The organism is Streptomyces millisiae, assembly GCF_031845425.1.
GTDB classification, from domain to species: Bacteria; Actinomycetota; Actinomycetes; order Streptomycetales; family Streptomycetaceae; genus Streptomyces; species Streptomyces millisiae.
This window is the reverse complement of sequence record NZ_JAVREM010000058.1, coordinates 1-41,364: the sequence shown is the minus strand read 5'-3', so window position 1 is coordinate 41,364 and position 41,364 is coordinate 1. Positions and strand designations below refer to the sequence as shown.

The following is a 41,364-nucleotide window of genomic DNA, read 5'->3' as shown; positions in this document are numbered from 1 at the left end:
CGGCCAACGGCCAGCTCAGCCCAGCCGAGTACGAACACCGTCACACCACGAAGGCACCACATAGCGTGCTCCACGCAGCCGCATAGAACGCAAGCCCATCGGTGTCTGTCAGACCGGGGCAACTCCACATAGCCCGGCGCCAGGCTTCCCGCGCCGAGCGCCACCGCGACCACGCCGGCCCCGATACCGACCACCCAGCGCTCGCTGTAGCGATCGAGCAGCTCGCCCGCCACCAACAACCCGACCAGCGGCACGAACTGGGCCGCCGAGACCAGCAGCCCCAGCTGTGCCGTGCTCAGGTCCAGCGCACGCTGAAGGTGGACGCCAAGCGCGCCGATGCCGCCCACGAAGAAGCCCGCGGCGGCCTGGGTGAAGGTGGCGACGTCCAGCACGATCCAGCGATAGCGTCACGGGTCGCGGGCCTGAGATCGGGCGCGCTCGGCGGTGCGTTGTGTCATGCCGACCACGCTGCTGTAATGACCTTGTGATGCTCAACCCTTACGGCGAGGACGCGGTGAACCTGGCCGCGGACCTGGCCAACCGCCGACCCGAGAGCGCGACCGAGCTGGCGGACCGCTGCCGCGCCGCGGGGCTCGTGCTGGAACGCCGGGTGACACCGGAGGACCTCGGGCGCGCCCGGGCCGCCCTGGACGCGTGGGAGGGGATCGTCGACGCCCATGGGGAGCAGGAGCGTGCCGATCTGTTGAACCGGATGCTGGCCGAGGCCGCCGCCTACCCGCGGCTGACCTCCCACCTCGGTACCGGCTGGCACCTGCACTATCGGGACGCGGAACAGCCGCTCGGCTCCGTGCTGTTCACGCTGTTCGCGGTCGGCACCGCGCTACATCTGACCGGCCGTGGCATGCACCGGCTGCGGCGCTGCGAGGTGACCGAGTGCCACACGGCCTTCGCCGACACCTCGCGCACCGGACGACAGCGGTACTGCTCGCACCGGTGCGCCAACCGCGACGCCGTCCGCAGACACCGGGCCCGAGCGGCACGGATCTGACCCGTTGAGCCACCCCCGGCAGTTCGGTGACGCGCGACGCTAGTCGCAGGCGCCGCACCAGTAGAAGCCGTTGCCTTCCGCCAACCCGAGGTAGTCGTCTCCCCGCGTCTGGTCGAAGAAGGTGCCCGCGTATGCCAGATCCGGGGGAACGTACACCTCGCGCTGTTCGTCCCTGCTCGGTTCCTCACTCATCGCCACTACCTCCCATCGGAACGACATGTCCGTCTGCGCATGCCTACCCGTCGCACATGACGAGAACGCGATCGATCACCCGGGACGGTGACGCGCTTTCCCCTAAACCCACAGTATTCGGCGCACTGTCGAAACCCGTCCTCGCACACGGAAGGGCGTGCGCCTGTCGGTTGCGCCGCCCGCCTGCATGAACTCCGTTTATGCGCCGGTCCCTCAGGAAAACCACTCACCTGCATCGACCAGTTGACCAGAATGCCGAAAAAGACGTTTCACAAACGCGGTTGAGCGAGCGTCGAACCGGGCGACGTGCGTTCACCGTCAGGCTTCGGGGGATTTCCAGCGGGAGGGGACGACGACATGCCGCGGGTGCTCCCTTGACGGGGGTCGAGCCGGTTGACGACTGCTGGTTCGTGGTGTTGCCGGACCGTGAGCCCGCCTCGTTCGTCATGAGACGCCTGGCACGCTATGCCTGTCGCGTACTGCCGCACGCCTCGGGCCGGCCGTGGCTGGTGGGCTGCTGGGAACCGGGTCGGATGACCACCGCCGCCACGGGCGGAGCGCGGCTCGCGGTGGCCGGGGCCTGCTCCCTCTCGCCCGCCCAACTACGGGCGCGGGCCAAGAAGGTCCGGACCGTCCGGGACGCGCCCGCGGTCGCCGAGGGGGCGCGCGGCAGTTTCCACCTGCTGGCCTCCGTGGACGGCGAGGTCTACGGGCGGGGCACGGCCGCCGGCGACCGACGGCTGTACCGGGGCGACGTCGCGGGAGTGGCCGTGGCGGCCGACCGCGCCCGCACCCTCGCGTGGCTGACCGGCAGGCGGCCGGATCCCGCCCGACTGGCCGCCCGGCTCGTGCCGCGGCTGCCCTATCCGCTGGAGCACGCGGCGATGTGGCCGGGCGTCGCCACGGTCACGCCGGGCCACGGGCTGCGGCTCGGACGCGACGGATCCTGGTCGACCACGCCGTGGTGGCACTCACCGCCGTCGGAACTGCCGCTGGCCGAGGCCGCACCACTGGTGCGGGAGGCGCTGCGGGAAGCCGTCGCACTGCGGATCACGCCCGGTCAGACATGGGGTGCCGACCTTTCGGGCGGGATGGATTCCACCTCCCTGTGCTTCCTGGCCGCCGAGGCCGGCGCCAGGCTCGTGGCCGTCACCCTGCACTGGTCGGCGGCCACCAATCAGGACGCCTCCTACGCCGACCACGCCGCCCGTGCCCTGCCGGGCCTCACCCACCTGGTCTTCCCGTCCGCCGAACTCCCCGGCCACTTTGCCGGTATGACCGAGCGGGCGGAGCCGGGCGACGCACCCACCGTGCTGCTCCGCGACCTGGCGCAGCAGGCCGAGTTGGCGCGCGTGCTGCGGGAACACGGCGCCCGGCGGAGGCTGTCGGGGCATGGCGGCGACCACGTGGTGACCGCGCCCCCCGCCTACCTGCACCGCCTCGTACGCCGCCACCCGGCCTCGGGCCTGCGGCACCTGGCCGCGCACCGGGCGCGAGCGCGGTGGCCACTCGCCGCGACCCTGCGGGAGCTGGCCGGCCACCGTCCGCTGGGGCGCTGGCTGACCGACCAGGCGGACACCCTCGCCACCGCCGACCGCCCCGGCCCGCGCCGCTGCGACTGGAGCGCACCGCTCGCACCACCCCCGTGGGCCACTGGCCACGCCGTCGGCCTGCTGGCAGGTCTGCTGCGCGACGCCGCCGTCAGCGACGGCGTGCCGGTGGCGCCGCTGGCGAAGGACCGCGGCGCGCACGCCTGGGCCCACAGCGCCAGGATCGCCGCCACGGGCGCGGGGCAGATCGCCCGCGCGGCCGCGCGGGCCGGGCTGCCGAACGACGCGCCGTTCTGCGATGACGCGGTCATCGACGCCTGCCTCCGGGCGAGACCCGAGCAGACCGGGCACCCCGCCCGCTACAAGCCGCTGTTGGCCGCCGCCATGCGCGGAATCGTTCCGGAGGCGATCCGGACCCGGACCACCAAGGACCACGCCGGCGAGGAGTGGCAGGCGGGCCTGGTCGCGCGGCGCCGGGACCTCGCCGCCTGGGCGGACGACTCCCGGCTGGTCGAGGCGGGCCTGGCCGACCCCGACCCGTTGCGCCGCGCCTTCCTGTCGCCGGGCTTGCTCGGCACGGGAGCCGCCGTGCTGGAGTCCACCATCGGCGCCGAGGCGTGGCTGCGCGACCTGGAGGCCCACCCCCACCCCGCCTACCTCAAGGAGCACGCCGATGAAGGTGCCCCCACCCCGCCCGCGACTGCGCCCTGACATCACCGCGTGCGACGCCGCGGACGGCATGGTGCTCCTCGACGAACGCACCGGCCGCTACTGGCAGCTGAACGCCACCGCGGCCCAGGTGCTGCGCGCCCTGCTGGACGGCAGGGCGCCCGAAGAGATCGCCTCCGGCCTGGCGGCCACGCACGAGGTACGGCCGGAGCGGGCAGCCGCCGACATCGCAGCGCTCATCGATCACCTGGCGACCGCGCGCCTGACCGACGGCCTGCCCCCGACATGAGTCAGGTGCTGAACACCCCGGGCGAGCGGCCCGGGCCGCTGAGCCGGGCCGCCATCCACACCGTCGTGCTCACCGCGCGGCTCGTGGCCAGGCTCCCGCCGCGCCGGATCCGCGCCTTCCTGAACGCCGCCCGCCGCGGCGCCCGGGCCGCCACCCACGACGAGGCGCTTGTCGCGCGGCGCGACGTCACCGCCACCAGCACCATGTGCGCGGGGCGGTACTGCCTGCAACGCTCCCTGGCCTCGGCGTTGTTGTGCCGCCTGCGGGGGACCTGGCCGACGTGGTGCAGCGGCGTGCGCACCCCGCCGTTCGCCGCCCACGCCTGGATCGAGGCCGAGGGCTCCCCCGTCGGCGAACCCCGGGACACCGTCCGGTACACCCCGGTGATCCGCGTTCCGCCCCGGGAGCGGTCGCGGCCATGAGGGCCCCCGGCCGCGGGTGTCGGCCGTTGGCGACCCGGTGCGGGCATCTCCCTTGCGCTGTCGGGCCCGCGGGCAGGCAGTGGGCGATATCCTCTTCACCAGGACGGAGCGCCAACTCTTTCGGCACGGACCCGGACGTGGTGCGGCGGGCGTGAACCGTCCGCTGACGCGGGGACCTTGAGGACCCGCTGCACGACCAGCCCGAACTGGAGGCCGGCTTGCGAACGCTCGTGAACACGATCCCACGGCAGCTTCCCACTGGCGACGGGCGTTGAGCCCCGCCCAGCAGCAGACCGTTCATGCGGTCAACGGCTTCGCCTACGGCTGTATCGGCGCGGACATCCACGTCTTCGGTGACGGCGCGCCGCTGTACGTCCTTCAGCGATGGCGACCCGAAGCCCGGCCGAGCCCGTCCTGGCTACTGGACCTGCCCAGCCGCATGCTCAACGCGCGGTTCGCGGTCGTCGACTTCAGCGGGCGCGAGAACGAACTCGCCGACCTGCGCCGCTGGCGCGATCACGGTCCACGGTTGGCGGTCCAGTGGCTACATGCCCCGGGCGGCCAGGGCAAGAGCCGACTGGCCGCGCGGTTCGCGAAGGAGTCGGAGGCCGCCGGTTGGACCGTGGCAACGGCCGCGCGTGGCCTCGGCGTCACCCACCCGCCACCCGGAAGCCAGGACCTGCGCACCGACACCCGCGCCGGCGTACTCCTGATCGTCGACTATGCCGACCGGTGGCCGGTTGCCCAGCTGACCTGGCTGCTCAGCAACACGATCCTGCATCGGGCCCCCGACCAGGCACGAGTGCTGCTGCTGGCCCGCAGCCGAGACCCCTGGCCAGCCGTACGCGCCTCGCTCGCAGACCTCCAGGCCGACGCCTCGACACGCGCCTTACCGCCCCTGGCCGACACCGGCCGCCGGATCGGCGACAGCGAGCGCCACGACATGTTCCGTGCCGCGCGCGACGCCTTCGCCGCCCTCTACGGGGTACCCGCGGACGCGATCGAGCCGCCCGCCGAACTGAGCGGGCCGGACTTCGGGTTGACGCTCGCGGTCCACATGGCCGCCCTGGTGGCCGTGGACCGCCACAGCCATGCCGGCACCGCGGCCACGGGGCCGGACATGACCGGCCTGACCGCCTACCTGCTGGACCGGGAACGCCGCCACTGGCACACGCTGCACGAGACCGGGGCGCTCGGCACCACCACGGCGGAGCTCTCCCGAGCCGCCTTCGTCGCGGCGCTCACCGGACCGCTCCCTTACCCGGAAGCGAAGCGGGCGCTCAGGACGGCAGGACTCGGTGCCGACGCGGACCGCCTGCTCACCGACCACGCGTACTGCTACCCGCCCGGCGCCTCCAGCACTGTCCTGGAACCCCTGTACCCCGACCGCCTCGCCGAGGACTTCCTGGCACTCTCCCTGCCGGGCCACCACCTCGCCGACCACGCCTCCGATCCCTGGGCCGCCGGCGTCCCCGAACTCCTGCTGCCCGCGGCCGAGTCCGTCCACTCGGAGCACGGCGGCCTGCCGCCCTATGCCCCCCGGGCCCTCACCTTCCTCACCGCCGCCAGCCACCGCTGGCCCCATGTGCTCGCCACGTTGGAGAGCCTCGACGCGCGCCTGCCGGCGGACCTCGGCGCGAGTGACGAACTCGCCGCGGCCGCCGCCGACCTCGCCGAGCGCCTCGCCCCGCACCGCCTGTCGGCAGCGGTCGACACCGCCGAACGCGCCCGGATCCACCGCGAGTTGGGGCAGCGACTCGACCAGGCGAGGCGGGCCGGGAAGGCCGCCCCGGCGTTGGCGGAGGCCGTGCGGCTCTATCGTGAACTCGCCGCCGCGACCCCACGGAACTTCGAAGCCCGCTTCGCCGAGTCGTCGTTCGAACTGGCCCAGGCGCTGGTCTTCGCGGACCTGGAACCCTGGACGCGGAAACCCCTCGAAAACCTCGCGGCCGACGCCGCACGACTCGAACAGGCGGCCGCGGCGATCCGGGACGCCATCGAGACCTTCCGCCGGCTGGCGGCGGAGAACCCCGCCGAGTACCAGCACGTCCTGGCCGCGACGCTCACCGCGGCCGCCTTCCTCGTGCCACGGCTGGGACCGTCCGACCTGGCGGTGGCCGCGGCGCGGGAGGCGGTCGACATGGTTCGCCGCCTGGCGGACGAGGCCCCCGACGACTGGGCCCACCAGCTGCCCTATGTGCTGGCGGCCTCCGCCGTGGCCTTCACCGGAGCGGACTCCGAGCAGGCAAGGGCGCTGGCCGACGAGGCGGTCGGCAGCGCTCGCCGGATGGTCCGCGAGGACCCGGAGACGCACCTGGAACACCTGGTCTTCATACTGTCCATCCAGGGGTCGGTGCTGCTGAGGCTGGAGCGGGCCGAGGAAGCCGTCGACGCGCTCAGCGAGGCCGCGGAGCTCAGCGGCCGACGACCACGAGCGGACCAGGGCAGGGACCCCTGGTACGAGATCATGGCCCACGCGCTCGGCTTCGTGTGGCTGCAGGAGCGGGCCACCGGGGCGACGACCGGGCGGAGCATGGCCGTACAGGTGCTGAGCCGCCTGGCCCACGGCGACACCGCCGGTCGCGGGCCCGGGCTGCTGCGAGCCCTGGTGGGCCTCGAGGGCATGCTCGATCCGACCGCGCACCCCGAGGACGCGCTCGCCGTGCACCGCGCGGTCATCCACCTCCTCAGAACGTCGGACGAGATCTCGTACGCGGGGGACGACTTCCTGGGACGGTCCGACATCCACGGCGTGCTGGTCACGGCGAGCGTCCTCCTGGCGAGGAACGGACGGTGGGAGGAGGCCCTGGCCCACCTGGACGAAGCGGCCGGGGAACTACGGGCCGAGGGAACGAGACCCCTCGACTCGGCCCTGGGCGGCGTGCTCACCACCATGACCGCCGACCTCGCCGACCTCGGTCCCGACGAGGACGACGATCCCTACCACCGCATGGCCCGGCCCCGGGCCGTGCGCGTGCTGGGGCGGATCGCCGAGACCTATCGCCGCCTCGCGCGGGACGATCCCGCCGCGCACGAACTCGGCCTCTCCGTCACGACGAAGATCCTGTCCGAGGCGCTGTGGCTGCTGGGACGGCGGCAGGAAGCCGTGGATCTCGGCCGGGAATCGGTCCGAACCCGGCGGCACTGCGCCGCCAGGGACGGCGCCGCCGAACACCGCGACCAACTCGCCCTCGCCCTGCGCCGCCTCGCGGAGAAACTGACGGACACCGGCCACGCCGAGGAGGCGGCCACCGCGGCGCGAGAGGCCGCAACCCTCTGGCGTGCCCTGTCCCACGAGTCCCCCGCCTACTCCTTCCGGAGCCGGGAGGTCGGCACGGCCCTCCACCTCGTCGCCCTGAATCTGCGTCGGCTCCGCCCGGCCGAGGCCCTGTCCGCCGCGGAGGAATCCGCGACGATCCTCCGGCGCTTCCCGGCCGACGACCCCGCAGAGCACGCTTCCAGCCTCGCCACGGTCAACGGCCTCGTCACCGAAATCCGCCAGGAACTCCACGGGTAGTCGGGGACCGGCCGGCTGGTCGAGCGTGCTCCGCCGCCTTGGAGCGAGGTGGGTGGCGATCGCGGAGGCGCTGGGCGTCTCCCAACAGGCAGTGCACAAGAGACCAGCCGCTGGGTGAACTGCTCGGCGCGGCGGTGCCGGAGCGGGCCGGCCGCCCCCTCGAACTGCGGCACCTCGCCTGCCCGGGCTGCCGAGGCTGCCCAGGGCATGTTGCCGCGGGCCCTCTTGCCCGCAGCCAACCCGTACGCCGGCTGCCCGGCCCGGATCCCTGTCCGGTTTGAGGCGCTTCCACTACTCCCATCTCGGTGCCGGGCTACTCGGCCTGGGCCTGTCGCGGCACACCGGAACGGACTACGAGACGGTGATCCGCACGCAGATCACCGAACCGCTGGGCCTGACCGACACCCGGGTCACCCTCGACGCGGCCCGGCAGGTGGCACCCGGCCACTCCCGCACCGGACCTGGTCGGCACGGGCGGGCTGTACTCGACCGTTCCCGACCTGTCGCGGTCCCCGGCCGCACAGCCGGGATCCGGCTGCGCGACGCACGGTAGCGAACCGCCTGGCACGCGGATGTTTCCCGCCGATGACCTGCGTGTCAGAATTTCCCGCCATAACTACCGCGTATAACCCTGTGCGACTCTTCGTATAGGTCGCTACCTATACTCCGCCACGCCGCTGCTGATAGAAATCCTGGCTAGGAAAAGCACATGGCGGAGGAGTGAACGGATGGAATACACCCCCTGGTCGCTGTTGAGCGATGCGGGACTCGTCGCGGCGCTGCTCGTCGTCGGCGCCCTGCTCCGCGCCCGACTGGTGATCATCCAGCGCCTGATGCTGCCGTCGAGCGTGCTGGCCGGCGGCCTGGGGCTGCTGTTCGGCCCCGAAGTGCTCGACGTCCTGCCGTTCTCCGACCAACTCGGCACCTACGCCTCGGTGTTGATCGTCGTCGTGTTCGCGTGCCTCGCGCTGTCGAACGATTCCGGATTCGGCACCTTCGGGAAATCGACCGGCAAATTCTCGCTCTACTCGATCGGCAGTTATGCGGTCCAGGTCGGGCTCGGCGTGATATTCGCGCTGATATTTCTCGGGCCGGTGTGGGGCACTCCGGAGGCGTTCGGGACGCTGTTGTTCGCCGGCTGGGCCGGTGGCTTCGGCACCGCCGCCGCGCTCGGCTCGGCCTTCGAGGAGGACGGCTGGCAGCAGGCCAGCTCCCTCGGATTCACCTCGGCCACCGTCGGCATGCTGGTCGGGATCGTCGGCGGCATCGTGATCACCAACTGGGGGGCCCGCCGCGGCCACGCCAAGGGCGTGGGCACCTTCGACAGCCTCCCGGAGGAACTGCGCTCCGGGCTCGTCAGGGAACCCGCCGACCGCGCCTCGACCGGCACCGCCACCACCTCCGCCGTCTCCATCGAGCCGCTGGCCCTGCAACTGTCGCTGGTGGCCGCCGTGTCCGCGGCCGCCTACGGGCTGGCCGAGTGGGCCGGCGACCTCTACCCCGACTTCGCGGTCCCGGTGTTCGCGTTGGCCTTCGTCGTCGGCCTGCTGCTCCGACTGGCCGGCAGCCGCACCCCGGCCTGGCACTACGTCGACCCACGGACGATCAGGAGCGTCTCCGGCACCGCGACCGACGTGCTGATCGTCTGCGGCATCGCGTCCATCGTGCCCAGCTTCGTCGCCGACTACGTCACGCCGCTCATCCTGCTCTTCGTCCTCGGTCTCGCCATCTGCCTGGTCCTCTTCCTGGTCGTCGCGCCCCGCGTGTTCGAGCGCGACTGGTTCGAGCGGGCGCTGTTCACCTGGGGCTGGGCCACCGGGTCCGTCTCCACCGGCATCGCCCTGCTGCGGATGAGCGACCCGAAGCTGGAGTCCGGCACCCTCGACGAGTTCGGCCTCGCCTACCTGCCGCTCGCCCCCATCGAGACCCTGACCGTCACGCTCACCCCCACCATCGTCGCCGCCGGCGCCGCGTGGGCCCTGGCCGGTGGCTGGACGGCGCTCGGGCTGCTCGCCACCGGGGCCGCGCTGCTCCTCGCCCGCGACACCTGGCGGCGGTCGACCGGCGCCACGGAGCCCGGGACCGTGCGCCAACCCACCTCCTGACCCCCGGCCCGTCCGCTCACCCCCCCGTGAACACCTCGAACTGGAAGGAAACTGCCATGGACGCCGACGTAGCGGTCATCGGCCTGGGAGCCATGGGATCCATGACGGCCTGGCGACTCGCCCGCGCGGGGGCCTCGGTCCTCGGCTTCGAGCGGTACGGACTGGCCCACGACAGGGGTGCCTCGGCCGGCGAGTCCCGGCTCTTCCGCATGGCCTACCACGAGGGCGCCGGCTACGTGCCGATGCTCAGGAGCGCTAGGGCGCTGTGGACGGAGCTGGCGGCGGAGAGCGGCCTGCCGCTGTTCCACGCCACCGGCTGCCTCTCCATCGGCCTGCCCGAACTGCCGCCCATGCGCAACGTCCGGCAGTCGGTCGACGAGCACGGCCTCGACCACGAGATCCTCGACCACGACCAGCTCGCCACCCGCTACCCGCAACACCTGCCCCGCGCGGGGGAGATCGGCGTCCTGGACACGATGGGCGGGGTGCTGCGCCCCGAACTCGCCGTGCTGGCCGCCTGCGGCCAGGCACGCCGGCACGGCGCCCGGCTGCTCGACCACACCCCGGTCGAGAGCGTGCGCCCCGAGGACGACCGGGTCCTGATCACCGCGGGCGGCACGGAGTACACCGTCGGCCGGGTCGTCCTCACCGCAGGACCCTGGACCGAGCGGCTCGTCCCCGCCCTGGCCGGGCACCTCACCGTCAAGCCCATCGTCCTCACCTGGTTCGCCCCCACGGACCCGGCGCCCTACGCCCCCGAGCGGTTCCCCGCCTTCATCCGGGACACCGACGGCACCCACCTGTTCGGCGTGCCGATGCTCGACGGCATGTCGGTCAAGACCGGCTTCGCCGACGCCTGGGGCGAACTGCCGGGACCCGAGGCGTTCACCCGGGACTTCGACGAGGCCAGGCTGCGCCCGGTGAGCGAGGCGGTGCGCCGGCTGCTGCCGGGGCTGCACCCCGACCCGGTCAGGTACGCCGTCTACCTGGACGCTTACACCCGGGACCGCACCGCCGTGGTGGACCGACTCCCCGGCACGGACCGGGCCGTGGTGCTGGCCGGCTTCTCGGGACACGGCTTCAAGCTGGCCCCGGCGTTCGGCCAGATCGCCGCCGAGCTCACCCTGGAGCGCGGCACCGGCTTCGACGTCGCCAACATGACGGCGTCCCGGCTCCTCACCCCGCCGGCGGGAACGCCCGGCTGAGCGCGGCGCGCAGCAGCAGCGCCGCCTCCGGCGGGCCCGCGGCGCCGACCACGACCGACAGGGGGGTCACGGCGTACTCCTCGACGAGCCGCAGGTAGACCACGCCCGGCATCGTCATCCGGGTCGTCAGCTCGGGCACCAGGGCGAGCCCGAGGCCGCACGCGACCAGGCCGAGGATGGCCTGGTCGTTGTGCACCTCGTGGCCGAACCGCGGCGAGAACCCGGCCCGCATGCACACCGCGACGATCGTGTCGTAGGCCACCGGAGCCAACGAGCGCGGGAAGCCGACCAGGTCACGCCCGGCCAACTCGCCCAACGACAGCGGTTTGTTGGTGGTGAGTGGGTGGTTTGTGGGTGCGGCGCAGTGGAGTGGTTCGTTGGTCAGTGGTAGGACCTCGGCGTCGGTGCCGGGTTCGGCGCTGGCGAGGCGGCAGACGCCGAGGTCGATGTCGCCGGCCCGTAGGGCTGCGAGCTGTGCTCGTTGCCCTAGTTCGGAGACCCGCGGCACCACCCAGGGGTGCGCGGCCAGGAACGCGGGCAGCACCCGGGGCAGCAGCCCGGAGATGGCGGAGGTGATGGCGCCGATGCGCAGCACTGTCGGTTCGGGCCCTTGGGCGCGGGGCACGAGTTCGGTCACTTCCCGGGCGCGGTTGACCAGGGCTGTGGCTTCGGGAACCAGCAGCCGGCCGGCGGCGGTGAGACGCAGGCGGCCACCCGCTCGGTCGAAGAGGACCGCACCGAGTTGGCGTTCCAGTTTGGTGACGGCCTGGCTGAGTGCGGGCTGCGCCATGTGGAAGCGCCGGGCCGCTGCTGTCACGCTGAGTTCCTCCGCTACCGCGAGGAAGTACCGCAGTTGTCTGAGTTCCACCATGTCGGCCATGCGGTACACCCTCTCAGAGGTCGTTTTCTCCTTTCATGCCCTGTTATCTTCCGGTTTTCGGGGTGTCGGGGTGGTGAGCCTGTTGGGAGCGGTGGTGAGGGTTGGCTTGCGCCTGTCTCATCCCGAGACGTCCGGAGTGGAGGCGTGATTCCGCCTGTGTGTCCGCGCGCCTGGGTGCACTCGCTGGAATGTCGGGAGAAAACCACCTCTTGTTGGGTTGGTTTGGTCGTTTGCTGGGGGCTGGGGTGTGGTGTTAGTTGGTGGTGGGGGTTGTGGTGTATTCCTCGTGGGTGACGGGGGTGAGCCAGTGGACGAGGGCGTGGTCGTCGTCGCCTTCGTTGATGGCTAGGTGGGTCATCAGCCGGTTCGGGGTGGCGCCGTGCCAGTGTTCTTCGTCGGCTTCGAATAGGACGCGGTCGCCGGGTCGGATGATTTCGATGGGTCCGCCGCGGCGTTGGCACAGGCCGATGCCTTCGGTGACGTAGATGGTCTGGCCTAGTGGGTGGCGGTGCCAGTGGGTGCGTGCGCCGGGCATGAAGTGGACGAGGGAGGCGGTGACTCGGGAGGGGGCCGGGGCGGCGGCGACGGTGTCGATGTAGACGTCGCCGGTGAACCAGTCGGTGGGTCCCTTGACGGTGTTGAGCGAGTTGCGGGTGATCTGCACGAGGTGTGTGCTCCCTTGCGCGGGCGGGCGGGTGGGTTAGGGCTTGAGGAGGGTTTTGATGGCGCGGCGTTCGTCCATGGCCTGGTAGCCCTCGGCGACCTGTTCCAGCGGCAGGGTGAGGTCGAAGACTTTGCCGGGGTTGATGGCGCCGGTTAGGACGCGGTTGATGAGGTCGGGCAGGTAGCGGCGTACGGGGGCGGGGCCGCCGCGTAGGCCGACGTGGGAGAAGAACAGTTCTTGGCCGTCGATGGCGACCTCGTGTGGGACGCCGACGAAGCCGATGGTGCCGCCGGGCCGGGCGGAGTGTAGGGCTTGCCGCATCGCTTCGGGGGTGCCGACGCATTCCAGGACACTGTCGGCGCCGATCCCGCCGGTCAGCTCCTTGATCTGGGCTACGCCTTCCTCACCGCGGGTGGTGACGATGTCGGTGGCGCCGAACTCGACGGCGAGTTTCTGGCGGGGCTCGTGGCGGGACATGGCGATGATCCGTTCCGCGCCCATCTCCTTGGCGGCGATCACGGCGCACAGGCCGACCGCGCCGTCGCCGACGACCACGGCGGTGGAGCCGGGCTTCACCTCGGCGGCGTCGGCGGCCCACCAGCCGGTGCCCATGACGTCGGAGACGGCCAGCAGTCCGGGCCACGACTCCTCGCCCGGCACTCCGTCGGTGGCGACCAGGGTTCCCTGGGCGTTGGGGATGCGCACGTACTCGGCCTGGCAGGTGGACATGAACTCACGGTTGAGGCAGTTCGACTGGAAGCCGTTCCTGCAGTTCGGACAGGTGTTGTCCGAGGTGGCGAAGGAGCCGACGACGAACTGGCCCGGCCGGACCGAGGTCACCTCAGATCCGACCTCTTCCACGAAGCCGACGTACTCGTGGCCCATCGGGTGCGGGTCGCCGATCGGCTCCGCGCCGCGGTAGGGCCACAGGTCGGAGCCACACACGCAGGTCACGGCCGTGCGGATGATCGCGTCGGTCGGGTGGAGGAGCTCGGGGGCGTCCAGGGTCTCGAAGCGGATGTCGCCGGGGGCGTGGATCACTGCGCCGCGCATGAGATGGGGTTCCTTTGCGTGCCGAGGCGGATGGTTTCGGATGTCCGGGGGCGGTTGCCGGGTGTGGGGGGCTGGTGCGCGCCCGTCGCACCGTGGCGGGCGGAAAGCACCACGTCACCTAGGTAACCCGCTGTCGGCGCGGGTAGCGAGACACCATGAAGGGGTGTACTGCCAGTACATCCCTATGGCCGTGGGTGGGACGTACCGTCGAAGACGTGGACAACCAGGCAGAGGTCCGCGAGTTCCTCACCTCGCGGCGTGCGAAGATCACCCCCGAGCGGGCCGGACTGCCTGCCGGCAGCCGCCGACGCGTTCCCGGCCTGCGCCGCAGTGAGGTCGCCGCGCTGGCCGATGTGAGCGTGGAGTACTACGCCAAGCTGGAGCGCGGTCATCTCGCCGGCGTCTCCCCAGCTGTCCTCGAAGCCGTTGCCCGCGCCCTCCAGCTCGATGACGCCGAACGTGCTCACCTGCTGAACCTGGCCCACGCCGCCGACGGTTTCGACGCCCTGGCCCGGCCCCGCCGCCGCACTACCCGGGCCTGGACCCCGCACCGGAGCCTGCAGTGGGTGCTGGACGCCGTCACCGCCGGACCGGCGTTCGTGCGCAACGGCCGCATGGACCTCCTGGCCACCAACCACCTCGCCCGCGCCTTCTACGCCGACGTCTACGCCGCGGCCGGCAACCAGGCGAACCTGGCCCGGTTCAACTTCCTCGACCCCGCCTCGCGCCGCTTCTACCCCGACTGGGACGAGGCCGCGGACATCGCCGTCGCTATCCTGCGTACCGAGGCCGGCCGCAATCCGCACGACAAGGACCTGCACGACCTCGTCGGCGAGCTGTCCACCCGCAGCGACGCCTTCCGCACCCGCTGGGGCGCCCACAACGTCCGCCACCACGGCACCGGCACCAAACACTTCCACCACCCGGCCGTCGGTGACCTCACCCTCGCCTACGAGGGCCTGGAGATGACGGCCGAACCCGGTCTCACCCTCACCATCTACACCGCGGAACCCGGCTCCGCCTCCGAGGAAGGGCTGCGTCTGCTCGCCTCCTGGGCCGCCACTCGAGACGCCGGGCACCCTGCGGAGCGGGGAGCCGACTGACCCTCGCCGAACCGGCCGCACCGGGGGCTGGCCAGCTTTTCCGGGTACTGGACCGCCTGGTCTCCACGCTCGTGAAGAGAACACGGAAACCATGGGGTCACGGGCGCCTCACCTCCCGATTTCGGGAATCGTAAAAACGGCAGTCCCTTTCGCCCCTGCACGGATGACGTGTACGGCGAGGCCGAACTGTCTGGATTTCGTCAACTTCAAGAAAAGACGCCAAGGCGCCGCGGCAGCGCCATCGCGCCGCGGGGCGCTTCGTCGTCGCGGCGTTCGCCGGCTGCAGGCCAGCTCGACGTCGGAGCGGTGCGGGGAGGCGGCCTGGCCGTCGCGACAGGTCCGCGCCAGCCGGAAGTATGGCGCGACGTTGTCCCTGAGGTCCCGCCCCTCGGGTAGGGGGACCTCAACGGCCCCTTCCGGCTACTGCTGAAAAAGGGGGGCCGCTCGCCCCTCGGCGCTGGCTGGATCATGCCGCCGCTGCCGTGGCATGACGAGCGTGATCAGGTCCCGTGGCGCTGGACATCGGCGCGACTTCGACCCGCGAAGACGGTGTCGGGCCCGCTGGGCCCCGCTGGGCCGACTGGCCTTGGGGCCGAGCACCGGGCGTGCGAGGCGTCCGGGCGGGGCGCAGCGCGGGGGTGCGCGTCGTGGCGGCTGGCAACCAGACGAGACTCGGCTTGCCGGTGGACCGGTCACCGTGTCGGTGACCGGGGCGCGGCCACGCCAGACGCGAGACCGTGTACGTCGGCGACCACCCGGCGGCCTGCGGTGGACGAGCCGGCTGCGCGCGCGGCGGCGGCCCGACGTGTAGGGCGCGCGGCAGCCGGGACGGGTAAGGGCCACCCCTATCCGGTTCGCCCTTCGGTGGCACGGGTACTCGGCACGCTCCGCTGCCGGCCCCGCCGATGCGTGCGCCGGTCTCCGGATACGAAGGAGGAGATCCCCCGTGGCCACAGAACTGACGCTGTTCGACAGCGGCGACCTGACGGGAGACGCCCAGCAGGTGCCGGTCGGCCCAGGCGAGTCCACGAACGTCCAGACGCCGTTCACCACGTGGGCGGCCACCAACGATTCGCCGTACACCGCACAGCTGTACACCAGTCCCGACTGCTCGGGTGATCCGGCGGCGCGTATCGGCGCGGGGAACACCGAAACCTTCTCGCAGGGCATGAACGTGCAGTCGGTCGCGTTCACCTCATGAGCCGAGCGTGGATGGCCGGGCCGCCCGGCAGGTGGCCCGGTGCGGTTCCCGGGCCGCTGCGCGGGCCCCCGCGACGAATGCCGCGCAGGGCGCCGGGAAGTCGTCGTGCGGCACGGTAATGCCTGTGTTGATGTGGGCGCCGTCGCCGATCACCGTGACGCCTTCGCAGTGCCCAAACAGCCCCAAGGCTCGCCGCGCTCGGGTGCCGGCGGCGCTGCCCGACCGGGCGGGCCGCGGCCACCACCGGGCACGGGCCGGTATCGACGATGCCCCGCACGTTCGTCGAGAACCTGCCGTGGGCCTGGGCCTGGGCCTGGGCCTGGGCGTGAGCCGTGGCGTGGCCGGGGCCCGGGGGGCGGTCGTCACCGTGGGGGATCAGGCGGGAGGGAGGCCGGTGAGGGTGGGGTGTCCGGTGAGGGCGGGGGGTGTCCTGCCGGGATCCGCCCCCCGGGAATCCGGCGGCGGCTCCCGGGCGCCTGTCGCCCCAGAGGCCGCCGCGTTGAGACCGGCGGTCGTGGTCCTCGGGACTTCCCCCATGCTCTCGGCGGCGGCGGAAGGAGTCGTGGTGAGCGCCGCTCGGTGACGACGTCTCCAGGAAGAGTGGGGGAGGGGGGCTGTCGTGGCGTTCACGGTGCGGCCGGGAGGGTGGGCGGGTGTGTGCGGTGGAGGATCAGCATCGCCGCGGCGGCCGAGAGGAGCGCGGCCGCAGGGAAGCTGATCCACAGCCACGGTGTCCCCAGCAGGCTGAGGGCGAGCAGGAGCGGGACGTGGACGGCGAGGATCGATCCGACGGAGATCACGAACGAGGGGCGGGCCTGTCCGCGTGCCTGGAAGTAGGTGGCGAGTAGGGCCGTCACGCCGGCGAAGGGGTAGCCGAGCGCGATGAGGCGCAGTACCTCGGCGGTCGTCTTCGCCGTGTTCGGGTCGTCGGTGAAGGCGGCGGCGAGCGGGTCGGCCGTGGCGAGTAGGCCGAGGCAGGCGGCCGTCCCGTAGAGGGTGGTCGCGCGCAGCGCGAGGACCCGGGTGCGTTCGGCGCGCGTGGTCAGGCCGCGGCCGGTGTTGTAGCCGATGAGGGGTTGCATGCCCTGGGCGATGCCGGTCTGGGGCATGAGGACGAAGGTGGTGACGCGGACGGAGGTGGCGTACGCGGTGAGGGCCGCCGGGTCGCCGAGGGCCGCCAGGCGGTTGTTGGCGAGGAACATGATGAGGGTGTTGCCGAGGCCGGCGAGGAAGGACGGGGCCCCCACGGCGACCAGTTCGCGCAGGGTGGGGCCGTGTGGCCGCAGGTCGGCGAGGGTGACGCGGTAGGGGCGGTCGCGCTGGAGGAAGAAGAACCACAGGCTCATCGCCATGGAGACGGCCTGGCCGCCGACCGTCCCCACGGCGGCGCCGCGTACGCCCCAGCCGAGGCCGAAGATCAGCAGCGGGTCGAGCACGATCTGGCACAGGACCGGGAGCATCCACAGCAGGGTGGAGAAGCGTAGGCGCCCCTCGGCCCGCACCAGGCTGGAGAAGCCGGTGGCGGTGATCGCGCCGGCCAGCATGATCAGCGCGTAGTCGTGGGCGTGGCCGCGGGCCTCGCCCCTGGCCCCCAGCAGGGCGAGGAGCGGGTCGAGCAGGAGCAGACCGAGGAGGGTGATGGCGATCGCCGTCGTCCAGTAGACGAGAAAGGTGTTGCCGGCGGCCCGCGCGGCCTGGCCCGGGTTCCCGGCGCCGAGGCTGCGCGAGACCATGGACGCGCCTCCGACGCCGACCGTGGTGGAGACCGCGCCGAGGATCAGCAGCACGGGCGCCACGACGTTCACGGCCACCAGCGCGTCGGGGCCGACCCCTCGGGAGACGAACCAGGCGTTGGTCAGGGCGTAGACGCCGTAGGTGGCGACCGACATGGTGGTGTGGGCGCTGGTGCTCCACAGCAGCCGTCCGATCGGTTGGGTGCCGAGCGTTGTCGTGTGGTCGTGCGGCCTGGCGGGTTGGGTGGGGGGTGTTGTGGTGGTTTCTTCGCGCATGCCCATCAGCGGGTGACGCGGCCGTGGCCGAACTGGGGCATCAGTAGGTCGAGTTGTGCGCGGCCGAAGTCGTAGGTCGCCGTGTCCTGGTGGCCGCGGTAGGTGGTCTCGATGATCATGATGACGGCGAGGTGGAGGGAGTACAGCCGCCGGCGGACGCGCTGGGAGGGGGACAGTTCGCCGATCCCGTATCCCCGCATGAAGTCGGTGGGGTCCCCGAACGCCGGCAGGTCGATGCCCGTGAAACCGGCCTCCATCAGCGGATCTCCGTACAGGGCCCGTTCGTGGTCGAGGATGGCGACGATCCGGCCGTCCCTGATCATCGAGTTCTTGGTCCACAGATCGAGCTCGACGAACCGCGGCTTGGTCACCTCGTCGAGTACGTGCGCGTTCTCGGCGAGCACGGCGCGGATCTCGTCGTAGCTCCAGCCGATGTCGACGTTGGCCCGCGCACCGTCCCGGAGGGTGTCCTCGATCAGCTGGCTGAACGCCGCCCGCCAGGTCGCCGGGCCCGGCCCGGTCAGCGGTCCGAAGTGCGGCCCGACGATCGAGTTCAGCTCCCGGTTGAGCGCGCCCAGCTGCCGTCCGGCGGCGGCGACGACCTCGTCCGGCAGACGCCCCTGCGAGGTGGTGATACCGAAGTTGTCCGCGTCGACGTACTCCATGAAGAAGTAGTCCGCGTCGACCAGTTCCCTGGAGATGTCGGCGTAGTCGACTCGGGGTATCGGCACCTTGGTGTGCGTGCGGACCAGCGACATCGCGGCAAGCTCGTTGCGCATCATGTCGTGCTCGCGGGTCAGTACGGCGACGTCGGCGGGCGGCGCGATCTTCAGCACCGTCTGCTGTCCGTCGCGAAGCCGGATCCGGTAGGCCACGTTGAACCAGCCGTGCGTGATCTCCTCGGCGAAGCCCTCGCGCTCGGGTACCTGGGCGATCCCGTAGGCTCGCTCGATCATCGCCCGCAGCGTCTGGGGCGACTGCCGGTTCTTGGTGATGCTCTCGGTCACGGCTTCCACAGACGTTCCTTCGGCCGGCGGGGCTCCACGGATCAGCCCGGCCACCACCATGGCGTCCCTCCCCACGGGCGGCCGGACGCGTCACACCGTAGCGCGGGACGGCTCTCCACGGCGCTGGCGATGTGAGCGTGGTGGGCTGGTAACGGCGGCGGTGGCTTGCCGGGCGCGTTGACCCGCTGCTCCAGCGATAGTTGGGTGAACCCGGGAGCCGGATGGTGGAGCCCGTCGGGGTCCTTCACTCAGAGCCACGCCGGTCCGGGCCCCGGCTGTGGAGGTGGCGCTTCCGTTGCATCCTTGTCCTGCGGCCTGCTGCCTGCTGTCCGGATCGCTGACCTCGGCGATCCCCGTCGGCGTTCGTGCCGGCTTGCGTTCGTCCTGGCTTGCGTTCGTCTTGGCCTGCGTTCGTCTCGGCCTGCGTTCGTCTGGGGCGGGCGGTCAGTCGCCGTGGTGTCGGTGGCCATCATCTCCACCGGCCTCCCGGTGGCCGAGCACGGCTCGGTGGCTTCTTCGGTCGGGCGTTGCCACCGCTTGAACGCCGTCTCTGGCAGTAGCCGTTCGGCAGGCGGCTTGAGGGCCGGGCTATCGGGCGGGTCGTCGCCTCGCGCGCGCGTCGACTGGCCGAGGGAGCCTGGTGTTCCATCGCCAGGGCTGGCGCACCCCACGCGGTGGTCACGCCCTGAGGAGGTCCGGCGGCTGCCCCTTCCTGTCCGGCGTGTCGCCGACGGCCCACTTGAGTGTCCTGGGCGGCACTGGCCTGATCGCCTCTGTGGCGCTGACCCGGATCGCCCGGTTCCAGACCGGAGCGAGGACCTGTTCGTGTCCGCCGCCGTGGGCGGTGTCACCGCGGCGACCGGGCGGTTCGCGAGGCTGCTCGGCGCCCGTCGGCTGGTGGGCAGTACGGGCTGGTCGGCCGAGGCGGACCATCTCGTGCGGGAGGTGGGCTACGACGCGGTGTTCGACTGCCACCGGGGGCCTGCCGCCGACCTGCTGGCCTTGGTCGCGCCGGAGGGCGTCGACGTGGTCGTCGACAACGTCGGCGGCGAGCAACTGGCGGCGGCGGGACCACAGGTGAGTCCGCGACGCTGACCTGACGTCCGACGTCACAGCCACGTCGTCGCCAGCCAGCCGGTCGCCACCGCGGCGAGCAGCAGCGTGACGTTGAGGGCGAGCCGGCGGTCGCCCAGCCGCAGGTGGACCGGGATCGCGCCGAGTTGGAGGACCACGAACCCGAGCGCGGCGGCGAGGGCCAGCCGGGGCGCGATGCCGGTGAGCGGCGGCAGGACCAGCCCGATCGCGCCCAGCACCTCGACCAGCCCGATGGCCCGGACGGCGGGCATCGGCGTGCTGTCCACCCAGGCCATCATCGGCCGGAGCCCGTCCCGGGAGCGGACCGCTTTCAGCGCACCCCCGTAGAGGTAGAAGGCGGCGAGCAGGCTGGCGATGATCCAGTACGCGACGTTCACGCGTCCTCCTGCCGCGGTCCGGCGCCGTCGACGGCGACATCGGTGGCGGGTTCGGTGGCGGGTTCGGTGGCGGGTTCGGTGGCGGGTTCGGTGGCGTAAGGCCTCATCGCCCGGACGTTCGCCTCCGGGGTCAGCTTCCGGCCGCCGGCCATCAGGGCCTGGAGGTCGCGGAAGTACCGCACGTACCGGGCCGGCGTGAACGTGCTGAGCATGACGGCCGGTTGGTCGGTCATGTTGGCGAACGTGTGTGGGGCCCCGGGCGGGACCATCACGAGCGTGCCGGGCGTCGCGTCGTACTCGTCCTTCCCGACGGTGAACCGCACGGTGCCGGAGACGACGTAGAAGCCCTCGTCGTGCTGGGCGTGCCGATGCTGCGGCGGTCCCGGCGTGTGCGGCGCCAGGAGCGACTCGGCGATCCCGAGTCGGTGCCCGGTGGTGCCGCCGTCCTCCAGGACGCGCATGCGCGTGGCGCCCAGCAGGATCGTCTCGCCGTCGTTCGGGCCGACCACCGACACGGGCGCATCGGCGTTCGGCGCGGTGGCCTCGGGTATGCGGGTCATGCCCCGATTTCACGTCCGCGGCACCAGGACTGTCCAAGACCCGTTCCACGCGAGCGATACCTTCCGGGTATCGTCGCAGCATGGAGCTCCGCACGCTGCGCTACTTCGTGGCGGTCGCCGAGGAGCTCCACTTCGGCCGGGCGGCCGTCCGACTGCACATGAGCCAGCCGCCGTTGAGCCGGGCGATCCGGCGTCTTGAGGCCGAGATCGGCGCCTCGCTCTTCGACCGGTCGTCCGCCGGTGTGGCCCTTACCCCGGCCGGGGCGGTGCTGCTCGACGAGGCGCGCGCCCTGCTCGACCACGCCGACCGCGCGCGGGTGCGCGTCGCTGTGGCGGCCGGCGCCGCGACCCTCACCGTCGGCCTCCTCGGCGACAGCACCGACCCCGGCGTGACACGGCTGGCGGGCGCCTACCGCGGGCGGCACCCGCACGTCGAGATCCGGGTGCGCGAGACCGACCTGACCGATCCCACCTGCGGGCTCTCCGCCGGAGGGGTCGATGTCGCCCTGACCCGGGGGCCGTTCGACAAGACCGGCCTGACCGTGCGCGAGCTGCGGGCCGACCCGGTGGGGGCGCTGCTGCGCGCCGATGATCCGCTGGCCGGCCGTGACTCCCTCACACTGGCGGACCTGGCCGACCGCCGCTGGTTCCGGTTCCCGGCGGGCACCGACCCCGGCTGGCAGGCGTACTGGAACGGCGGGCGCCTCCGCGAGGGCCCGGTGGTGCGTGCCGTCCAGGAGTGCCGGCAGGCGGTGTTGTGGAACGGCACGGTCGGCGTGACGCTGCTCGACCACGAACCGGGCGAGGGGCTCACGGTGGTGCCGCTCGTCGACATGGAGCCGAGCCGCGTGGTGCTGGCCTGGCCCGAGGCCGGGGCGAACCCGCTGGTCCGCACGTTCGTCGCCGCCGCGATCGCCGCCTACCGCGACTGAGCGCGCCGTGCCGCGCCCAGGGTCGGGGCACCCGGGGCGAACGCTGCCCGGACAGCGGCGGCAGGTCGGTGCGCATCCGTGCCAGGGCGCCGCGCATCTCCGCGTCCCGCATGCCGTCGCCCAGCTCGGTGTGGGTGACGCCGGGCTCCACGGTGTGCGCCCGCACGCCGCGCGGCCTGAGTTCGACCCGCAGGTTGCGGGGCCTTGGTGGCGCAGTAGACGGACCAGGCGGGGTCCAGGGCGTGCCCGGCGATGGAGCCGATGTGCACGAGGCCGGCCGGGCCGCCCGCCGCCGGACGCGGCGCACGGTAGGGGCATGACTTCTTCCCTTGCCCACACCGCCCCTTCGAACTCCGCCAGGTCCGCCGCCGGCGGCCCGCTCGCCGGCCGGGTGGCCGTCTGGACCGGTGCTACCAGCGGCATCGGGGCCGCCACCGCCCGCCGCCTCTCCCTCGCCGTGCTCGGCCGCCAAGCTGTCCGGGCGAACTGCGCCCGACGGCCGCCGGCGAGGTGCTGCCGCTGGCCGCCGACCTCGCGGACCCAGACGCCCTGGCCGAGGCCGCAAGCCACCGTACGGTCCGCACACGGCCGGGTCGACCTCGTGGTGGCCAACGCCGCCGCCATGCTCGGCGCGCCGTTCGAGACCACCGACGCCGCCGAGTGGGACCGCATGATCGACGTCAACCTGCGCGCGCTGCTGCTCACCGGCCGGGCCTTCGTCGACGCCCTGCTCACCGCCGTGCCGCTTTCTCGGGGGTGAGGTCGCGCAGGGCGCGGGCGACCAGGGCGGGGAAGTCGGCGTCGAAGTCCGCCGGCTCGGGGGTGCGGCCGGCGCGGCGGATGGCCAGCACGCGCATCACCGCCAGGTCCGGGTACAGCGGCAGGCCGTGCGAGCGGTCGGCGATCACCCCCGCACCTCGGGGCCGGCGAGCGGTGACTCACCGGCGGCGAGGCGGCGGGCGAGGTAGTCCTCACAATCCTCGGAGGAGAAGTCGCCGACCAGGACCTGCCGGCTACCCGCGGCCGCGACCGAGCCGCTGGCGCCGGTGCGCTCGGCGAGCCCGGCTGGCCGTGGAGCGCCTCCTCGGCCCACTACAGGCGGCTGCGGCCGGGTGATGACGAAGAAGCTGCTGGGCATCAACCACACCAGCCGCTGCACCAGGCGCTCGAAGTCGCGGTTGCGTCCGGTCGCCGACGTCCTCGAAGGCGTCCAGCAACACCACGGCCCCACCCACTTGTCGGTCGACAACAGGGCCAGCTCCCACGCCAGCAGGTGCGGATAGAACGACAGCGCCTCCACATCGGGCTCGGCTTCCAGCAGGTCCGCCAACCGCGCGCAGCCGGCCAGCGCCCGCGCCGACTGCCGCCGCTTTCCGCAACGCCCCGATCAGGGAGCCAGTGACCTGCCCGAGGACCGACCCGACCATGCCGTCGGCGAGCGCCGACCGCAACCTGCTGCGGCATCGCCCGACCGGCACGCGCCAGCCCGTCCCGGCACAGGTACTCCTCCAGCGGCTGCCCGGGATGGTTGTGCTCCCAGTAGCGGCGCAGCGCCAGATCAAACACCGGCAACGGCCGCCCCAGCCCGGCGAACGCGGCCCGCACAGTGAGCACCAGGCGCTCGACATCGGTACCCGCCGACCGGGCCAGATCGACCCGCACCGGCACCAGCCGCGGCTGCTCGCCGGTCCAGGCCGGCGCCGCCCACCCGCTTGGGCGCTGCTCGCCCTCGGACAGCGCGGCCTCGAGCTCTCGACCGCGTCGTCGTCCCGATCCCGCCGACGCCGTAGCACACCGGCACGTTGTTCCCGGGCGCCTCCACGTCCTGTACGTCGAAGCCCGCAGTGCCGATGTGCCGCGGCTGCTCCGATAGGGCCGCGGTGACCGTCGCCCACCGCGTCTGTCGGCTGGCCCCCCCCGCCGGCCCCGTCGTTGGCGCCGAACAACGCCCGCAGACCCCGTGCCCCGCCACGACGCCCCCTGCCAGAAGATGCTGATCAGGACCTCAACCGACGCCGCGAAGCGCGGTGTCACCCACTACCTTCGCGCCAGCCTGAGCCCCTTCACCCCGGCCCCCCGGGCCGTAGCCGGGCCCCGCCATCAGCGCCCCGAGGGTGCGTCAAGAGGCCGCGGCGAGGACCTGCCCAGCCCAACGGGAGAATGAGCGCCTGCCGTCCCCTGACACCATGGCGGATCCCCGTGCACGACCCAGCAGACCCGTCCGAACCGCTTCCTGACGGCGTCGGCGACGACTTCGAGGACGCGGGGGGCGGCGGTCGTACAGGCGATCGCCTGGTACGCCCAGGAGATCCTTGCCGAGCGTCGCCGACCCGCCCCGGACGAAGCCCGGATCGAGCGCTGATGGCACAGCGGCAGGCGTGTGTGGCCGACCGCGATGCGCTTGAGGACGCCGACGACCAGGAGCTGGCCCGGATCGCCGCTGTCTACGCCGCCCGGTTCAAGGAGCTCACCGAGTAGGAGCCCGCCCTGGCCACCGGGAGCGGCAGGAAGGTAGGCGCGGCCGGCCGCATCTCGAACGGCAGCAGCGGCGTCGCGAGACGGGTGATGCCCAGCAGCTCGTCGCGGGACTGCGGCAGCTCCCGTCGCAGCCACCGCCGTAGAGCGAGAAACGCCGCCGCCTCCTGGGCCGTGTAGGGACGGTTCCTGTTCGGCCACGACCATGCCCGCGCTGACCTGCCGTTGGCGTCAACGCCCGCTCGGTAGACGCTCGTTGCGGTAGACGGCAGCGCCATCGCGCTGCATCACGGGCATGGAGTCCACCACCGCGCCGTCCGCGGCGGCCCGCACGGCCTCGATCACGGCGGCGAACACCGGTCGTGGTCGGCCCAGGTGGTGAACCGCGCCGGCAGCCCTTTCCGGCTTCGCCGGGGCGAAGCGCGCGACAGCGCCCTGGCGACTGTCGGCCGCCCGCGCCCCGATCACCACCACCTGACCCCGGCTCCCCGCCTCGTGGAACGCCGCCGCGCTCTCCAAGTCCCGCACCCGCGCCTCGAACTGGCGATGCCAGACCTTGTAGTCGGCGCGGATCCGCGCCCCGGCCGTCCGAGGGTCCTCCCGCAGAAGCCGCAGGTAGTCGGGGTGAGCGGCCTTGAAGTCGTCGCCGATGATCCACGTCCCCCCCGCGACCTCGCAGTGACCGCCGCACCAACCGCCCCGCCGGGGTCTTGCCCGCGCCCGGCTGCGTCACCAGGTAGACCACGACCTGCCGCTCATGAGGAGTGATTCGGGCCGCGCTCGGGGACGATCAGCTCGTCGAAGACCCACTGGTGCTCCTCGGCGGTCAGCCGGTGGTACGCGACGCCCGGCGCCTCGGGGATCGGCCGGGCGACGCGTCGAACCGGCTCGCGCACGCGGCGGCCCGCGCCAGCGCAGCCTCCACCAGATCGGCGACTTCCGTCTTACCGGCACCGGGTGGGCCGGAGACGAACACAACGACCGGCCGCTGCTGAGGAACGGCAGGATCCGCCGGTCCAGTACCTGACGGATCGTCTCCTCCAGCGGCACGACCGGAACGACATTGCGCTCGCTCGCCGGCTCTTCATCCAAGGGCGTGGCAGTGGCTCTCGACTCGCGTACCACCTTCAACATTACCTTAAAAGTGATCTTCAATGTTAGTTTGAGAGTGTGTTCTACGGTTCGCTTCATGTAGACTCGTGGGAGAGGAGGTCACGGATGCCCACAGAGGACGAGCTCTTCGCGGCCGTCGACGAAGTCTTGGCACGAGGCCCGATTCTGCCGCCGCCCGCCGAACGAACCCGCCTGCGAGAGGCCGCCGGACTGACCCAGGAGGAAGTCGCTCAGGTGCTACAAGCGCGACGGGAGACGGTGATCGCCTGGGAGTCCGGCCGCAAGACACCCCGCCCCCCACGCCTCCAGGCCTACAAACGACTCCTGGACGGATGGGCCGCGAAATACCCCACCTCGGATCCGACACCAACCGAGTAGAGGACCTGGCATGGATGACCTGTTCGGCGCGGTCGACGCGCTCCTCGAGGAGGCCCGTCCGCTCCCGGAACCGGCGACGCGGTTGCGGCTGCGGGAGGCCGCCGGCCTGTCGCGCGCTCGGGTGGCCGGCGCGCTCGGGGTGAGCACCTCGACCGTGGCCGGGTGGGAGACCGGGCGGTCCGAGCCGCGCGGCGAGCACCGCGCCGCCTACGCCCGCCTGCTGGACGGCCTCGCGCAGCGCTACCCCGCCCCACCGCCCGAGGCGCCATCAGAACACCCTGAAGTGCCCACACAGCCGTCCGAACCGGCCCCGACCCCGCGAAACGGCCCAGAAAGCCCGGAACGGCCGGTGGCGCGAGTGACGGACCGGGACCGGTCCGGACGGCCGGTCACCGGCCCCGCCGCGCCGTGTGTGCTGTGTGGCCAGCCCACCCCGTACCGGGCGGCCGGCATGCCGCAGCACTGGGACGGCGTGTGCACCCCCGGCGCCACCCTCACCGCAGCGACGCCCAACTCGCCGATCCCGGCCACCACGCTGGCCTCGTGCTCGGCGACGTCGGTCGGGAACGACGACCAGGAGCCGGCCGCCGCGGTCGCCGGCGGGCAGCACGCCGCGGACCAGGGGCGGCCGGTGAAGGAACGGCAGGACACCTCCGGCCTCATCGCCCGCAACGTCGCGCAGGCGCTGGAGGACAACGGCGGCGACCTGGACGCCGCCCTCGCCGCACTCATCAAGCGGGCCATCCCGGACGGAATGGCGCTGCTGAACTCCACCCGCGTCGGATCCACGTACGACTTCACGAACTACGTCGACACCGACGCCATCCCCATCCTGAAGAAGCCCTCCCGTGACGGCGCCGACCTGATCTGGGAGGGCCGCCCGAAGTGGCGCAACCGCACCGTGGAAACCGGCCCCGCCCGCACCGTGACCGCGCTGGACGTGAACGGCGCCTACCTCTCCGCCTTGAAGACGCACCTGCCGATCGGCGCGCCGCGGCACTCCACCGACGGCACCTACGACCGCAAGCGCTCCGGGCTCTACCTCATCGACCCGCCCGCCTGGGCCCACGACGACCTACCGGGCCCCCTCGGCAACAGGGAGGAACCCGGGCCGCTGTGGGTCACCGACCCCACCCTGCGCCTGCTGATCCGCCTCGCCGGCCCGAAGTACGGCCTGTGCTCCCCGCCGGTGATCCACGAGTCCTGGACCTCCGGGAGTTCCGAGGCGCTGCTGGAACGGTTCCGGAGGGAGATGGCCGCGGCCCGCGACACCGCCATCGAGGAAGGCGACCGCGTCACCCTCGAATACGTCAAGGCCATGTACGCCAAGTTCGTCTCCACCATCGGCGAATCCTCCGCCAACCGGGAGATGCGCCGTCCGGACTGGATGCACATCATCCGCTCCCAGGCGTTCGCGAACCTCTGGCTGAAGGCATGGAAGGCCCACCAGGCCGGCCTGACGATCGTGCGGATGCTCGGCACCGACGAACTCCACGTCATCGGCGACTGGCGCGCCGTGTTCACCGAGGGCCGCAAGCTCACCGACATGAAGCTCAAAACCGAGTACACCATCGGGACCGGGGGCGATAGCTGATGGCCGGCCGCTGGGCCAACTTCGGCTTCTACGGCGCCCAAGGCGTCCCCGGCTGGGTCGCCCTCGGCCGCGAGATGGACCGCAACGTCACCGGCATCAAATCCCCCGTCGAATCGACACGAGGCCTTGCCGCCCGCCTGCGCTACCTCACCCGCTCACCAGCCGGCCTCGAGGCGATGCGCCGCGCCGGCATCACCGCCCCGCAGCGCAGGATCGACGCCTGGGTCGCACGCACGGTGCGCCCCAACAAGGCAAACCTGCAGCGGATCGACTCCGCCTATTGGGACCTGCGCCGCCGCAACCTCGGCGTCGAATGGCAACGGCGCCTGGCCGACCGGGGTACCCGCATCGAGATCCACCCGGTCGACCAACGCGACGTCACACCCGGCCGCGAGCGGAACATCCCCGTGCGGCGGATAACGGTGCGCGGGCACCGGATCTGGGACGACATCATCCAGGCCTGGATCGACGAGGACGGCCAGATGCTCGACATCGTCTGGGACGAGATCATCACCGACATCGGCTCCGACTACGACTCCTACTCCTACGTCTCCAGCGTCGGCTTCGGCATCTGACTCTCGCTGTAGGTTCTCTGCTTCTGTGTCATTTTCTCCGTTGTCGTGTCATGACGATGGCACTTCTGACACCTACTGGAGAAGCACAGTTCAGGGGCGTCACCAGATCGTGGTGGGCTGCCGAAGCCGCACTCGGCGGCATGGCCCCGACAGCCCCGGCAAGATGGCCGGGGCCGCCACCGCCCCGGACTTCCTTCAGGAGAAGGCCCCCGCGGCGCATCTGGCCCGGCACCATGGCCTGGTGACCACGTGGGTGCGCTGCCACTGGGACGAGGAAGACATCTGGTTCTACTTCGAGGTCGACGCCGAAGGCTGGGTCACCCGGCAGGTCGAACTCCAGGGGCCAGAACTGACACCGATCGCGGCCGCCTCCCTCGACGAATGGCGGCAGGCCCACGACGCCGGCCGCCTCGATGAGTACGACAGCAGGTTCGGGATCACCGCCGAACTGCCCGTCTCGGAATGGGCAGACCACGACCCCGAACAACTCACCTTCGAGGCGTTCGAGGAAGTCTGGGGGTCTGCCCGTGGCCAGATTGCATCCCGGCCCGGCTGACCGCTCGGCCGTGTGGAGACTTGTTGGCATCATCGCGGCATGACCCCGACCCTTCCCCGCACCGTCCGAGCCGTCGACACCGCTCAGCTCCTGGACCTGGCCCAAGAGGCCGCCATACATGGCTTCAGTCAGCGGCTCCCGGTCGACTGGCTCCGAGAGCACCTTGCCGTGGAGGCGACGCACTACCTGTTCCCGACGCTCGTGCAGCGGCTCGCGCACCGCCCCGAGATGCCGCTGCAGTGGAGGTGCCAGCAACTGCTGACCGTCAGCACCGGCGAACAGATCTGGGGTCTGCTCGACGTCCTTCCTGACACCTTCGACAAGATCCCGGAGACCCTGGACACGGCCTCCAAAAAGGTCATCGTCAGCCGCATCGAGCGAGCAGTCACCGTGCGCGAGTGGATGGAACGGATGGGCGCCGAAGCAGGTTCGTGACGCCCCTGGGCAGCGGTGCAGCCTGCTGGACAGTCTGAGGAAATGACATCGATCTGAGACAGCCGCCGGCCGACATGCTATGAGACTGGGCGACGAACATCCAGGTCACAGCGTCGGCGCATGACAGCGAAAGCGAGAACCTGCACTCGCGCCTTCACCTCGCCGGCCGGCCCCGACCCCGGGCCGGCCGGCGACGTCTCCAGGGTCTGTGCTGCCCCTGTGCTCGGGTCTGTGCCGCCCCTGTGTGGCTTGTAGTCGCACCTCCAACTCGAGACCGGGCACCGGCTGGTGCCGAGCGATCGCGCCGTCGGCCCGCCAGGCGATCTCGTACGGCGTCTGCCAGCGACCCGAGCCGCGCGAGGTGATCGCGAAACCCGCGCCCCAGTGGTGATCGGGGCCGTGCCAGGGCGACGTGGCCTCGTCGAGCAGGTACAGCCGGTCAGGATCCGACGCGTGCTCGAACGCCACCGGCGCGGCGTCCCGGCCGAGGACCACCTGGCCGCCGCCGAATGCGAAACGTGCTGTCACGAGAGCTCCTTGTCTCTGGGGGAGCCGGGAAGGGAGAGGGAAATCGGACGGCCCGAATCGAGGTAGCGGGCGTCGTCACACGGCATCCGCGCACCATCGGCGACGCGTGCGACAGGCGGACGACGCCCCGCGCCGGACGGCGTCAACCCGGACATCGCCGACGGCGAGACCGGCGCCACCGTCGGCTCCTCCGGCTGCGGCGAGCCCAGCCTGCCGAAGATTGTCGCCTGGCCCGAACAACCCGACCGAGGCAGCGTCCGCTTCGACGACACCGACATCACGGCCGAACGCCCCGGGCGCGCGGCGCCCCCCCCTCCTCGGCGACGCACCGGGCCTCGATATCGTGCTGGCCAGCCGGGAGACCGCGCCGCTCGGCCGCGCGGCGGAAGCGTTCGCGGACTGCCGCCGGAGCGGCCCCGGCGCGCCAGCGTCTCCCCACGGACGCCCACGCGAAGGGACAAACCTCCAATGCGAGGGACCACGCGGCACGACCGCCTGCCGAACGCCGCCATGGTCGAGGCCGCACGAGCCGGTGACGAACGGGCGCTCGAGGAGTTGGCGCACGCCTACCTGCCGTTGGTCTACAACGTCGTGGGCCGGGCACTCAACGGGCACCCGGACGTGGACGACCTCGTGCAGGAGACCATGCTGCGCGTGACCCGCGGGATGGCCGGCCTCAAGGAGCCGGAGCGCTTCCGGAGTTGGCTGGTGGCCATCGCCATGCACCAGATACGCGACTGGTGGCGTGGCTCGCGCTCCTCCTCGGTCACGGTCGCGCTTCCGGAGGCCGCAGACGTGGAGGACCCGCACGGCGACTTCGTGGACCTGACCATCCTGCGTCTGCGCCTGACCGGCCAACGGAGGGAGACGGCCGAGGCGACGCGGTGGCTCGACCGAGAGGAGCGGATGCTCCTCACCCTGTGGTGGCAGGAGGTGGCGGGCCAGCTCACCCGAGCCGAACTGGCCGAGGCGACCGGGGTCTCCGTCGCGCACGCGGGCGTGCGGGTACAACGGTTGCGGGACCGCCTTGACGTGGCCCGGCGAGTGGTTCGCGCGCTCGCCGGCCGGCCGCGCTGCTCCGGCCTGACCGTGGCCGTCGAGGGTTGGGACGGCCGGCCAACGGCGCTCTGGCGCAAGCGCCTGGCCCGGCACGTTCGCGACTGCGAGCTGTGCGCCGGGCGCTCCGCCGACCTCGCGCCGGTCGAGGGGCTGCTCACCGGGCTCGGCCTTGTTCCCCTGCCCGCCGGCTTCCTGTTTTCGAGCGAGCTGCTGGCAGGCGCCGGCACCTCGGCCACCGGTGGCGTCGCCGCGAAGGGCGGCGGCGTCGCCAAGCTCGTCGGCCCCCTCACGGCCAAACCGGCCGCGCTCGCGACGCTCGGTGTCGCCGGGCTCGCCGTGGGCGTCGCGCTCTACGCCGTGGTCCTGCCGCCCGCGAACGACGGGTCGGAAGAGCCGGTGACGAACGGCCCGACGGCGACCGTGACCGCGGCGGGCTCGCCGACTCCCGACCCCGCTGACCCGTCCGACTCCGACGCCCCGCCGGACGCGCCCCCGCCGGAATCCGCCTCCCAGGACGCCGTGTACGGGCAGACCGTGGACGCCGCGGAACCGGCCCCCGACCCGGGAACGCCGCCGGCCCGGCTGCCGGCGCGCCCCGAAGGCAGGCCCGTGGCGGCCGAGGACGGCCGGTACCGGGACGCGTCGGGCGGCGGCTACCTGATGGTCTACCGCGACCAGTACGTCGTCCTCTCCGGACAGGGATACGTCCGCGTCAGCTACGAACTCGGGAGCGACGGCCGCCGGGGAGACATGGTCATGCCCACCTGGACCGGGTTGACCGGCCGGATCTTCCATGTGGCGTCCGGCGGCGGCCACCGCATGGACGACGCCGTTCCGGGCGCGCCCTCGGACACCACCTGGATGGGCGCCCCCGACACGGGCTACACGCGGCTGCCGGACGGCGCCCAACAGATGTGGCAGCACGAGTACTTCTACCTCGACGGCAGTGTCGTGCTGACCCAGCACGAGCGGGGCTCCGACTACAACCTGCTGATCCAGCCGGTCTCCCACCCGGATATCGAGGCCGATGTGAACACCGCGCCGGGAACGGCCGAGGGCGTGGTCCGTTACGGCGTGGTACGGGACACCGGCGGCGATGACGCCCCGGTGCCCCAGTACCTCACGCGCGAGCGTCCGGCTGACCCCGTCGCCGAGGTCCCCCAACGATCCGAGGTGGGGCCCGAGTAGGCGGCGGATCAGTGCTCGCCTGAGCCCTGCCGGCGTCGGCGCAACAGCAGACCGCCCGCGACCAGGGCGAGCAGGCCGGAAGCGCCAGCCCAGGGCATCAGGGCGTCGGAACCCGTCGCGGCCAGGCCACCCGAGGCGCCCTGCGGCCGCGGGCCCCCCGCGGTTGAGTCGGCAGCGTCGGCCGTTTCGCCACCGCCACCGGCACCGGACGGTCGGCTGGTGGAGGAGGTCGAAGGACCGCCCGGTTCCGCGTCGCCCGGCTCGCGGGTGTAGGCGAGCGTGCCGAAGCCGAGCTGGTCGTAGCCGCCGCTGTCGGGGCCGTAGTCGCCACCGCCGCCCTCAGCGCGCCACTTCTCCGCCGCGGCCTGGACAGAGGGCGCGGACAGTCCCCGGCGGGTGACGTAGTGGTGGTAGATCATTTCCCAGACGGGGCGCTCATGCCCCCGTCCCCGCGGCGAGACGACGGCCTGCTCGCGTTGGACACAGGTGGTGTGGTGCCCCCACCGGTAGGTGGTGAACGGCACGTCCTCGCCGAGGTTGTACCTCGCGACGTACTCGGCGCCCTTGAGGAACCACTCCGACCGATTTCATGGCTTGGGTACAACAAGCCCCCGGCACACCCGCGTCCGCCGCCCGCATCGGAGAACTCGCCGCAACCGCGGTGCGTCCGCGGCCTGATCGTGCAGTGGCCCAGCCTCCAGATCTCGCCCCGCCTCCTGATGATCTGGGACGAGGTTCTCGGCGAGTCCCTCACGAACCGTGTCGATCCCCTCTCCCTGCGACCCGACGGCGTCCTCGAGGTCATGACCCGGACCCCCGAGGCCGAAGACGAGCTCCAGCAGCGCGCCCCCAGCCTTGTCGAGGCCATCCAGACTCGCCTGGGCCCCAATGCCCCCGTCACCGCGATCACCTCCCGCGGACTGTCCGACATCGATGTCCTCGTCACAGGCTGCCCCCACTACGACGACCAGGCGGCCGTCGAGACCGTACTGCTGGAGACCTGGCACGACTCGCTCGCGGTCCACGGAGCGCGCCCGGTCACCTTCCTCCACACCGGCGAAACCATCGTCGACCGTGTCACCAGCGGATGGGCCGCCCAGTACATCAGCAGCGAACTCGACCTCGAGCTCAAGGAGCCCGACCTCGCCGCCACGTCCATGGCCGCGACGACCATCCGCCCGCGCGCCAACGACGTTGCCAACGGCCGTGACGCCCGAGCCATCCGCGACGAGACCCTCATCGCCCGCGCACCGGACTACTGCCTGGCGTTCCTCACCGACCCCGACAACCCCACCCGCCTCGCCACCCTGGCCGCCACGGCCGGCATCCCCACCAGGACCTACACCGCATGACCGACACCGCCCAGCCCACCGGCGTCGACCTCGCACGCGTCGCCCTCAAGGCAGCCCGGGAAGTCGCCCGCACCCGCCACAGCGCGCCGCCCCGGAAAAAGCCCCGCCGCGGCGCACCCACGCGGCGACCTGACGGCCGTGAGCCCGCGTCCCTCGGCACCGCCTTGCGGAGCCTGTTCACCGACCGCGCCTGGGAAGCCCCCGCCGCCGGCGGCACCCTCATCAACCGATGGAGCCAGATCGCCCCCCGTCTCGCCGAACAGGCCAGGCTCTCCCCGTCGCCTACGACGCCGATACCAAGACCCTCACCATCCGCCCTGCCAGCTACGCCGTCGCCACCGACATCCGCTTCCGCGCCCCCGACCTCATCAGCCACATCAATACCGCCATGGGCAGCCAACTCGTCACGGCCCTCCACGTGCTGCCACCCGGCACCACCTCCCACCGAGGTCCACAGTCACCAAGGAGTACCAACTGGCCCGCAGGCAGATGCAAGCCGCCCGACACGACCGGATCGAAGAAGCTGAGACCACCCGCGCGCTTCGCCAGCGCCACTTCGCCGGCGCCTACACCCGCGGCCCGGAGACCGAAATCGACGAGTCGGCCGAGGCCGCGGCGCGAGAGGCCCGGCGCGCCGCCGAGAAACGCCGGGCCATCCTCCTCCGGGCCCGCCAGGACCGGGCCGCGCGACACCCAGTAGCCGGTCCCCCCGCCGACCACACCCCTTCGAGCACCGGGACACTCCGATGACCACGCACCGCCGCCACTTCGAGCCCACCGAACCGACCCTGGCCGAGATCATGTGCGCCGCCCTCGACGACCTCGACCCCCAGGCCCGCACCACCCCGTCCGCCGCCACCGACACCCTGTCGGGCGCGCTGGCCGCCCGAGAAATCCGCCACGAAATCGTCGGCGACGACATCTCCGGCGACGTCCAACTGCGGCTCGGCCCCGAGGACGCAGCCCTGCTCGCCCTGGTCCTCGATTTCTGGGACGGCCAGGTCACCCCGCCCTCCCACCGTCACCAGCACTGAGAAGCCCCAGCCCTCAAGGCCACAAGGAGAGCACCGTGAGCACGACGACCCGGCATCTCGCCCCAGCTCCAGCCGCGAGCAAACCCACCTCCCCGCCGGAGCAGTCCCCGGCCGAGCAGTTCGCGACCTACGCCCGCGCGACGAGCCGGGCCCCAGAGCCCACGAACGCCGAGATGGCAGCAGCACCATCCAGCCCAGCCGCAGTGCCGGTGACAGGATCCTGCTGGTCGAGCCGACGTAGACGACCCGGTCGGGGTCGAGGCCCTGCACCGCGCCGACCGGCTGCCGGTCGTAGCGGAACTCGCCGCCGTAGTCGTCCTCCACCACCAGTCCGCCGCGAGAGCGGGCCCCGTCGATGACCGCCGCCCGGCGTTCGGGGTGCGGCGGCCCGCGACGGGCCGCCCCATCCGGAGCCCCATCGGGCGGGCCGACCCACCCGATGGAACTCTTCACCAGAAACGCCGAGATCCCGTCCGATCGGCCTGCTCACCGCACTGGTCGTAGCCGCCGCCCGGCATGTGCCGGGCAACCGGGCCGACGCCCAGGTCTGACGGTCTCATTCCGGGGTCTCACTCGGCGTCGCGGCGGTCCGGCCGCGGCGGCGGAACAGGAGGAGACCGCCGAGGAGGGCGGTGACGCCACTCGCGGCCGTCCACAGCGGGAGTTCGGAGGAACCGGTGGCGGCCAGGTTGCCGTCGCTCTCCCCGCCCTGAGGGCTGAGGCCGGAGGGTTGCTCGACGGCGGAGTCCCCGGATGACCCGGATGAACTGGACTCGGTGGCAGGCGTCGGCGCCGACTCGGTCGCGGTGGCCCTGTTCCGGGTGAACGCCAGTGTCCCGAAGCCGAGTTCGTCGTATCCGCCGCTGTTCGGGCCGTAGTCGCCGCCGCCTCCCTCGGCCCCGCTGCGGGCCAGCATCTCGCCGGTGTTCGGCATGGCCATGCCGCGCCTGTTGACGTAGTGGTGGTAGACCCGCGCCCAGACCGGGCGTCCACCTCCACGGCCGTGTTCGGAGATGACGGTCTGCTCCGTTTCCACGCAGTGCGCGCCGTTGTTCCAGGTATAGGTGGTGTAGGGCACGTCGTAGCCGAGGTTGTACCGGGCGACGTACTCGCACGCCTTGCGGAACCGGGAGTCGTCCGCGCCGTAGAGGTCGACGCCCTGGTTCCAGGCCATCTCGCAGATGGTGCCCATCAGGCCGATGCCCATCAGGCTGTGGCCCTGGTCGCGCCCGCTCTCCTGCCACTGGGCGAGCCCGACGTCGTTGTAGACGTAGGGGATCGCGTTGGCCAGCGAGCCGTTGCCTGCGCCGTTGTGGAAGTAGTCCACCGTCTCGTCGAACATGGCCCGGTCGTCGCGGAGGATCCCGATGGCCATGATCGAGGCCATGGAGCACAGGTCCCAGTTCGCCCAGTAGTGGCCGATGCAGTTGGTTTCGCGGTTCAGGAAGTCGTGGTTCATCGGATAGAAGTGGTTGAGCAGCATGTCCTGGAAACGGGCCAGGTCGAAGCCGGGGTAGTCGCGGATGATCTCGCCGGCGTTGGCGAACTGGTACCCGTAGATGCCCGCCAGGAGCACGACTTCGGAGCCTCCCGCGATGCCCTGCAACGTCTCCGACCAGGCGTTGCAGATGTCCCGCGCGGTGTCGGCGTGGGCGGTATCGCCGGTGATCTTCCAGCGCAGCGCGTTCTGGTACGCCGCGTGGATGTCGTTGAAGAGGATCCAGTAGTTCTCGGCCGGCCCGTCGGGCGTGGCGCCGCGAACGACCGTCTCCTGCGGGTTGGGGACCCAGCCGGCGGCCGAGTGGCTGTTGGCGACCAGCCGGTCCCAGCCCGCCTTCCAGGGCTCCGTGCGCGCGTTCACCATCGCGCGCATGCGGTTGAGGTCGGCCTGGGTGTGGAGCATGCCGGGGTGCGCGAAGGACGCGTCCGCCGCCGTCGCCGGGGAGGCGGCCACGCCCGTGCCGATACCGATACCGACCGCGCCGGTCGCCGCTCCCGCGGCCTTGAGCATGCTGCGCCGACTGATCTGAAGTGTCACTGTGTCGCTCCTCGGGCTCTCGTGGGGACGGTGCCTACGCATGGGAGACGTGACACGGAGTGGGCGATAACAGAAAAGTGGGCGCCACCGACGAAGGGACTATGCGTTTGCTGGATCCATGAGCGGTCCAGGCCGGGGTGGAACACGGAGGAGCCCCACCCCGACCGGGTCTCATCGGGTGTACTTGGCCGGCCTGGTGGCGGCGTTGAGCAGGTATTCCAGGGGGCCGCGGCGGAAGAAGCGGGACCAGACCGCGGCGACAGGGCGGCCCCGAGGACGAACATGAGCAGGGGCGTCCAGGACTGCTGGGCGCCGGTTCCGGCGGGCACGGACAGCGCGTCCTGTGCGACGAAGTGGCCTACGTAGGCCGTCAGGGACATGGTGCCCACGGCGGTGACCGGTGTCTACGCCGACCAGCGCGTCGAGAAGTCCGGCGTCCGCGAGCTCCTCCTCGCCGTCGCCTACGCCCTCACCCTCGCCGACGTCCCGGGCTCCGCCGTCATCAAGACGGCCGGCAAGGCCCTGGGGCGCGACCCCGTCACCGGCAGGTCCCGGATGAAGACCCTGATTGAGGCCGACCGGCCCCGCTACGTCGCCCCCGGCGACGAGAGCTACATCCAGCGTTGGTGCAAGGCCGCCCGCCACCGCCCCTACGCTCCGCGCAACGCCACCGGCCTGGAGGGGTACCGCGCCCAGGCCGACGAGAGGAACACGGGGAAGGTGTGCGGGGCGCGCGGCACGATCCACGTCACCGAGCACGACCCCGCCACCGGCTGGCACACCCTGCACTGGTACTGCTCCCGGCACCGGCAGGCAGCCCGCCGTGTCGAGAACCAGCTCGCCGCGCAGAACGAGGCGGCCCCCGAGCCCACCCCTACCGCGGCGGCCTCCTCGCGTGCTACTTCAAGGCCGACTGGGAAGCCGTCTACCGCTGGGCCGTCGGCTCCTGGTGGACGCCCCCGAGCTACGGGATCAGCGCCGACGACTGGCCCACCCCGGGACGGGACCCGCTACCCGGCCACACCCGCCTCCGGCTCGTGCTCCCGATCGGAGACGGCGGCCTGGACGACGGCGGCACGTCGTGAACGGCGGCACCCACCGACGGCGGCCGGCCGACAACCAGACTGGCCTGGTCGCCCACCGGCTGTTCCTCCGGCACGACCGAGGCCTCAGCGCCCGGGACTTCCTCGACCGCGTAGATCCCGCCGCCCTGGACGCGGCCCGCAGCTGCTGGCGCCTCGCCAACACGTAGACGCCCGGCCGCACAACGAACGCTGCACCCCGGCAATTGACGCTTCACACCGTAGCCTCACGACTCCCCGGCAAGCACGGCGGCCGGGGACCTCCTCCTCGGATGGAGCGCTCCAGCCGTAGCACGAGCTTGTCGCCGGGCGTCGACTCGATCTTCGGCGTCGAACTCGGCGCATCGTTCCTCGGGGAGGCAGCCGGCGAGTGGTCAACCCGTCAGTCGTCGAAGCGGGGCGGGAGGCCTCGATGTGACCGAGGTACCGGTGGGTCCAGTCACACAGACCGTCGATCGTCACTCGCAGGGCCTGGCCCGGTTTCTCCTGCTTCATTGTGAGATGTCGGTGGTTCGCGGTACGCCGCTCGGCCACCGGGCGAAACGGCGCGCGCGGCGTCTCACGCGCCCCTGGAGCGCTTGAGCGACACGACCAGCGGCAGTCGGACGACCCATCTCCAAGGCCAGCCAGCGACGCTGCCCTCCACCATCGCGGACGTCCGCGCCGAACCTGCGCATGCTGGAGCGCAACGGCCTGGCCGAGCGGACGGTGCACCCGGTCGTGCCGCCGCGGGTCGAGTACACCCTCACCGAGTGAGCATCTTGTGGCTGATGCCCTCGATCTCGCTCCGCAGCTCACCAAAGCGCAGGGTGCGCCCCCCAGAGCCTCGATGATCAGAAGGGCCCACTTGTTGGCGACGTCCGAGAAAATCTCCCGAGCCAGAGAGTCGGCGCGCCTCACGTCCGCTTCGTCAGGCGAGCCTATGAACTGCTTGGTCACCATCAGGTTCCCCAGTCACTGAAAAGTGCGTTCTTCCATGTCAGCGGCCACTCTCCGACGGCCGCGGCGCGGGCGGCGCACCGGGCCAGGGCGGAGTCGCTGCGGAACCTGCCGAACAACCGGTTCATGCAGGCCTTCTGCGCTCGGCACGTCGGGAACGCGTTGTCGGACATGCGGCGGACGGCCGAGGTCAGCGACGTGCCGGAGGAGTACCGCTGGGAGTTCACCCAGTCGATGATCCTGGGCAAACACGGCCTGCGCCCACCGTGGCCGCAGGACGCCTTCGAGCTGGCGGACTGGGAGCTGAGCGAGGCGTTGACCCTGCTGCGCGACGCCGAGGTCCTCCTGGTCTCCCCGGCCGTGCACGCGGCGGTGATGGCGGCCGCCACGACGTTGAAGCCGGCCGACATCGTCACGCTGGACCGCGAGGCCGACATCCCCCTGCAGACCGCGCTCCTCGTGCTGCCCCAGCCGGTCATCCTGGCCAACCGCATCGGCACCCTCTCGGACGTGGCGGCGTGGGGGTGGACCTTCATCGACATGCACGTCACCACCCCACGCCGCCAGCAGTTCCCCGGCGTGCGGATCACGCCGTTCATGGACCGCGACGGCCCCGTCCAGACCGACGACTGGCGCGCGTTCACCACCGGGGCCCGCGCCGACGGGTCCCCGCTGCCACGCTGGGTGCCCGACGGCATGTACGGGGTGGCCGGCGATGCCAAGGTCGCGAGCTCCCCCGAGATGCTCGACGACATCAACGACGAGTACCGCACCATGCAGGACCTCCTGCGCGAGGCCGGCAGCTGGCGCGCGGAAGAACCACCGGAAGTGGGGGAGTGGGGTGGTGGGCACGTCGACGACAGCTACGACGACTTCGCCCAGCGCTACCTCTTCGCGTTCTGGCGCCTGGCCGCCCTAGGCACGACCACCTCCGCACCCCTCACCCAGCCCGGCGGACCGGTCCCGCAGCCACGCAGCGCAGAGGACAGCGAGCCGGACGTCCGGGTCATCCGCCTCACCGCGCCGACCCGCTCCACCCAGGCCGGCGACCAGGAGGCGGACAAGACGGCCGGCAGCCGCGTCTACCACCACCGCTGGCCGGTGCGCATGCACAAGGGCCGCCAGTGGTACCCCAGCCTCCAACAGCACCGCGTCATCTGGCGCGGCCCCTACATCAATGGCCCCGCCGACGCCCCGCTCCTGGTGAGCGAGAAGGCCTACCAGGTCGACCTCTGACCGAGGCCGCCCGCGGCACGGCGAGCATCTGGAGTACGTCCGACCCTGAGGCTGCCCTCAAAAAACATGCTGTCCTGGTCAGTTGGCACTGGAATGATGAGCACATGCACAGCATGGCCTCTGCTTGGAGCGACCCGAGATGGGAACGCATACGGGAATTGCAGCTTGCGAAAGAGCAGCACGTAACTCGTCAGCATGTGGTCTCTCGCGTACTGTTGCAGCGGTTTACCGCGCCAGGAAAAGGGAGTAGCGGCAAGCAACTAGAGGTCTTCGACCTGGCGCATCCCGAACGTCCTCCCCGGCTGAAAGGACCGAGGGGATGCGGTTGGGTAGAAAACTTTGCTTCCTTCGCTTCCGGCTCTTTGGAGGTCCTCTGGGGCCAGACCGAGCAGCGAGCGCCAGCGGCGCTTGCCGCAGTGGACGAACGCAGGCCCTTCGACGATCCGAGCCATGGCGATGTCCTGCGGGACTTAGTAGCCCTGCATCTCGTGCGATCTATTCGCTTTCAGAGGGTACACCATAACGCCTTACTCCGTACCTTAGAGCGGCTAAAGCGTAATCTGGTGGAGGAAAACGGCGAGATACTCAAGCAGGTGGTGCAGCGCGATTACGGGCTGCATATAACCGGGCAAGGCGCGATGGAGTTCTTCGCTGATCGGGTTCTGGAGCGCACTGAGCGGGCATACTCTGCCGGCCAACTATTCCGAGTCAGCCTAGAAAGCATGTTCTCTAAGGTTCGACAGGCCATAGCGAAGGATTGGCAGCTGGAGGTACTTACTCCACAGGATGGCCCATTTATCATTGGCGACACGCCCGCTGTCACACTCCGCATCGACAAAAAGGTCACCTTCGGTATGGCGCTGGGAGATGCACACTCGGTCCTGCTCCCAGTCGGTCCGCGACGTATGCTGGCTCTAGGGCCTGAGAACGTCCTAGGGACGTTGGCGCTTCATAAGGTGATCATGAGCAACGCTGCGCAGGTATTGGCTGCCGATAGATATGTGTTCGCCCAACCCGGAAGTAATATGCAGCGATTCATCCGCAGAGCGGGGGCCCGGCGAGCTAGTTCCGGGCAAGCGAGTGAGTGACATGGCGGAGATCCCCGAAGAAGAGCAACAGGAAAGCCCTCTTACTGCGGTGGAAGCAGCGCTGGGTCGAATGGTCTATCAAGCAGCTACTTTCGAAATGGTAATGAGGGTCTTAGCCACACTCCTTGCGCGAGACGAGGGAGAACGTGACTGCGTGGCTGAAGATACAATCCATAGATTGATGATCCGAGCCAAAAAGATGGCGGCGAATCACCCAGATGTTAACGAAGAAATGCAAGCCACCCTAACGGCGATCACCACAGGAGTTCAGCCTTACATCGAAAGCAGGAACACCTATATTCACGACGCATGGGCCGAATTGGATGGCGAACTATCGGTAATGCATAAGAGGAAGAAGAACCGGTTTCGCACTCGACGTCTAGCTGTTCCCGAGCTTGCTTCCCTTACCGAGCGGTTCAGCGAATACACGAACCAAACCGTGGAATGGACAGTGGGCTACCTCAAGAAAAGACACCTAGATTGGAGGCTGTAGGCTTTGGGTCTAGACCTCTCGACACTTCGTCAGGTCTTGACGTCGGCCCCGGTCCGGCCGGTAGTCTGGTGGTGTGCCGAGCGCCCCCCACCCTGTTGCCGTTTCTTTCCGTCACCACCGTGAGGGTCCTGGGAGCGCGGAGCGCGACCAGGACCCTGACCGTTACTTTCCCCAAATCCCAGTGATTACACAGGACATGACCCTGATGCACCACCCGCACAAGGAGGCTAAGGCCGGAGGCCGTGCCTCCCAACCCACCACCGCCCGTGAGCGGAGCGAACGGGCCCGCCCCACACCAGGCCGCGGAGCGGCCGGTGTCTCTCCGCCCCGTAGGGGCGGCGCGTCGTGTCTCCGGAGGAGAC

40 protein-coding genes and 6 pseudogenes are annotated in these 41,364 nt (G+C 71.3%); 26 read left to right on the top strand and 20 right to left on the bottom strand.

The features are described 5' to 3' along the window. A partial coding sequence (locus RNC47_RS28520; RefSeq protein WP_394814899.1) for an MFS transporter occupies nucleotides 1–392 on the bottom strand: 392 nt, incomplete at its 3' end. A 92-nt stretch (nucleotides 393–484) separates the two neighbouring features. On the opposite strand from RNC47_RS28520, the gene RNC47_RS28515 reads away from it, so the two are divergent. Next, entirely contained in the window at nucleotides 485–1,009 is a 525-nt protein-coding gene (locus RNC47_RS28515) for a CGNR zinc finger domain-containing protein (RefSeq protein WP_311602802.1), read from the top strand. Nucleotides 1,010–1,048: 39 nt separating this feature from the next. Here the strand turns inward: RNC47_RS28515 and RNC47_RS28510 are convergent, their stop codons facing one another. Beyond that, a complete protein-coding gene (locus tag RNC47_RS28510) occupies nucleotides 1,049–1,201 on the bottom strand; it encodes a hypothetical protein (RefSeq protein WP_311602801.1) in 153 nt (50 codons plus the stop codon). A 533-nt stretch (nucleotides 1,202–1,734) separates the two neighbouring features. Here RNC47_RS28510 and RNC47_RS28505 point away from each other — a divergent pair. The 7 genes from RNC47_RS28505 (at nucleotide 1,735) to solA (ending at nucleotide 10,958) form a co-directional block, all read left to right on the top strand. Beyond that, complete coding sequence (locus RNC47_RS28505) at nucleotides 1,735–3,462, top strand: asparagine synthase-related protein (protein WP_311602800.1); 1,728 nt, start codon at nucleotides 1,735–1,737, stop codon at nucleotides 3,460–3,462. After that, nucleotides 3,425–3,709: a lasso peptide biosynthesis PqqD family chaperone gene (locus RNC47_RS28500; RefSeq protein WP_311602799.1), complete on the top strand. Its 285-nt coding sequence runs from the start codon at nucleotides 3,425–3,427 to the stop codon at nucleotides 3,707–3,709. The genes RNC47_RS28505 and RNC47_RS28500 overlap by 38 nt, the downstream gene beginning before the upstream one ends. Continuing rightward, nucleotides 3,706–4,131 carry a lasso peptide biosynthesis B2 protein gene (locus tag RNC47_RS28495; RefSeq protein WP_311602798.1) on the top strand — a complete coding sequence of 142 codons (426 nt, stop codon included), beginning with the start codon at nucleotides 3,706–3,708 and terminating at the stop codon, nucleotides 4,129–4,131. The genes RNC47_RS28500 and RNC47_RS28495 overlap by 4 nt, the downstream gene beginning before the upstream one ends. A 271-nt stretch (nucleotides 4,132–4,402) precedes the next feature. Continuing rightward, complete coding sequence (locus RNC47_RS28490; RefSeq protein ID WP_311602797.1) at nucleotides 4,403–7,648, top strand: hypothetical protein; 3,246 nt, start codon at nucleotides 4,403–4,405, stop codon at nucleotides 7,646–7,648. 277 nt (nucleotides 7,649–7,925) lie between these two features. After that, nucleotides 7,926–8,201 (top strand): serine hydrolase, encoded by a 276-nt coding sequence (locus RNC47_RS28485; RefSeq protein WP_311602796.1) that lies wholly within the window; start codon nucleotides 7,926–7,928, stop codon nucleotides 8,199–8,201. A gap of 175 nt (nucleotides 8,202–8,376) precedes the next feature. Then, nucleotides 8,377–9,753, top strand: coding sequence for a sodium/glutamate symporter (locus RNC47_RS28480; RefSeq protein ID WP_311602794.1), 1,377 nt, complete (start codon nucleotides 8,377–8,379; stop codon nucleotides 9,751–9,753). Between the two features lie 56 nt (nucleotides 9,754–9,809). Beyond that, nucleotides 9,810–10,958, top strand: a complete 1,149-nt coding sequence (gene solA, locus RNC47_RS28475; RefSeq protein ID WP_311602793.1) for an N-methyl-L-tryptophan oxidase — start codon at nucleotides 9,810–9,812, stop codon at nucleotides 10,956–10,958. Here the strand turns inward: solA and RNC47_RS28470 are convergent. The 3 genes from RNC47_RS28470 to RNC47_RS28460 all read right to left on the bottom strand — a co-directional run bounded on the left by RNC47_RS28470 (nucleotide 10,930) and on the right by RNC47_RS28460 (nucleotide 13,555). After that, nucleotides 10,930–11,838 carry a LysR family transcriptional regulator gene (locus tag RNC47_RS28470; RefSeq protein WP_311602792.1) on the bottom strand — a complete coding sequence of 303 codons (909 nt, stop codon included), beginning with the start codon at nucleotides 11,836–11,838 and terminating at the stop codon, nucleotides 10,930–10,932. The genes solA and RNC47_RS28470 overlap by 29 nt on opposite strands. Nucleotides 11,839–12,091: 253 nt before the next feature. After that, entirely contained in the window at nucleotides 12,092–12,502 is a 411-nt protein-coding gene (locus tag RNC47_RS28465) for a (R)-mandelonitrile lyase (protein WP_311602791.1), read from the bottom strand. 36 nt (nucleotides 12,503–12,538) lie between these two features. Further along, the gene (locus tag RNC47_RS28460) at nucleotides 12,539–13,555 is read right to left on the bottom strand and encodes a zinc-dependent alcohol dehydrogenase family protein (RefSeq protein ID WP_311602789.1); all 1,017 of its coding nucleotides are present in this window, start codon (nucleotides 13,553–13,555) and stop codon (nucleotides 12,539–12,541) included. Nucleotides 13,556–13,770: 215 nt separating this feature from the next. On the opposite strand from RNC47_RS28460, the gene RNC47_RS28455 reads away from it, so the two are divergent. Both RNC47_RS28455 and RNC47_RS28450 read left to right on the top strand, forming a co-directional pair. After that, nucleotides 13,771–14,658: a helix-turn-helix domain-containing protein gene (locus RNC47_RS28455; RefSeq protein WP_311602788.1), complete on the top strand. Its 888-nt coding sequence runs from the start codon at nucleotides 13,771–13,773 to the stop codon at nucleotides 14,656–14,658. 946 nt (nucleotides 14,659–15,604) lie between these two features. Then, entirely contained in the window at nucleotides 15,605–15,859 is a 255-nt protein-coding gene (locus RNC47_RS28450; RefSeq protein WP_311602786.1) for a hypothetical protein, read from the top strand. A 626-nt stretch (nucleotides 15,860–16,485) separates the two neighbouring features. On the opposite strand, the gene RNC47_RS28445 is transcribed toward RNC47_RS28450, so the two are convergent. Beyond that, entirely contained in the window at nucleotides 16,486–17,868 is a 1,383-nt protein-coding gene (locus RNC47_RS28445) for an MATE family efflux transporter (RefSeq protein WP_311602784.1), read from the bottom strand. 5 nt (nucleotides 17,869–17,873) lie between these two features. After that, nucleotides 17,874–18,884: a phosphotransferase family protein gene (locus tag RNC47_RS28440; protein ID WP_311602783.1), complete on the bottom strand. Its 1,011-nt coding sequence runs from the start codon at nucleotides 18,882–18,884 to the stop codon at nucleotides 17,874–17,876. A 566-nt stretch (nucleotides 18,885–19,450) separates the two neighbouring features. Between RNC47_RS28440 and RNC47_RS28435 the strand changes: the two are divergent. After that, a pseudogene (locus tag RNC47_RS28435) lies at nucleotides 19,451–19,943 on the top strand (NADP-dependent oxidoreductase); the annotation flags it as partial. Between the two features lie 41 nt (nucleotides 19,944–19,984). Here RNC47_RS28435 and RNC47_RS28430 read toward each other — a convergent pair. Together RNC47_RS28430 and RNC47_RS28425 are read right to left on the bottom strand one after the other, a co-directional pair. After that, a complete protein-coding gene (locus RNC47_RS28430) occupies nucleotides 19,985–20,347 on the bottom strand; it encodes a DoxX family protein (protein ID WP_311602782.1) in 363 nt (120 codons plus the stop codon). Continuing rightward, a complete protein-coding gene (locus tag RNC47_RS28425; protein WP_311602781.1) occupies nucleotides 20,344–20,907 on the bottom strand; it encodes a cupin domain-containing protein in 564 nt (187 codons plus the stop codon). The genes RNC47_RS28430 and RNC47_RS28425 overlap by 4 nt, the downstream gene beginning before the upstream one ends. A gap of 80 nt (nucleotides 20,908–20,987) precedes the next feature. On the opposite strand from RNC47_RS28425, the gene RNC47_RS28420 reads away from it, so the two are divergent. Beyond that, nucleotides 20,988–21,839, top strand: coding sequence for a LysR family transcriptional regulator (locus RNC47_RS28420; RefSeq protein WP_311602780.1), 852 nt, complete (start codon nucleotides 20,988–20,990; stop codon nucleotides 21,837–21,839). A gap of 316 nt (nucleotides 21,840–22,155) precedes the next feature. After that, entirely contained in the window at nucleotides 22,156–22,599 is a 444-nt protein-coding gene (locus RNC47_RS28415; RefSeq protein WP_311602779.1) for an SDR family oxidoreductase, read from the top strand. Here the strand turns inward: RNC47_RS28415 and RNC47_RS28410 are convergent. From RNC47_RS28410 to RNC47_RS37670, 5 genes and pseudogenes are all read right to left on the bottom strand, one after another. Then, nucleotides 22,571–22,747 carry a hypothetical protein gene (locus RNC47_RS28410; RefSeq protein ID WP_311602778.1) on the bottom strand — a complete coding sequence of 59 codons (177 nt, stop codon included), beginning with the start codon at nucleotides 22,745–22,747 and terminating at the stop codon, nucleotides 22,571–22,573. The two genes, RNC47_RS28415 and RNC47_RS28410, sit on opposite strands and share 29 nt — an antisense overlap. Further along, nucleotides 22,744–23,169, bottom strand: a complete 426-nt coding sequence (locus RNC47_RS28405; RefSeq protein ID WP_311602777.1) for a hypothetical protein — start codon at nucleotides 23,167–23,169, stop codon at nucleotides 22,744–22,746. Before RNC47_RS28405 ends, RNC47_RS28410 begins: the two co-directional genes overlap by 4 nt. Before the next feature lie 1,376 nt (nucleotides 23,170–24,545). Next, nucleotides 24,546–24,788, bottom strand: coding sequence for a hypothetical protein (locus RNC47_RS28400; RefSeq protein ID WP_311602775.1), 243 nt, complete (start codon nucleotides 24,786–24,788; stop codon nucleotides 24,546–24,548). A gap of 281 nt (nucleotides 24,789–25,069) precedes the next feature. Beyond that, nucleotides 25,070–25,210: a hypothetical protein gene (locus tag RNC47_RS28395; RefSeq protein ID WP_311602773.1), complete on the bottom strand. Its 141-nt coding sequence runs from the start codon at nucleotides 25,208–25,210 to the stop codon at nucleotides 25,070–25,072. A gap of 17 nt (nucleotides 25,211–25,227) precedes the next feature. After that, a pseudogene (locus RNC47_RS37670) lies at nucleotides 25,228–25,302 on the bottom strand (zeta toxin family protein); the annotation flags it as partial. A gap of 230 nt (nucleotides 25,303–25,532) precedes the next feature. Between RNC47_RS37670 and RNC47_RS28390 the strand changes: the two are divergent. The 5 genes from RNC47_RS28390 (at nucleotide 25,533) to RNC47_RS28370 (ending at nucleotide 28,965) form a co-directional block, all read left to right on the top strand. After that, nucleotides 25,533–25,805, top strand: coding sequence for a helix-turn-helix transcriptional regulator (locus tag RNC47_RS28390; RefSeq protein WP_311602771.1), 273 nt, complete (start codon nucleotides 25,533–25,535; stop codon nucleotides 25,803–25,805). A gap of 10 nt (nucleotides 25,806–25,815) precedes the next feature. Next, nucleotides 25,816–27,399 (top strand): helix-turn-helix domain-containing protein, encoded by a 1,584-nt coding sequence (locus RNC47_RS28385; RefSeq protein ID WP_311602770.1) that lies wholly within the window; start codon nucleotides 25,816–25,818, stop codon nucleotides 27,397–27,399. Beyond that, the gene (locus RNC47_RS28380) at nucleotides 27,399–27,974 is read left to right on the top strand and encodes a transcriptional regulator (protein ID WP_311602769.1); all 576 of its coding nucleotides are present in this window, start codon (nucleotides 27,399–27,401) and stop codon (nucleotides 27,972–27,974) included. The genes RNC47_RS28385 and RNC47_RS28380 overlap by 1 nt, the downstream gene beginning before the upstream one ends. A 241-nt stretch (nucleotides 27,975–28,215) precedes the next feature. Further along, a complete protein-coding gene (locus RNC47_RS28375; RefSeq protein WP_311602804.1) occupies nucleotides 28,216–28,530 on the top strand; it encodes a hypothetical protein in 315 nt (104 codons plus the stop codon). A gap of 39 nt (nucleotides 28,531–28,569) precedes the next feature. Further along, complete coding sequence (locus RNC47_RS28370) at nucleotides 28,570–28,965, top strand: hypothetical protein (RefSeq protein WP_311602768.1); 396 nt, start codon at nucleotides 28,570–28,572, stop codon at nucleotides 28,963–28,965. 105 nt (nucleotides 28,966–29,070) lie between these two features. Here the strand turns inward: RNC47_RS28370 and RNC47_RS28365 are convergent, their stop codons facing one another. After that, a complete protein-coding gene (locus RNC47_RS28365; RefSeq protein ID WP_311602767.1) occupies nucleotides 29,071–29,493 on the bottom strand; it encodes a hypothetical protein in 423 nt (140 codons plus the stop codon). A 468-nt stretch (nucleotides 29,494–29,961) separates the two neighbouring features. On the opposite strand from RNC47_RS28365, the gene RNC47_RS28360 reads away from it, so the two are divergent. Further along, entirely contained in the window at nucleotides 29,962–31,740 is a 1,779-nt protein-coding gene (locus RNC47_RS28360) for a sigma-70 family RNA polymerase sigma factor (RefSeq protein WP_311602766.1), read from the top strand. An 8-nt stretch (nucleotides 31,741–31,748) separates the two neighbouring features. On the opposite strand, the gene RNC47_RS28355 is transcribed toward RNC47_RS28360, so the two are convergent. Next, nucleotides 31,749–32,264: an LPXTG cell wall anchor domain-containing protein gene (locus tag RNC47_RS28355; protein WP_311602765.1), complete on the bottom strand. Its 516-nt coding sequence runs from the start codon at nucleotides 32,262–32,264 to the stop codon at nucleotides 31,749–31,751. 156 nt (nucleotides 32,265–32,420) lie between these two features. On the opposite strand from RNC47_RS28355, the gene RNC47_RS28350 reads away from it, so the two are divergent. Together RNC47_RS28350 and RNC47_RS28345 are read left to right on the top strand one after the other, a co-directional pair. After that, nucleotides 32,421–33,092, top strand: coding sequence for a DciA family protein (locus RNC47_RS28350; RefSeq protein WP_311602764.1), 672 nt, complete (start codon nucleotides 32,421–32,423; stop codon nucleotides 33,090–33,092). A 746-nt stretch (nucleotides 33,093–33,838) separates the two neighbouring features. Beyond that, nucleotides 33,839–34,126: a hypothetical protein gene (locus RNC47_RS28345; protein WP_311602807.1), complete on the top strand. Its 288-nt coding sequence runs from the start codon at nucleotides 33,839–33,841 to the stop codon at nucleotides 34,124–34,126. Between the two features lie 180 nt (nucleotides 34,127–34,306). On the opposite strand, the pseudogene RNC47_RS28340 reads toward RNC47_RS28345, so the two are convergent. The 3 genes and pseudogenes from RNC47_RS28340 to RNC47_RS28330 form a co-directional block, all read right to left on the bottom strand. Continuing rightward, a pseudogene (locus RNC47_RS28340) lies at nucleotides 34,307–34,516 on the bottom strand (PLP-dependent aminotransferase family protein); the annotation flags it as partial. 166 nt (nucleotides 34,517–34,682) lie between these two features. Further along, a complete protein-coding gene (locus RNC47_RS28335) occupies nucleotides 34,683–36,164 on the bottom strand; it encodes an alginate lyase family protein (protein WP_311602762.1) in 1,482 nt (493 codons plus the stop codon). Nucleotides 36,165–36,335: 171 nt separating this feature from the next. After that, nucleotides 36,336–36,565, bottom strand: a pseudogene (locus RNC47_RS28330) (DUF418 domain-containing protein); the annotation flags it as partial. Nucleotides 36,566–37,245: 680 nt separating this feature from the next. Here RNC47_RS28330 and RNC47_RS28325 point away from each other — a divergent pair. Continuing rightward, a complete protein-coding gene (locus RNC47_RS28325) occupies nucleotides 37,246–37,416 on the top strand; it encodes a hypothetical protein (protein ID WP_311602805.1) in 171 nt (56 codons plus the stop codon). Nucleotides 37,417–37,912: 496 nt separating this feature from the next. Next, nucleotides 37,913–37,999, top strand: a pseudogene (locus tag RNC47_RS28315) (winged helix-turn-helix transcriptional regulator); the annotation flags it as partial. Here the strand turns inward: RNC47_RS28315 and RNC47_RS37780 are convergent. Then, nucleotides 37,995–38,188 (bottom strand): annotated as a pseudogene (locus RNC47_RS37780) (winged helix-turn-helix transcriptional regulator); the annotation flags it as partial. The pseudogenes RNC47_RS28315 and RNC47_RS37780 sit on opposite strands and share 5 nt — an antisense overlap. Before the next feature lie 123 nt (nucleotides 38,189–38,311). On the opposite strand from RNC47_RS37780, the gene RNC47_RS28305 reads away from it, so the two are divergent. The 3 genes from RNC47_RS28305 to RNC47_RS28295 all read left to right on the top strand — a co-directional run bounded on the left by RNC47_RS28305 (nucleotide 38,312) and on the right by RNC47_RS28295 (nucleotide 41,002). Further along, on the top strand, nucleotides 38,312–39,421 hold the full coding sequence (locus tag RNC47_RS28305; RefSeq protein WP_311602760.1) for a hypothetical protein: 1,110 nt from the start codon (nucleotides 38,312–38,314) through the stop codon (nucleotides 39,419–39,421). 104 nt (nucleotides 39,422–39,525) lie between these two features. Beyond that, nucleotides 39,526–40,509 carry a DUF4238 domain-containing protein gene (locus RNC47_RS28300; protein ID WP_311602758.1) on the top strand — a complete coding sequence of 328 codons (984 nt, stop codon included), beginning with the start codon at nucleotides 39,526–39,528 and terminating at the stop codon, nucleotides 40,507–40,509. A gap of 1 nt (nucleotide 40,510) precedes the next feature. Then, nucleotides 40,511–41,002 carry a hypothetical protein gene (locus tag RNC47_RS28295; RefSeq protein ID WP_311602757.1) on the top strand — a complete coding sequence of 164 codons (492 nt, stop codon included), beginning with the start codon at nucleotides 40,511–40,513 and terminating at the stop codon, nucleotides 41,000–41,002. Nucleotides 41,003–41,364: the final 362 nt, after the last annotated feature.

What these genes read in the sequence shown, in the direction of transcription:
- RNC47_RS28510 (WP_311602801.1), bottom strand. Translation starts at nt 1,201, where the DNA reads ATGAGTGAGGAACCGAGCAGGGACGAACAGCGCGAGGTGTACGTTCCC.
- RNC47_RS28505 (WP_311602800.1), top strand. Translation starts at nt 1,735, where the DNA reads ATGACCACCGCCGCCACGGGCGGAGCGCGGCTCGCGGTGGCCGGGGCC.
- RNC47_RS28500 (WP_311602799.1), top strand. Translation starts at nt 3,425, where the DNA reads ATGAAGGTGCCCCCACCCCGCCCGCGACTGCGCCCTGACATCACCGCG.
- RNC47_RS28495 (WP_311602798.1), top strand. Translation starts at nt 3,706, where the DNA reads ATGAGTCAGGTGCTGAACACCCCGGGCGAGCGGCCCGGGCCGCTGAGC.
- RNC47_RS28480 (WP_311602794.1), top strand. Translation starts at nt 8,377, where the DNA reads ATGGAATACACCCCCTGGTCGCTGTTGAGCGATGCGGGACTCGTCGCG.
- solA (WP_311602793.1), top strand. Translation starts at nt 9,810, where the DNA reads ATGGACGCCGACGTAGCGGTCATCGGCCTGGGAGCCATGGGATCCATG.
- RNC47_RS28470 (WP_311602792.1), bottom strand. Translation starts at nt 11,838, where the DNA reads ATGGCCGACATGGTGGAACTCAGACAACTGCGGTACTTCCTCGCGGTA.
- RNC47_RS28460 (WP_311602789.1), bottom strand. Translation starts at nt 13,555, where the DNA reads ATGCGCGGCGCAGTGATCCACGCCCCCGGCGACATCCGCTTCGAGACC.
- RNC47_RS28445 (WP_311602784.1), bottom strand. Translation starts at nt 17,868, where the DNA reads ATGCGCGAAGAAACCACCACAACACCCCCCACCCAACCCGCCAGGCCG.
- RNC47_RS28425 (WP_311602781.1), bottom strand. Translation starts at nt 20,907, where the DNA reads ATGACCCGCATACCCGAGGCCACCGCGCCGAACGCCGATGCGCCCGTG.
- RNC47_RS28420 (WP_311602780.1), top strand. Translation starts at nt 20,988, where the DNA reads ATGGAGCTCCGCACGCTGCGCTACTTCGTGGCGGTCGCCGAGGAGCTC.
- RNC47_RS28415 (WP_311602779.1), top strand. Translation starts at nt 22,156, where the DNA reads ATGACTTCTTCCCTTGCCCACACCGCCCCTTCGAACTCCGCCAGGTCC.
- RNC47_RS28390 (WP_311602771.1), top strand. Translation starts at nt 25,533, where the DNA reads ATGCCCACAGAGGACGAGCTCTTCGCGGCCGTCGACGAAGTCTTGGCA.
- RNC47_RS28385 (WP_311602770.1), top strand. Translation starts at nt 25,816, where the DNA reads ATGGATGACCTGTTCGGCGCGGTCGACGCGCTCCTCGAGGAGGCCCGT.
- RNC47_RS28380 (WP_311602769.1), top strand. Translation starts at nt 27,399, where the DNA reads ATGGCCGGCCGCTGGGCCAACTTCGGCTTCTACGGCGCCCAAGGCGTC.
- RNC47_RS28370 (WP_311602768.1), top strand. Translation starts at nt 28,570, where the DNA reads ATGACCCCGACCCTTCCCCGCACCGTCCGAGCCGTCGACACCGCTCAG.
- RNC47_RS28360 (WP_311602766.1), top strand. Translation starts at nt 29,962, where the DNA reads ATGCGAGGGACCACGCGGCACGACCGCCTGCCGAACGCCGCCATGGTC.
- RNC47_RS28345 (WP_311602807.1), top strand. Translation starts at nt 33,839, where the DNA reads ATGACCACGCACCGCCGCCACTTCGAGCCCACCGAACCGACCCTGGCC.
- RNC47_RS28305 (WP_311602760.1), top strand. Translation starts at nt 38,312, where the DNA reads ATGCAGGCCTTCTGCGCTCGGCACGTCGGGAACGCGTTGTCGGACATG.
- RNC47_RS28300 (WP_311602758.1), top strand. Translation starts at nt 39,526, where the DNA reads ATGCACAGCATGGCCTCTGCTTGGAGCGACCCGAGATGGGAACGCATA.
- RNC47_RS28295 (WP_311602757.1), top strand. Translation starts at nt 40,511, where the DNA reads ATGGCGGAGATCCCCGAAGAAGAGCAACAGGAAAGCCCTCTTACTGCG.